Origin of the sequence: Stenotrophomonas sp. Nf1 (assembly GCF_003028475.1) — a bacterium.
Taxonomy (GTDB): domain Bacteria; phylum Pseudomonadota; class Gammaproteobacteria; order Xanthomonadales; family Xanthomonadaceae; genus Stenotrophomonas.
Genome location: NZ_PYTV01000001.1, coordinates 678,366 through 735,209 on the forward strand (window position 1 = coordinate 678,366; position 56,844 = coordinate 735,209).

Below are 56,844 nucleotides of genomic sequence, written 5' to 3' on the forward strand. Positions count from 1 at the left end.
AAGCTCGGTCGCGCCATCCATGGCGCTCACGCCCCTGCCACCAGACCCACCCCGCCTTCGACAGTTTCCCGCAGCCTGCCGGAACGGCATCCCGCTCTGGTAGGTGTCGACCTTGGTCGACACGGTAGATCCACGCCATGCGTGGATGGAGCGGTGGAAGACGCTGTAATGAAAAGGATGGAACCAGAGGGTCAGAAGGGGTTCAGTGCCGCGCGCTGAATGCGCGGCCGGGACAGGTAGACTGTGGACCTTGCTCCCTTGAAGTCCGGTTGCCCGATGTCCGCCAAACTCCGCTGGTTGCCCCTGTTGTGCCTGGCCCTGGCGGGCTGCAGTCAGCTGGAGAATCCGGGCAATGTGACCGCTGCCGACAAGGCCGCGCGGGCACCGGCCAGCGATGGCGAGAACATGGTCTCGATCAATGCCGCCGACGCGCCACCGCCGCCGGCGCCGCCGCGCAGCCGGGCCGACCGGCCGTGGCCGCAGGCGCAGCTGGAGAACGGCCGCGCCTGGGTCAGCTGCAGCACCGAATATGCCGGTGACGCTGGCGACGGTGTCGAGCTGGAAGGCCTGCAGCGCGACCAGATCAGCCAGGCATTGGCGCCGTGCGCCGAGCGTGGCCTGATGCGCGTGCGCTATGCCGGCAAGATCAATCCGGGCTTCGCCGAGATGATGTGGCGGTTGGCTGCGGTGGCCGACGAACAGAAGATCCACAAGCGCATCCTTGACCTCGATTCCAGCGGTGGCCAGGTGGAATCGGCGATCGTGGCCGGTGACAGCATCGGCGAATCGGGCTGGACCATCTGGGTGCGCGAAGGCTCGATCTGCCACAGCGCCTGCGTGTTCGTGCTGGCAGCCGGCGACAACCGCCTGCTGTCGGGCAAGGTCGGCATCCACCGCATGATGCGCATCAGTTCCAAGGCCACCTCGCGTGCTGAACTCAACCGCGAGCTGCACGAGGTCTACGACAACGTGAAGGACTACCTGCAGCGCAGCGGCGTGGCGGTCGGCGTGGCCGACCTGATGATGACCGTGCCCAACCGCAGCCTGCGCCTGCTGACTGCCGACGAGCTGCGCCAGTACGGGTTGGATGGCACCAACGCCGTGCAGGATGATCTGGAGCGGATCAAGCAGATGCGCGCCTGCGGCGATGATTTCGTGCAGCGCAAGGATGCGTTCCTGATCGCCTTCGACCAGCAGTGCAAGCGCGAAGGCGCCGACATGGAATCGATCAACAGCTGCGGCCAGGCGCTGAAGCAGCGCTTCGGGTTCCCCGATGCGGTGTGCCCGGAAGAAAGCCCGTTGTCGGAGATCGACGTGGCAACGCTGCCGCCGGCGCCGTCCGAGCCGTCGCCGGTGGCCGAGCAGCTGCCTGCAGACGCCGGCAGGCCTGCCGCGCAGGCCGACGCGGCTGCCGGGGCGGTGGAAGGCAGCGCCCCCGCGCGCTGACGAGGCGGTCACCGCGCTGGCGTAGACTGCGGTTCTTTCCCGAGAACCGGCGGTGTCCATGAAGCGCGTGCTCCTGCTGCTGTCCCTGTTGCCCTTCGCCGCGTCGGCGCAGGCGCCTGCACCGGCCACGCCCGCCCCCGCGCCTGCGCGCCCGGCACCGGCATCGCCGGCGGCGGCCAAGCCGCTTACCGCAGGCGCGCCGGCGCTGACCGCCGCACAGCAGGCGCAGGTGCAGAAGCAGGATGCGGAGATGGGGGCGGCGGCGGTGCGGGTCGCGCAGCTGGTCGATGCCAATCGCGCGGGCGAATTGTGGGACGGCGCATCCGCAGTCGCACGACGCGCGGTTCCCAAGGCAGCCTTCGTTACCCAGCTGGCCGGTGAGCGCACGCGCCTGGGCGCGATGGCCGGCCGCGGCCAGCCGACCATCACCCGGGTCAAGTACAGCGCGGGTGCGGCCGTACCGGAGGGGCTGTACATCAACGTCAGCTTCCCGACCCGCTTTGCCAACAGCGCACAGCCGGTGCGTGAGCTGGTGTCGTTCCGTTTCGACGAGGACCAGGTGTGGCGACTGGCCGGCTACAGCCTGCGCGCCTCGGGTCCCTGAGGAGAACGATGATGGCAACCGAACTGACGATGCTGGCCTGGGCGACCCTGCTGGGGTTTGTGTACATCTGCGCCACCTCCACCGTGGTCACCCGCGAGCGTGGCCTGAAGTGGAATGCCTCGGCACGTGATGGCCAGGCCCGGCCGCTCAGCCCGTTGGCCGGCCGCCTGCAACGGGCCCAGGCCAACTTCCTGGAGACCTTCCCGTTCTTCGCCGCCGCCGCGATTGCGGTGGTGCTGGCCGGGCGCGGCAATGACACCACGGCGCTGGCCGCGCAGGCCTATTTCTGGGCGCGCGTGGCCTATCTGCCGTTGTACGCCGCTGGCGTGCCCTACGTGCGCAGCCTGGTGTGGCTGGTGTCGCTGCTGTCGATCCTGGCGCTGGTGTTCGCGCTGCTGTGATCCGGCGCTGATCCAGATCAAGGCCGCTCAGCTGCACGGCGCTATGCTGGCGCGGACTGGATCAACGGCAGGAGGCGCGCATGCGCAGGATGGACGTGGTGGTGGTCGGTGCCGGGCCGGCAGGCCTGTGCTTTGCGCGCGCGCTGGCCGACAGCGGCCTGCAGGTCGGGCTGGTGGATGTGCAGCCGCGCCAGGCGCTGGCCGATGCCGCCTTTGATGGCCGCGAGATCGCGCTGACCCATGCCTCGCGGCAGAGCATGGAGCAGCTGGGGCTGTGGCAGCGCCTGCCGCATGCCGAGATCGCCGAACTGCGCGATGCGCGGGTGATGAACGGCGCATCGCCGTTCGCGCTGACCTTTGCCAGCCGCCAGGTCGACGGCCAGCCGCTGGGCTGGCTGGTGCCCAATCACCTGATCCGCCGTGCCGCGTGGGATGCGGTGCAGGGCCAGGACGGCCTGGAACTGTTCGACGGGCGCAAGGTGCTGGGCGTGCAGGCCGACGCGCAGGGCCAGGTGGTCAAGCTCGATGACGGCAGCCAGTTGCACGCGCGCCTGCTGGTCGCTGCCGACAGCCGCTTCTCCGCCACCCGCCGCATGCTCGGCATCGGCGCGCAGATGCGTGACTTCGGCAAGTCGATGCTGGTGTGCCGGATGCAGGTCGAGCGCGATCACCATCACACCGCCTGGGAGTGGTTCGGCTACGGCCGCACCCTGGCGCTGCTGCCGCTCAACCAGGGCCAGGCCTCGGCGGTGATCACGCTGCCGCCGCGGCAGATCGAGGAGTTGCTGGCGATGGACGAGGTGGCCTTCGGTGAAGCCATCACGGCCTTCTTCGAGCACCGCCTGGGTCGCATGCAGCCGGTGGCCACACCGCAGGCGTATCCGCTGGTCGGCGTGTACGCGCACCGTTTCGTCGGCGAGCGCTCAGCGCTGATCGGAGATGCCGCGGTGGGCATGCATCCGGTCACCGCGCATGGCTTCAATCTGGGCCTGGCCAGCGCACAGCGGCTGGCACAGGGCATCGTCGAGCAGCAGCGCCGCGGCGCAGATATTGCGGCGGCGGGCATGCTGGCCAGCTACCAGCGTGGTCATCGACTGGCGTCGCGGCCGCTGTACGAGGCGACCAATGCAATCGCCAGCCTGTATACCGACGACCGCCGCCCGGCGCGCATGCTGCGTGCGGCCGGTCTGCGCCTGGCACAGGGCGTGGCGCCGTTCCGTCAACTGATTGCCGCGCATCTGACCCAGCGCGTGGCCTGAACCGGTTCAGATCAGCCGGCGGCCAGCACCCGGATCTGGCTGTCGGCGAATTCCACCACCTGGCCTGCGCGGATCTTGCAGGCCTTGCGCAGTTCGACCTCACCGTCGACCAGGACCTGGCCTTCGCTGATGACCATCTTGGCCTCGCCACCGCTGGTGACCAGGTCGGCCAGCTTGAGCAGCTGCTTGAGTTCGACGTAGTCGCCGTCGAGGTCGAATTCGAGAATCTGCATGGAGCGGGGTTTCCTGGAAAAGGGCACGGGCCAGCGGCCGGGGCCGGGGGGAAGAGGGCGCGTATTGTGCGCCAGCACGGGCCATGACGGCACGCGCACGCAAAGCTGTACGCGTTGTTCAGGATCAATGCGGTATCATTCCGCTCTGAGCGAGTGAATCTCCCTCCGAACGAGCAGCGCCAGGGCACGCGATAAGAAGGGCGCCCAAAGCGCGGACCATCCCTTTTTTATCGCACTGCCATGCAGATGGCCGTGCCTTTGGAGTTTTCCATGTCCCAAGAATCCCAAGCGCCGCTGCAGTTTGCGCAGCTCGGCCTGTCCGAGCCCGTGATGCAGGCGGTCACCGCCATCGGCTACGAAACCCCGTCGCCGATCCAGGCGGCCACCATCCCGGCCATGCTGGAAGGCCGCGACGTGCTGGGCCAGGCCCAGACCGGCACCGGCAAGACCGCTGCGTTCGCACTGCCGGTACTGTCCAACATCGACCTGCAGCAGATCAAGCCCCAGGCCCTGATCCTGGCGCCGACCCGCGAACTGGCCATCCAGGTCGCCGAGGCGTTCCAGTCCTATTCGTCGAAGATCCCGGGCTTCCGCGTGCTGCCGGTGTACGGCGGCCAGCCGTACGGCCAACAGCTGTCGGCCCTGCGCCGTGGCGTGCACATCGTGGTTGGTACCCCCGGCCGCGTGATCGATCACCTGGACCGCAGCACCCTGGACCTGTCCGAGCTGAAGACCCTGGTGCTGGACGAAGCCGATGAAATGCTGCGCATGGGCTTCATCGACGACGTCGAAGCCGTGCTGAAGAAGCTGCCGGAGCAGCGCCAGGTGGCCCTGTTCTCGGCCACCATGCCGCCGCAGATCCGTCGCATCGCGCAGACCTACCTGCAGGACCCGGTGGAAGTGACCATCGCGGCCAAGACCACCACCTCGGCCAACATCCGCCAGCGCTACTGGTGGGTGAGCGGCATGCACAAGCTGGACGCGCTGACCCGCATCCTGGAAGTCGAGCCGTTCGACGCGATGATCATCTTCGCGCGCACCAAGGCCGGCACCGAAGAACTGGCCAGCAAGCTGCAGGCCCGTGGCCTGGCCGCGGCCGCGATCAATGGCGACATGCAGCAGGCCCAGCGTGAGCGCACCATCGCCATGCTGAAGGAAGGCAAGCTGGACATCCTGGTGGCCACCGACGTGGCCGCGCGTGGCCTGGACGTGGAACGCATCAGCCACGTGCTGAACTACGACATCCCGTACGACACCGAAAGCTACGTGCACCGCATCGGCCGTACCGGCCGTGCCGGCCGCAGCGGCGAGGCGATCCTGTTCGCCACCCCGCGCGAGAAGGGCATGCTGCGCCAGATCGAGCGCGCCACCCGCCAGCCGATCGAAGAAATGCAGCTGCCGAGCGTGGAAGCGGTCAACGACACCCGCATCAACAAGTTCACCTCGCGCATCACCGAGACCCTCGGCGCCGGTGGCCTGGACTTCTACCGCCAGCTGCTGGAGCGCTTCGAGAACGAGCAGAACGTGCCGGCGATCGAAGTGGCCGCCGCGCTGGCCAAGATGCTGCAGGGTGACACCCCGTTCCTGCTGCAGCCGCCGGTGCGTGCCCCGCGTGAAGAGCGCGCGCCGCGCGAGCGTTTCGACCGTGGCGACCGTCCGGAGCGCGGCGATCGTTTCGATCGTAACGATCGTGGTCCGCGTTTCGAACGCGGCCCGCGCCGTGACGACGCCGAAGGTGGTTTCGAGCAGCGCCCGCGCCGTGAGGTTCCGCCGCGCGGTGCACCGGAGCAGGGCATGGAGACCTACCGCATTTCGGTGGGCCACCAGCATGGCGTGAAGCCGGCCAACATCGTCGGCGCCATCGCCAACGAAGCCGGCCTGGAAAGCCGCTTCATCGGCCGCATCGACATCCACGACGACTTCTCGCTGCTGGATCTGCCGGCGCAGATGCCGCCGGACGTGCTGTCGCACCTGCAGAAGGTCTGGGTGTCCGGCCAGCAGCTGCAGATGCGTGCGCTGGCCCCGGGTGAAGACACCAACCCGGCCCCGCGCCCGTTCAAGCCGCGCTTCGACAAGCGCGGTCCGGGTGGTCCGGGTGGTCCGCGTCGTGGCGGCCCGGGTGGCCCGGGTGGCCACGGTGGCGAGCGCGGCGACCGTGGTGGTGACCGCGACGGTCGCCCGCCGCGCCGTGATGGCTTCAAGCCGCGCGGCCCGCGCAGCTACTGAGCCTCACCCGACGTAGTGAACAACGCCAGCCTCCGGGCTGGCGTTGTCCGTTGTGGCCCACGAAAAAGGGGACGGAGGGGATTAAGTCGTAATCGGCCGGCTGGACGCTTATGCCGAAAACGACTTAATCCCCTCCGTCCCCTTTTTCGCATGGCCCACACATTGCCGGTCATAGGCTGGACCGGTTCCAAGGGAGGTTGTCACCGCAGCACATTCGGGGGGATCCGGGATGGGTAGGAGTGGCACGGACCAGCAGCGCCGACGGGTTCCCATGACCCGTGGCCTGGGACTGCGATTTGCGTTGCTGACGGGCATGGCGATCGGATTGGTCGCACTGTCCGCGTTGATCCAGGAGTTGCAGGCGGCGTCCACCGCTTGGATCGCCGGCCAGGGCTACTGGTCGCGGGGGCAGCAGGATGCGACCGCCGCACTCAGCCGTTACCTGGCCCGTGCGGATGCCCGCGATCTGGACGATGCGCGCCAGGCCCTGCAGGTGCCGTTGGGCGATCTGCAGGCGCGGCTTGCGCTGGAGCAGGCCGAGCCGGATGTCGGCAGGGCCAGGCAGGGCTTCCTGCAGGGCGGCAACGCGCCGGCGGATATTCCGCGCCTGGTGTTCTCGTTCCGCTATGCGCGCGACATCGGCGCTTTCCGCGAAGCCACCACGCTGTGGCGCAATACCGATGATGACCTCAAAGCAGTGCAGCGGCTGATCGATACGCTGCAGCGGCGGCACCCGCAGGGCGCGCTGCCCACCGCCGCCCGTGACCTTCATCTGCAGCAGCTGCGCGATCTCGACCGCCGCCTGCAGATCCAGGCCCAGGCGTTTTCGCAGGCGTTGCTGCGCATGGCCACGATGGTGCGCATCGCCACGCTGGTGGTGGGTGGATTGTCGGTGCTGGCGATCAGCCTGATGGCGGTCGCGCTGGCGCGGCGCGTCGGCAAGGACCTGACCGAGCATGAAAGCCGGTTCCGCGCGGCGTTCTACCAGGCCAATGTCGGCATGCTCAAGCTCGACACCGACGGCAAGGTGGTCGAGGCCAACCAGGCGATGGCCGACATCCTTGACCATCGCCGCGATGCGCTGATGCAGTTGTCCCTGGGCGACCTGTTGATGGACGGGGAACTGGTCATCGATGGCGTGGGCCGGATCGACTGGGACAGGCAGCTGCGGCCAAGCGAGCTGCGTTTCCGGCGCCGCGACGGCAGCCTGGTCTGGGGACGCTGGAGTGGCACCGGTGTACGCAGCGCTGATGGCGGCTTGTCGGTGTTCGCGATCATCGAGGACGTCAGCCAGAATCATGCCCTGGCACGCGAGATCGAGCACCATGCCAGCCATGATCCGCTGACTGGCCTGATCAACCGCCGCGAGATCGAGCGGCTGCTGGAGCGCGCGCTGCTGCAGGTGCGCAGCGAGGGCGGCACGCATGCGCTGTGCTACATCAACCTGGACCATTTCAAGCTGGTCAACGATAGTTTCGGCCATGCTGCCGGCGACCAGATGCTGCGCAGCTTCGCCGACTATCTGCTGGCGGCGGTGCGCGACGGCGACTGGGTGGGCCGCCTGGGCGCCGACGAATTCGCGGTGTTCCTCGCCCATGCCGGGCAGGACGAGGCCAAGCGCGTACTGCAGCGGGTGATCCGCAACCTGGGCCAGGCCAGTTTCCCGATGCGGGAGGGCAGCCCGCAGCCGAGCTGCAGCATCGGCGTGGTCGAGGTCAACGCCGAGGCGCCGGACGTGAACTGGCTGATGAGCGCCGCCGACAGTGCCTGCTACGCGGCCAAGCAGGCCGGGCGCAACCGCGTGCATTGCTTCAACGAAAACCGCATGGCGCTGGAGGAGCGGCGCCGCGAAGCCGAACGGCTGCAGGGCGTCAGCGTGGCGATGGCCGAGAACCGCATGGTGCTGTACGCCCAGCGCATCGCCCGTGTCGGCGATCCGCAGTACCTGCACTACGAAGTGCTGGTGCGCATGCGTGGCAGCGATGGCAGCCTGCACCTGCCGGGCCAGTTCATGCCGGCGGTGGAGCGCTACGGCATGGCCGTGGCACTGGACCGGCACGTGCTCGGCCTGCTGTTCCGGCACCTGCAGGTCTGCCCGGCGCATGTCCGGCAGCTGGGGCTGTGCAATGTGAACGTATCGGCGCAGTCGATCGCAGAGCCGGGGTTCCTCGCCTTCGTCTGCGATCTGCTGGAACGCAACCGGGCGCTGGCGTCCAAGCTGTGCTTCGAGATCACCGAGACGGCCGCGATCAGCAACCTGAGCCAGGCACGCGCCTTCATCGATGCGGTGAAGGCGCGCGGCTGTCGGATGGCGCTGGACGATTTCGGCTCCGGCCTGTCCTCGTTCGGGTATCTGCGCCAGTTGCCGGCGGACATCCTGAAAATCGACGGTGCGTTCGTGCGTGACATGGATACCGATCCGGTCAGCCACGCCACCGTCCGTGCCATCAGCGAACTGGGGCGCGAACTGCAGATGGAAGTGGTGGCCGAGTGGGTGGAGACGGCCGAGGTCGCCGCCGCTTTGACCCGGCTGGGCGTGCAGGGGCTGCAGGGCTATGCGATCGAACGCCCGCAGCCGCTGGAACGGATGACGCTGTCCGAGCTGCGGCCGGCGCGGCTGGTCGCGGTGAAGGGACCGCCGGCCGCCGGCTGAAGGCCCGCAGCGACTTTGGTCTACACATGCGACGCTGCGGGGGCTGCGATAATGCCGGCCAGGGGCGACGTGCAGTGGGCGCGGTCGTAGGCAGGAACAGGACGTGGCGTGGGCGGCAGGCAGTGGCGGTACGGAACAGGCGGGGTGCGGATCGTGCTGCTGCTGTGGTGGGCGATGTCCTGGCCGCTGCAGGCGGCTCCGGCAGCGGCCGGACACGATTACCTGCTGGTGGGCAGCGCCACCGACGAACCCACGCCACACCGGGCCTGCACGCCGCAGATGCTGGAAGGTCCGCGCCAGCAGGTGCAGGTCGCGGCACCGCCGGGGGGCTGGTCGGGCCAGCCGCAGGCGCTGGATGTGTTCAACGTGTTTTCCGGCGAAGTGCGCGTGCAGCACGGCGATCGCGAGATCTGCGGCAACATGCACGACGCACGTACCCGCGATTCGCGCTTCCGCGCGGGCATCGGCCTGGTCGCGGTGCCCGCGGCCGGCAGCCATGAACCGTTCCTGGTGTCCTGGCAGACACCACTGAAGGCGCGCTGGGTGCCGACGCTGCGGCTGGGCGCGCCCAGCCCGGTGCAGCAGAATGACACCGCCCGGCTGCTGGTGCGCGCGGCCTGCATCGCGGTGGCGATCGCGCTGGCGCTGTCGGCGCTGATGGCGTTCCTCACCACGCGTGATCGCAGTTTCCTGGTCTACATCGCCGGCACCGCCGTGATGGTGCTGTGGCAGTCCATCCTGGGGGGCCTGAGCGGCTATCCGGAACCGTGGCTGCCGGTGGGCGAACAGGGCGCCTGGTGGCTGCTGGCGCTGACCGCCGCGACCCAGGCGCTGGTGTTGCCTGCGCTGTGGCGGCTCAATGGCGGTGATCGTCTGCTGCCGCGCTCGCGCCCGGCCCAGTTGCTGGCGTTGTGGGGGCTGCTGGGCGTGGCGGTGCTGGTACCGTGGCTGCAGCGCGATGGCCTGGCCTGGGTGGCGCGCGGCCTGCAGGCGTCCTACCTGCTGGGCTGCGGCCTGGCGCTGGCCGTGGGCGTGTGGGCGCGCTGGCGCGGCGATCGCTGGGCGCAGGCCGGGCTGGCGGCGCTGGCGCCGATGCTGGTGCTGATCGTCGCCGATGCCTGCCGTGCGGAATGGCTGCTGGAGTACCGGGTAGAGGCGCTGCAGCTGGCCGTGACCTGGCTGCTGATGATGGCCGCCTACGCGCTGAACCAGCGGCTGGGGCGGCTGCGCCAGCAACGCGATGAACTGCGCCAGCTGGCCGAGACCGATGGCCTGACCGGGCTGCCCAACCGTCGCGCCGGCCTGCAGCAGCTGGCCCGCCAGCTGGAACGGGTGGACCGCGAGCGTGGGCCACTGGTGATCGGTTTCCTCGACATCGACCTGTTCAAGGACATCAACGATCGCCATGGCCATGCGGTGGGCGATCAGGTGCTGGTGGCGGTGGCGCGCGCGCTGCGTGCGGCGGTGCGCAGCCAGGATCAGGTGGTGCGCATGGGCGGCGAGGAGTTCCTGCTGCTGATGCCGGGCATGCCGCGCGAGGCCGCGTCGGCGCGCCTGGAGCGGCTGCGCCAGCGCATCACCGAGGCGGGGCAGGCGCTGCAGGTGCCGGGCCTGGAGGTGACCGCCAGCATCGGCCTGGCACAGTGGCGGCCGGGCGAGGACGATCTGGCGGCGCTGCTGCGCCGGGCCGACCATGCCATGTATGCGGCCAAGCGCGGCGGCCGCAACCGCGTGTTCGACGGTGAAACGCTCGATCCCCCTGCACCGGCATGAGGCGCGCCGGGCGGCGATACCGGATAATGGTGCGATGACCACCCGACTCAACAAACATATCGCCGACACCGGCTTCTGCTCCCGTCGCGAGGCCGACCGCCTGATCGCCGCCCGCCGGGTCACCGTCAACGGCCACCCGGCCGGCACCGGCGCGGTGGTGGGCGAGGAAGACCAGGTGCTGGTCGATGGCCAGCCGCTGCGCGCGCGCGTCGCACGCAAGCCCGGCACCCGCCGCCACGTCTACATCGCGCTGAACAAGCCGGTGGGTGTCACCTGCACCACCGAAAGCTCGGTCAAGGGCAACATCGTCGACTTCGTCGGCCACGAGCAGCGCATTTTCCCGGTCGGCCGGCTGGACAAGGAGTCGGAAGGGCTGATCCTGATGACCAGCAACGGCGACATCGTCAACCAGATCCTGCGGGCCGAGAATGGCCACCAGAAGGAGTACCTGGTGGCGGTGAACAAGCCGGTCACCGACGAGTTCCTGCGCGGCATGGCCCGCGGCGTGCGCATCCACGACCAGATGACCCTGCCGTGCAAGACCTCGCGGATCGCCAAGTTCGGTTTCCGCATCACCCTGCAGCAGGGCCTGAACCGGCAGATCCGCCTGATGGCGGCTGAATTCGGTTACCGCGTGACCCAGCTGCGCCGCGTGCGCATCGACAACATCAAGATCGGTGCGCTGAAGCCGGGGCAGTGGCGCAACCTGACCGAGCAGGAACTGCAGGGCCTGCTGCCGAAGCAGCTGGACTGGTAACGCGCGGTAGTGCCGGCCGCTGGCCGGCTGCACCAGGCATCGAATGAGCGCGGGTTGCCGGCCAGCGGCCGGCACTACCCGTTGTGCGGATTACGTACCGGCATCGGCTAGACTTCGCAGTGACCTGCCGGAACATGACGCTGCATGATCAAGCCCGACAAGCCCGCCAACGAAGCCCTCCGCCTCGAGGCGCTGTACCGCTACCGGATCCTCGATTCGGAGCGAGAGAAATCCTTCGACGACCTGGTGGTGATCGCCAAGGCGGTCTGCGGCACCTCGATGGCGGCGGTCACCCTGATCGATGTTGAACGGCAATGGTTCAAGTCGATCCAGGGCATCGACGCGGCCGAGAACCTGCGCAGCGAATCGATGTGCGGCCACGCCATCCTGCAGCCGCAGGAAATCATGGTGGTCGAGGACGCGCTGCAGGACGTCCGCTTCCATGACAACCCGGTGGTGGCCGGCGACCCGCATATCCGCTTTTATGCCGGCGCGCCGTTGATCAGCTCCGATGGCCTGCCGCTTGGCACGCTGTGCGTGTTCGATGCACAGCCGCAGCACCTGGCCCACGACAAGGCCGAGGCACTGGCCGCGCTGTCGCGGCAGGTGATGCTGGTGATGGAGCTGCGTCGCTTCGCGCTCGACATCCAGAAGCACATGCTCGAGCGTGACGACTACGAACGCCTGCTGTCGGAGTACCAGGATGTGCTGCTGGCGCAGAACGCCGACCTCACCGAGCAGAGCCGTACCGATGCACTGACCGGGCTGCCCAACCGTCGCGCGATGGCGGCGGCGCTGGACCAGGCGGTGGCCGTGACCGAAGGGCAGCCGGGGCTGGCCTGCGTGGCGCTGCTGGACATCGACCACTTCAAGCACATCAACGATTTCCAGGGCCATGCCACCGGTGACCGGGTGCTGGCCGAACTGGGCGTGCTGCTGCGCTCGCACTTCGCCGGCCGCGGCATGGCCGCGCGCTACGGCGGCGAGGAGTTCGTGGCGGTGATGCCCGGCACCGACCTGCGCACGGCCGAACTGCAGTGCGAGTTCCTGCGCCTGGCGGTGGCCGACCTGCCGCTGGGTTTCCCGGTGACGATCAGCATCGGCATCGCCCAGCACCAGCCCGGTGAGAGCGTGGACGACACGCTGGCACGTGCCGACAAGGCGCTGTACCGGGCCAAGGGCAATGGCCGCAACCGGGTGGAACTGGCGGCCTGAGCCATCCCCAGGTAGATCCACGCCATGCGTGGATGCTGTTTCCGATTCACATCGCGTCGCAGCACCTGCGATCAGAACCGGGCAGCATGACCTCTCTGTTTCCCCGGACCCGCCCATGCTGCAGACCCTGGCCATCGCCCATTACCGTTCGCTGCACGGGCTGGTGCTGCCCCTGCACCCGTTGAACGTGATCACCGGTGAGAACGGCAGCGGCAAATCCAGCCTGTACCGCGCGCTGCGCCTGCTGGCGGAAACCGCGCAGGGCGGGGTGGCTGCCGTGCTGGCCCGCGAAGGGGGCCTGGGCTCGGCGCTGTGGGCCGGACCGGAAACGATCGACCGTCGCGTCGGCGCCGGCGAGATCCCGCTGCAGGGCGGCCCACGCCAGGCCGCAGTGGGGTTGAAGCTGGGCTTTGCCACCGACGAATTCGGCTATGCCATCGACTTCGGCTATCCGCCCCCCAGCCGTTCGGCGTTCGCACTGGATCCGCAGATCAAGGCCGAAGCGATCTGGGCCGGGCCGTTCCTGCGCAGCGCCAACCTGCTGGTTGATCGCCGCGGGGCGACCGTGCGGCGGCGCCATGCGCAGGGCTGGGAACGGGTCGATGATCGCCTGTCGGTGTTCGACAGCCTGTTCACCCAGGTGGCTGACCCGCAGCGCATGCCCGAGACCCTGGCCCTGCGCGACTACATCCGCCGATGGCGCTTCTACGACCATTTCCGCAGCGATGCCGATGCGCCTGCACGCCAGCCGGCGATGGCCACGCGCACGCCGGTGCTGCATCACGATGGGCGCGATCTGGCTGCGGCGTGGGTGACCATTGTCGAGATCGGCGATCCGGTCGCATTGGCGCGCAGCGTGGACGATGCGTTCCCGGGGGCGACGGTCGGGTTCGAGGCACTGGACGGGCGCCTGGCCCTGCGCTTCCATCAGCCCGGCCTGCTGCGGCCCTTGTCGATGGCCGAGCTTTCCGACGGCACGTTGCGCTTCCTGTTGCTGGCCGCGGCCCTGCATACCCCGCGCCCGCCACCGCTGCTGGTGCTCAACGAACCGGAGAGCAGCCTGCATCCGGACCTGCTGCCAGCGCTGGCACGGCTGATCATTGCCGCCAGCGCACGCAGCCAGGTGTGGGTGGTGTCACATGCCAGCCGCCTGATCGCGGCACTGGAACAGGCGCCGGGGTGTCATTCCCTGCACCTGCACAAGCAACAGGGCCGCACCCTGCTGAGTGGCCAGGGCCTGCTGGATGCCCCGGCATGGCACTGGCCACAGCGTTGAGGCATCGATTCTGCTCCGGTAGATCCACGCCCTGCGTGGATGCACTCAGTCGGCGATGTTGCGCGCCTCGGCCGTGCCAAGGATCTCCGGATGCTGCACCGGCTTGCGGCGGTTCAGCAGTGGGTGCAGGAACACCGCGCCGACGATGATGGCCACGCCCAGATAGAACCACGGCGTGACCTCGTGCTGCTCACGCAGCAGCACCACTGCCAGCAGCACGGCGTAGACCGGCTCCAGGTTGGTCACCAGCTGCACCGTGTAGGCGCTGAGATGGCGCAGTGCGACCAGGGCCAGGGCGAACGGCAGCAGCGTGCAGAAGCCGGCCAGCACCAGCAGCAGCAGGCCGTCATGCAGGTCCGGCACCACCCACAACGGGCTGGCCAGCGCCGGCAGCAGGTAGGGCATCAGCGGTGCCAGCAGGGTCAGCGTCAGCGTGCCGGCGCCCAGTTCCAGCGCGGTGACGGTGAGCGGGTCGGCATGGCTGACCATGCGCTTGTTGAGCGAGCCGAACACGGCCACCAGCAACGCTGACACCGCGCCGACCAGCACGCCCAGCCGCATGCCATCGGGTACGCCACCGACCACCAGCGCGACGCCGGGCAGCACGGCCAGGCCGAAGGCCAGCTCGCGCAGCTGGAACGGCCGCTTGGCCACCCACGGTTCGATGATCGAGGTGAACACCGGCGCCAGTGCGATGCAGGTGGCGGCCACGGACGCATTGGCCAGTTTCACCGCGCCATAGAAGGTCAGCCAGTGCAGGGCGACCAGTGCACCGATGCCGGCGTAGCCGGCCACCACGCGCAGGGGCAGGGTGCCCAGCCCGCGCCAGACCCGCGGCAGCAGGGCCAGCATCGCCGTCACCAGCAGCATGCGCCACCACACCAGCGGCAGCGCGGGCAGGGTGATCAGCTTGCCGAGGATGGCGGTAACGCCCCACAGCAGGACACAGAAGTGGATCTGCCACAGCGCTTTGCGGGTGTCGGGTGTGCTCATCCGCCTATTGTGCGGCAAGCCGTCGTCCGCAGCGCTATCCGCAGGTGGGAGAGCTGGTTTCTGCGGCCCGCCGCTGCAGCGCCATCGCCGCCGCCGGATTGCGTACCTTGCCCGCGCCGATGCACAGCAGGTAGACCTCGCGCGGCGTTTTCGTGGCAGGCCCGGCCAGGCACGGCAGGTCATCCACCGGCTCACCGCGCGACCAGCGCCGGGCGCGTTCGCTCCAGCGCTGTTGCACGCTCGCCGGCAGACCCTCGTTCAAGCGCGCCTGGCTGCGCTTGATCCGCGCGTAGACGAAGCCGGCGCTGACATCGCCGTGCAGTGGTGCCTCGTCGCTGTCCTCGATCACCAGCGCCACGCCATGCGTGCGTGCAGCGGCCACCAGTGCCGGGCCGTGCGCCTCGGCGTTGCGGACTTCCAGAGCGTGTTGCAGCGGCACGCCCTCCAGCTGCTTCGGCAGCTGTGCCATCAGCGCTGCCAGCATGGCCGCATCGGCCGGATGGCGTGGATCGAACTGCCACAGCAGCGGGCCCAGCCGATCACCGAGCGCGAGCGCGGCCTGCAGGAAGGGGGCTGCGGCCTCCACCGTGCTGGACAGGTCGCGGCGCTGCACCAGGTAACGCGGCGCCTTCATCGCGAAGCGGAAGCCCTCCGGCGTCTGTGCCGCCCATTGCGCGCACTGGCTCGCGGTGGGCGTGCGATAGAAGGTGCCGTTGATCTCGATGCAGCGCAGCGCACGGCTGGCATGCGCCAGTTCTTCACGTTGCGGCAGGCCGGCGGGATAGAACACGCCGCCCCGCCATTGTGGAAACACCCAGCCACCGATGCCGCAGCGGATGGCGCCGGCGCTCACTGGCCGTGGTCCGCGCGCCACGGGTCGTAGCTGCCGAACCACCACAGGTAGCCTTCCGGGTCGGCGCAGGCATAGCCGCGGCCGCCGTAGTCCTGGTCGGCGATGTCGATGACGATGCGCGCTCCGGCCGCCTTGGCCCGCGCATAGTGCGCATCGGCATCGCTGACGATCACGCAGGCACTCTGGGTCTGGCGGCCACCGACCTCGTCGGGCAGGGCGGTGTGTTCGCTCCACGCGCTCTGGTTGCCGGCCGAGCCGAGCATGATCATGCCGTTGCCGAAGGTCAGCTGCGCATGGAATACGGTATCGCCATCGGCATATACCGCCTGCGCATGAAAGCCGAACGCGCGCTGCAGCCAGTCGATGGCGGCCAGCGCATCGCGGTAGCGCAGGCACGGAATGATGGTCGATCCATTGCTCGGTTGGCCGTTCCCGCCCATGACACCCCTCCTATGGCACAGGGCAGGATCGGCCGGGGACCGTTACCATCGCGCGAAACCCCGGTGACGGCCTGCACATGGCCGCGACCCCTGTTCGGAGATGGTGCTGGATGAAGACCTGGATTGGAGGAGCCGTGCTGCTGGCGTGCACGACCATGGCGAGCGCGTCGACCCCGGCGCCGCTGCAGGATCTGGATGCGACGGTCGAGCGCGTGCGCGCGCAGTTCGACGTGCCCGGCATCGCCGTGGCCGTGGTCAAGGATGGCCAGGTGGTGCTGGAACGTGGCTGGGGTGTGCGCGAGCTGGGCAGACCGGAGCCGGTTCAGGCCGACACGCTGTTCGCCATCGCCTCCAACACCAAGGCCTTCACCGCCACCTCGCTGAATCTGCTGGCCGAGGACGGCAAGCTGAAGATGGACGACAAGGTGATTGATCACCTGCCGTCATTCCGCATGTCCGACCCGTTCGTGACCGGGCAGATGACCATCCGCGACCTGCTCTCGCACCGCAGCGGACTGAGCCTGGGCGCCGGCGACCTGCTGTTCTGGCCGACCACGTCCTACAGCAATGCCGAAGTGGTGGAGCGGCTGGGCAGGGTGCCGCTGAAGGGCGGTTTCCGCGAGAGCTATGCCTACGACAACATCCTGTACGCGGTGGCCCAGCAGGTGATTGAGCATGTCTCCGGCATGAGCTACCAGCAGTTCCTGCAGACCCGCATCTTCGACAAGGTGGGCATGGCCGGGACGCGCTACAACGCCGACCACCTCAAGCCGGGCGACAAGACGGCCGTCGGCCACGCCAAGTACGATTTCAAGGACCTGCGCACCGTCGCGCCGCTGACCTGGTCGAACAATGCCGGTGCCGGTGGCATCTATTCCAGCGCGCATGACATGGCACGCTGGATGCAGGTGCAGCTGGCCGAGGGCAAGCTGGCCGATGGCACGCCGCTGTTCACTGAAAAGAGCCAGCAGCAGATGTGGCGGATGATCACGCCGCAGTCGATCCCGGCGCCGAGCGTGCCGGAGCTGGCGCCGGCGCGGGCCAATTTCGCCGGCTATGGCGAGGGCTGGAGCCTGAGCGACTATCGCGGGCAGAAGCTGGTCTGGCATACCGGTGGCTGGCCGGGCATGGTCTCGCGGCTGACCCTGGTGCCGGGCCAGAAGCTGGGCGTGGTGGTGCTGACCAACCAGGAGGTGGGCGCGGCGTTCAATGCGATCACCCTGAGCGTGCTCGATGCCTACCTGGGCGGCGAAACGCATGACTGGGTGGATGCCTATGCCAAGGCGGTGGCCAAGGGCCAGGACAAGGCCGACGAGGCGTGGGCCAAGCACCAGAGCGCACGCGACAAGGGCAGCCGGCCATCGCTGGCGCTGGCCGGCTATACCGGGTCCTTCCGTGACCGCTGGTACGGCGACATGCAGGTCAGCGGCGACGGCAAGGGCCTGCGTCTGCGCTTTGCCAAGACTGCGCAGCTGAGTGGGCGCCTGGAGCACTGGCAGCACGACACCTTCATCGTGCGCTGGGATGACCGCTCGCTCAACGCCGATGCGTTCGTGAACTTCAGCCTGGACCCGGACGGCAAGGTGCGCGAGGTGCGCATGCAGCCGATTTCCGACCTGACCGATTTCAGCTTCGATTTCCAGGACCTGTTGTTCACCCCGGTGAAATGACGCCGCCGGGCGTGGCCCGGCGCTACCGGGCATCGTCGGCCGGCGTACACATCCGGCGTGGGATACTTCGCCGGCTATTGATGGCGAGGGAATGCGATGTTCCGTTGGTTTGAATCCCTGATTCCGGTGTTCCCGCCCGTGGATGGGCGCATGCCACCGCGCAAGGTGTTTCCGTTCTACCTGCACTACCTGCGCCCGGTGTGGCCGGTGCTGCTGGCCACGCTGATCGCCGGCCTGCTGCTGGCGCTGGTGGAAGTGGCGATGTTCGATTACCTGGGCCGCATCGTCGACATGGTCGCCGAACGGCCGGGTGCCGACTTCTTCAAGCGCCACGCCAATGAACTGGGCTGGATGCTGTTCATCACCGTCATCGCGCGGCCGATCCTGGTCGGCCTGCACAACCTGCTGGTCAACCAGGCCATCGTACCCGGCCTGAGCAACCGCTCGCGCTGGCTGATGCACAACTACGTGGTGCGGCAGAGCCTGAGCTTCTTCCAGAACGACTTCGCCGGCAGCGTCGCCAACCGGGTGATGCAGACCGGTACCTCGCTGCGCGAATCGGCGGTGCAGATGGTCGATTCGCTCTGGTACATCGTGGTCTACACCGGCACCGCGCTGTACCTGTTCGCGCAGGCCGACTGGCGGCTGATGGTGCCGCTGATCCTGTGGCTGCTGGCCTATGCAGTGATCCTGTTCTACTTCGTGCCGCGCGCGAAGGAGCGGGCGTGGATCGCCTCCGAGGCGCGCTCCAAGGCCATGGGCCGCATCGTCGATGGCTACACCAACATTCCCACGCTGAAGCTGTTCGCCCATGGTGGGCGTGAGCAGGCCTATGTGGCCGAGTCGATCCAGGAACTGGCGGTCAAGCACCGCGCGCAGACCCGCATCACCACCGGCATGGACCTGACCATCGCCATCGTCAACGGTTTCCTGATCGCCGGTACCTGCGGGCTGGCGCTGTGGCTGTGGAACGGCGGCCACATCACGGTCGGCGCGATCACCCTGGCCACCGGCCTGGTGATCCGCATCCACAACATGTCCGGCTGGATCATGTGGACCATCAACGGCATCTTCGAAGACATCGGCACCGTGCAGGATGGCATCACCACCATCGCCCAGCCGCTGACCGTGCAGGACCGCGACGATGCGGTGCCGCTGCAGGTGACCCGTGGCGGCGTGCACTTCCAGGACATCCACTTCCACTACGGCAAGAAGGGCGGCGTGATCGCCGGTCTGGACCTGGTGGTCAAGCCGGGTGAAAAGATCGGCCTGGTCGGTCCTTCCGGTGCCGGCAAGTCGACCCTGGTCAACGTGCTGCTGCGGCTGTACGACCTGGAAAGCGGCCGCATCCTGATCGACGGCCAGGACATTGCCTACGTCACCCAGGAAAGCCTGCGCCAGCAGATCGGCGTGGTCACCCAGGACACCTCGCTGCTGCATCGCTCGATCCGCGACAACCTGCTGTATGGCCGCCCGGATGCCAGCGACGAGCAACTGCACGCGGCGGTGGCCAAGGCGCGTGCGGCCAGCTTCATCGACACACTGGTGGACGGGCAGGGCCGTCGCGGCTACGACGCGCATGTCGGCGAGCGCGGCGTGAAGCTGTCCGGTGGCCAGCGCCAGCGCATCGCCATCGCCCGCGTGCTGCTGAAGGATGCCCCGATCCTGGTGCTGGACGAGGCGACCTCGGCGCTGGACTCGGAAGTGGAAGCAGCGATCCAGGACAGCCTGGACGAGCTGATGGGCGGCAAGACGGTGATCGCGATCGCGCATCGGTTGTCGACCATCGCGCGCATGGACCGGCTGGTGGTGATGGACCAGGGCCGCATCGTCGAGACCGGCAGCCACGCCGAGCTGATTGCGGCCGGTGGGCTGTATGCACGGTTGTGGGCGCGGCAGACCGGTGGTTTTGTCGCCGCCGATCAATGACCGTTTCGGGGTCGGAGCCCTCTCTGCGAGAAGGATCCGACCCCGGCCCTGTATCCCTTAGGGTCGGATCGTTTTGCGAGGCAAAGGGCTCCGACCCCAGCGTGCTTCTGGAGACCTGCATTGATCTGCCCCCTACGCTCCCTGTTGCTGGCGCTCACGCTGGGCGTGAGCACTGCGACCGCGATGGCTGCACCGGTCGCCGAAGAGCAGCTGCAGCAGGTGATCCTGCTCAGCCGCCACAACCTGCGTGCGCCGGTGGTGGCCTCCGGGGCGCTGGCCAACGCGACACCGGAAACCTGGCCGCGCTGGGACGTGGGTGCGGGCGAGCTGACCACCAAGGGCGGAGTGCTGGAGGTCTACATGGGCCGCTACGTCGGCCAGTGGCTGCGCCAGGCGCAGGTGCTGCCGCTGTCGAGATGCCCGCAACCGGGCGATTTCCACGCCCATGCCAACAGCCTGCAACGCACCCAGGCTACCGCACAGTTCTTCGTTGCCGGTGCCTTCCCGGGCTGCCACGTGGCAATCGAGCAGCGCATGTCACTGGGCACGATGGACCCGCTGTTCAATCCGGTGATCCATCGCGATGACGTGGCCTATCGCGAGCGCGCGCTGTCGTCGATGCGGCAGGCATTGACCGAGGCGGACCTGGCGCCGGCACTGGCGGTGGTGGAGGCGGTCATCCGTTACCCGCAGTCGGCGGCCTGTGTTGACCGCAGCGAATGCCATCTGACGCTGACCGATACCACCTTCACTGCGGAAGCGGGCAAGGAGCCGCGCGCGACCGGATCGCTGGCGCTGGCAAGTGGCGTGGTCGACGCGCTGCTGATGGAGCACTACGAGGCACGCGACGCCGCCGCCGAAGGCTGGGGCCGGTTGAACACCGAGGACCAATGGCAGGCGCTGGCGCAGATCCGCAATCGCTACCAGGACATCCTGTTCGGCACCCCCGGGGTGGCGCGTGATGTGGCCGCGCCGCTGTTGATGCAGGTAGGCACGCTGTTGAACGATCCGGTGTCACCGAAGGTGACCCTGCTGGTCGGCCATGACTCCAACATCGGCTCGGTGCTGGCGGCGCTGGGCATCATCGACTACACGTTGCCGGGTCAGTACGAGAAGACGCCGATCGGTGGCCTGCTGCAGCTCGAGCGCTGGCGTGACCGCCGCAGCGGCGAGGCGCGGATCCATCTGGCCTACGTCTACCCGACCACCGCGCAGCTGCGTGATGCGCGGCCATTGACCGAGGCCCACCCACCGGGGCGCGTCGTGCTGCGTGTGCCGGGTTGCGCGGTGCAGGGCTGCACCGTTGCGGAATTCCAGCGCCTGCTGAAACCGGCAGCCCGCTGAGCTGCGCCGCTAGCGCAGGGGCGTGCGCACGATGCCGTGCGTGGCCATCAGGGTCAGGTCGCCGCCCAATCGCGGCGAGTGGTACGGCCCGCGTGCGTGTGCGGCTTCGAACAGGCCGCCATCGGGCGAGCGCAGACGATAGAACTCGACCCAGCCGCTGGCCTGCAGTGGCAGCTGTGCAACGCCGGTCTGCTGGTTGAACCACGCCGGGTCCTTGCTGCCTTCGATGACGCGTCGCGCGAGGCGGTCGATGGCGTGATCGCGGCTGGCGTACCAGTCCTGGCCGCGCAGCCGCGCCAGCTCCGCCATCATCACCAGCGGCGCCAGCGCGTAGTCGTGGTAGTGCAGGGCACGCTGCCCGCGCGCCATTTCCAGCGGCAGGCTGCCATCATCCTGGATGTCATCGATGCCCTTCTGGAAGGCGGCGTGACCGGCCTGCCACAGGGCCGGGTCATCGGTGGCCAGGCCGGTGGCCAGCACGCCCAGACCGCCCCAGTAGTAGTGGTTGTTGCGGCGCCGCTTCGGGTTGTCCCAGTAGCTCAGATTGGCGCGCGCCAGCTGCTGCAGCCACGGATCGATACGGGCGCGTTGTTGCGGGTCGGCCTGGTCATGCACTTTCAGGTAGGCCATGGCCACCGCATCGAGCATCCACTGGCGCATGTAGAACGACTGGTCGTTGTTGACCCGGATCATCTGCCCGAGCATCGCGCCGTCCTTCGCCCAGGCGCCGAGCCAGGCCAGCGTGCACTGCGCAGCGGTGCGATCACCGTCACGCAGGTAGTCGTCGCTCATGCGCGCCACCTCGGCGGCATAGCGGTCCAGCGGCGCGGTGACATCGTGGTTCTGCTGTTGCAGCGCCGGGTCGATCACCGAACCGGCCTTGTCGGTGTAGTAGCCCAGGGCGCGGATGTCGGGCTGGCCGGGCGGCGGTGGAGGGCAGGCGGCGGAGGCACCGGTACTGGCTGCCAAGGCAGCTGAAAGGAGGCCGAGGCGTAGCACCAGGGAGCGCATTGGAGCCTGCAGAGCAAGGGAGGGCGGTGCGAACGATGCGCCCTGAGCCGTTTGCCAGGCGTGAGGCCGGGCAGGCCCGATCCGCAAGTGTTAAGGACCGGAGCGGCCCCGGCGTGCATGGAAGGATGGGCTGCCCTGTAGCCGGTGCGCGCCCTTCCGTGAGGCAGGGCGGTGATATAGCCTGCAGGTGGTTCACCTGTTCCGGAGATCGACCATGAAAATCACGGACTTTCTGGTAATGGATCACTATGGCGACCAGATCGATGCCGATCCCCATGGCAACAACATTGCATTCTGCTGTTTCGACTGCGGGCATCCCGTGCTGGCGGTCGCGCTGGAGAATCAGCGCGGGTCTGATGAAATACATCCCGTGGCTTGCCGCCGCTGCAAGGCGAAGTTCTTTCTCGATATCCGCAGCCATGCGGAGAAGTTATACATACACAGGATGTGAGGCAGTCGGGCGCTTCAAACGAGAACGGCCCGGGAATCCCGGGCCGTGAGGTGCTGCCAGACCCGCGGGGCATTCAGCCCCGCGCCGATCACTCGATCGGCTGGTCCAGCATCAGCTGGCGGGCGAAGCGCACCGGCGGCGCGCCGTAGGACAGCACCTGATCGTGGTACGCCTTCAGGTTGAACTTGTCGCCCAGCTTCTCCTGCACCGCCTTGCGGGTGTCGAAGTGTTCCTGCGCACCGACGAAGTAGGTCGGCAGCTGCGCCGAGGTCAGCCGTGCACGTACCCACTTGCCGGCCGCCTCGCTTTCCTGCTGGAACGCGTCGTGGGTCATCAGGTGCATCGCCTTCTCGCGATCCCAGTTGTCCACGTGCACACCCTGGTCGAGGATCGCGTTGGAGATGGTGCGCAGGTAGAACTTCAGCTGCACCAGGTGGAACAGCGGATCGTTGTTGAGGTAGCCCTGCTCCTGCATCATGCGCTCGGTGTAGACCGCCCAGCCTTCGGCGAACAGGCCCGAACGCAGCACCGCACGCAGGGTGGAGGGGAACTTGGCCGAATGCCAGCCTTCCAGATAGTGGCCCGGGGTGCCTTCGTGGATGCTGAGCAGGTGGATCATGCGCGAGTTGTATTCACGCAGGAACGAGTCGACCTGCTTCTCGTTCCAGTCGTCCGGAATCGGCGACACGGCGTAGAAAGTCTTCAGGTTCTTGTCCAGCGGGCCCGGCGAATCGCAGTAGGCCACGGCCACGCCACGCTGGAACTCCGGCATCAGGATGATGTCCACCGGCGCATCGGGCAGGGTCATCAGGTCGTGCTCGCGCACGAAGGCGGTGGACTGCTCCAGCGCGGCCTTGGCATCGTCGACCACCTTGTCGCGTGCCGGCTTGTCGGCGTAGGCCAGCTCCAGCGCCGCTTCAATTGCCTTCTGCTGCTGCTCGTCGGTCGGCTGGGCCGGCATCTCCGGCGCACCCGGCTTGTCCTTCAGCACGGTCTGCGCGATGCCGTACATGTCTTCGCGCACACGCTTGAGTTCGGCGCGTGCACGCTCACCGATCTCCTGGCGCGACAGCGAGGAGCTCAGCGCGAACTTCAGCTTCTGGTCGTACTTTTCCGCACCGATGCGGAAGTCGCCCTTGGCGTTCGGCACCAGCGTCTTGTCCAGCCAGGTCTGCTGCTCGTCCACCGCCTTCTTCAGGCCGTCGATGGCGGCCTGCAGGCGCTGCTGGTCGGCCTGCGGCAGTTCGCCGATGTGCGGGGTGATGAAGGTATCGACGATGCTGAGGATGCCCTTGTTCTGCTTGGCAACAGTCTCGGCGTGGATCTTCGGCACGCGCGCCGGGTCCAGGTTCTCGCGGGCCTGGGCGAAGATCGCCGGCAGCTTTTCCATGCGCGCGGTAGCCGACTTCAGGCGCTCCGGCAGCGGCGCGAATTCGCGGGCCATCAGGCCGTAGATCGCGCTGCCGGCGATGCCGTTGTACAGCTGCGGGTCCCACTTGCCGGACTGCAGCACTTCGGCGTTCCAGATTTCCGACTGCAGCTGGTTGCGCAGGATCGCCGCGTCCACCTGGTTCTCGCGGCCCAGCTTGGCCACCTCGATCTTGTCCAGCTCGCCGAGCAACGCCTTGTAGGCGGCCACGGTCTTCTGCTGGCCGGCGGCGCTCAGGTCGTCCAGTTCACTGTCGTAGCGGTGGTCGCCGATCTGGGTGGCGCTGACCGGCGAAAGCTGCATCCAGGTGTCCAGGGCACGCTTGGACAGGTCGGCGAAGGCAGCATCGGCTGCCGCGTCCGCCGCCTGCTGGCCGGCGGCCGGGGTGGCGGCGTTGGTCGGGGCTTCGGCCGGCTGGCAGCCAGCCAGGGCGGCCACCAGGGCGAGGGCAAGAAGATGCGGGCGCATCGGCGTTCCTGTGCAGGGTCAAACCCCGAGCATAGGGCCCCGGAGCCGCTTTGTCCCCGTGCCATAGGATTACCATGGGCGGCACAAGGACCCTCCAGCGGAGCGCAGGACATGCATTACCAGGGAAGCTGCCATTGCGGCAGGATCGCATTCACCGTGGAAGCACAGGCACCGATCAGCGATGTGATCGACTGCAACTGCTCGATGTGCCGCCGCCGCGGCAGCCTGCTGTGGTTCGCCCCGCGCGAGGCGTTCCAGCTGGCCACCGATCCGGCGGACGTGGCCACCTACCACTTCAACAAGGCCCACATCGACCACCACCATTGCCGCGAATGCGGCATCGCCCCTTACAGCGAAGCGGTGGATCCACGCACTGGAACGCCGATGGTGGCGGTGAACGTGCGCTGCGTGCCGGCGGTGGATCTGGCCGCGCTTTCGGTGACCTGCTACGACGGAGCCGCACTGTGAGCCGCACCGGCGCGTGGACGCGCATGGTGGTGACGCCGATGCTGCTGCTGGCGCTGGGAGCCTGTGCCCAGAGCGGCGATCGGGCGGCCAGTGCCGATACCGGTGCGGTGGCCGCCGAAGCGGCCATTGCCTCTCCGGATGGCGCGTTCCTGGCCTACGAACATGACGTGCAGATCCAGCTGGACGCCGCGCAGATCGCACCGCGCATCCAGCAGGTCGCACAGGCCTGCCAGAGCGCGAAGTTCGGTGATTGTGCGGTACTGCAGGTCGACCAGCGCAGTGGCGATCAGCCCAGCGGCGAGGTCAAGGTGCGCATCGCCCCGAAGGGCACCGAGCCGTTGATCGCGCTGGCCGGTGACGGCGGCACGCTGCAGTCGCGCAACACGCGCGCCGAAGACCTCGCCCAGCAGGTGGCCGACACTGCGTTGACCAAGGCGCGGCTTGAGAAGGAGCACGCACGCTTGCTCTCCTACCAGGACCGCAAGGACCTGAAGATCGAGGACCTGATGGCGATCACCACGCGCCTGTCGGAGATCGAGGCCGGTGTCGAGCAAGCCAACAAGGATTCAGCGCAGCAGCGCCGGCGTATCGACACCCAGCTGGTGACGCTGCACTTTGCCACCACCTCGGGCCAGCGCAGCCGCAGCGAGATCGGCGAGGCGCTGAGCGAGTCAGGCAGCATCCTCAGCACCAGCGTGGCGTTCCTGATCCGTGCTGCGGCTGCCTTGCTGCCGGTGGCGGTGCTGGCGTTGATCGCAGGATGGGGCGTGCGTGCCTGGTGGCGTCGTCGCCGTCGCAAGGCCTGATCGAACGATGCGCCCGCCGGTCGTGGACCGGTGCTACCGGACAGGTGGAAGGTAGCGCCGGGCCATGCCCGACGGATGCTCATCCTTCGTCGGTTTCGTACTCGACGAACACATCCAGCTCCAACGCGAGCTCCTGCACCGCATCGCGCACCTTCTGCGCGGTGCTTTCGTTGCCGACTTCCACTTCCAGTTCGTGGATGCCGGGGCCGATATCATCGGACAGCCCGGCCGAACTGGAATCGTCATCGTCCATGTGTGGCATCAGGTCGTCGGTTTCCTCGACGTGCTCGATGCCCTCCAGGCCAAGCAGCAGATCGCTGATGGCACGGGCGTCGTCTTCGGTTCCGGTGATGCGCAGTCGCAGCAGGCTCATGTCAGGGGCACGTGGAAGGGTTCGCCTGCAGCCTAGCCAGCGCGAAGCAAAGAGCGGGTGAGGGCGCAGTCAGCCGCGCGTGGCCGGGCGCCCCAGCAGGCTGTCCGGCAGCGCGGGGATCGGCGTGCGTTCGTCCTGGGCCTGCTGCAGCAGCCAGTCGATGAACAGGCGCGCGGCCGGGCTGGGCGGCTGCGCTTCGGCGTGCACCACGTAATAGGCGTAGCGCGCCTTCAACGCGGGTCCTGGCAGGCGCACCACTTCGTAGCGCTGCAGGTAGGGCTGGGCGATGTGGGTGCGTGCCAGTACCGCCCCCATGCCATACACCGCCGCACGCATCGCATCGGTGCTGTCGGCGAAGGTGTGCATCGGCGGCAAGGGTGAGGGCGGGCGCACGCCGGCATGGCGGAACCAGTCGCGCCAGCCCTGCGGCGACAGGTCGGTCAGCAGCGGCAGGTCGGCGATACGGGCCGGATCGTCCAGCGATTCGACCCCGGCCAGCGCAGGCGAGGCGACCGGGAACAGGTCGTCGTCCATCAGGTGCTGCGCATGCAGGCCCGGCCACTGTCCCAGACCGTAGCGGATGCCGACCTCCGGCCCATTGTCGTCATAGCGATCGAGCCCGCTGCCGGTGTGCAGCTCGATGCGGATGTGCGGATGCGCCTGGGTGAAGCGCGGCAGCCGCGGCAGCAGCCAGCAGTAGGAGAGCGAGCGCAGCGTGGTGATCCGCAGCGGCACGCTGTCCGCATCCGGATGCAGGTGATGGGCCACGGCCGCGACATCGCTGAAGGCCGCGCTGGCGGCATCGGCCAGCTGCCGGCCTTCGGCGGTCAGGCGGACGCCGCGGGCATGGCGCAGGAACAGGCGCGTTTCCAGCACTTCTTCCAGGCGCCGCACGTGGTGGCTGACGGCGCTGGCGGTCAGGTGCAGTTCCTGCGCGGCCTGGGCAAGGTTCTGGTGGCGGGCGGCGACCGCGAACACGGCCAGTGCGGGGAGCAGGGAAGGACGGAGCTGCATGTCGAGCCTCAAGCCAGATTTGTGGCTGGCAGCCATACTACGCGCTTGTGCGGCGGGCGTCCCCGCACGATCCTGTGTGCCTTGACGAGGATGCGGCGATGGACGGAGGCAGGGCATGAATGCGGTCCCACAGGCGGCCGAGCGCGACTGGCGCACACCGCTGGAACTGACCCTGCTGGGCGCCATCTGGGGCTGCTCGTTCCTGTTCATGCGGGTGGCGGTGCCCTCGTTCGGTCCGTTCGCGCTGGTTGAACTCCGTTTGGTGCTGGGCGCGCTGGTGCTGCTGCCGTTCCTGTGGCGCGCGCGCGCGCAGTTCCCGCCGCGGCGATGGCTGTGGCTGGCACCGATCGGCCTGATCAACTCGGCGCTGCCGTTCGTGCTGTTCGCCTACGCGGCGGAGCAGGCGCCGGCGGCGATCGGCGCGATCTGCAATGCGATGACCGTGCTGTTCGCCGCGCTGATCGCCTTCCTGTTCTTCGGCGAGAAGATCGGCATGCGCCGCGCCGGCGCTTTGCTGGTCGGCTTCGCCGGCGTGGTGGTGCTGGCTACGGCCAAGGTTTCCGGCCTGAGCATCGGTACCGCCGTGATCGCGGGTGCAGCGGCGTCGCTGCTGTACGGGCTGGGTGTCAATCTGGTGAAGCGCCACATGACCGGGCTGCCCTCGGCAGCGGCTGCGGCGGCGACGTTGTCGTGCGCCTCGCTGTGGATGCTGCCGATGGCGGTGACGCACTGGCCGCAGGCGGCGATTCCGCTGAAGGCGTGGGGCGCGGCGATCGCACTGGGCGTGGCCTGCACCGGCCTGGCGTTCCTGATGTTCTACCGGCTGATCGGCCGTATCGGCCCATCGCGCGCCTCGACGGTGACCTACCTGATTCCGCTGTTCGGCGCGGCGTTTGCGTGGCTGTTCCTGGGCGAGGCGGTGACGGTGCAGATGCTGATTGCCGGTGCGTTGATTCTGGGTAGCGTGGCGGTGAGCCAGAAGGGCTGAGGGTGCCGAAGCGCTGGTAGTGCCGGGCGCTGCCCGGCAGGTCTTTTCCGCGCCTGCGGAGAGGTGTCACTTTCTTTGCTCGTGCAAAGAAAGTAACCAAAGAAACACGCCGCCAGGTCGCGAGCCGGTGCTGCGCACCGGTACCCTGCGCTTCTCGGCCCGTCGAGGGACGGCGCGCAGAAGTCAGCCGACTAACAGTCGGCTCTACAAGAAGCGTGGCGCCTCTTCGCCCTCGCCGGACCTGCGGTGCTCGGCTCGCTCAAGGCGGACTGGAAGGTCAAGATCAACGGCAAAGGCATCCACGCATGGCGTGGATCTACCGGATGCAGCTACAGCCTTTGATCTTTTGTCCGCCTTGAGCGAGCCGAGCATCGCAGGGGAATCAGGGGCGAAGAGGTGCCGATGTCCTGTAGAGCCGACTGTTAGTCGGCTGACTTCTACGCACCGTCCCCTGATTCACCGAGAAGCGCAGGGGACCGACGTGCGAAGCACGGCGGCTCGCGACCTGGCGGCGCGTTTCTTTTGGTTACTTTTCTTTTCGCGCGAAAAGAAAAGTGACGCCCATGAACAGTGAAGCACCTTCAGCTCGTGCCACGCGCAGAACCCGCGACGACGTTACCGCACCGGCACCGGAATATTGCAGAGATCGATATGCCCGGCCGGACGCTTGTAGAAATCATCCACGCGATTGCGTCGCGCCTCGACCGTATCGGCGAAGGTCTTCGAATCGGTACGCAGCACCCGGATCGGCGTGCGCTCGGCCGCCGGCACGTCACTGGCGCGGCGGATCGACACGATCGGCGTGCGCAGCTTCGCATCGGTGTAGAAGCCCATCGGCGCCGGTCCGCGCGGGATCGCGCTGAGCAGCTCCATGCCCTTCAGCACGCGGCCGACCAGGGTGATGTTGCGGTCCAGCTGGCGCGGTGACTGCCCGGTCACCACGTACAGTTCGGCACCGATGCTGCTGTCTTCCTCGTTGTTGCGGCCCGCCCCCAGCATGCCGTAGCAGTGCGCCAGCCAGGCCTTGCCGGCCCGCGGGTCCTGGCCGACCGGGAAGCCGTCGACGAACCCGGTCTGTGCCGCCCAGCCATCGCGATCCGGCAGCACGCTCACCTTCAGGCCGGTGCTGGCGCGTTCGAACTCGGCCGGCAGCTTGCGTGCGGCGCTGCCGAACGGCCTGGCCTTGGCCGCGTCATCGGCGTCAGCGTCGCCGAACTGCACCACGAAGTTGTCCTGCGAGCGGTAGATGCTGGTGCCGTCCCAGAAATGCTCGTGGGCGAAGGTCTGGATGTTGGCCACATGGCGCGGGGCGAACTGCGGTGCCAGCTCGATGATCACCCGCCCGGCCGGCAGGTCCATGTACAGCAGGTTGGCCGGGTCCGGGGTGCGCCAGTCGCTGGCCGCCGAGGCGTCGAGGATCTGCTGCGGGCTTCGGTAGGGCGCGGCCGTGCTGGCCAACGACGGCAGCAGGCAGGCCAGGGCGAGGGCGGTCAGGGCAAGGCAACGGCGGTGCGGCATGGGAACCCCGGAACATGAACGAGGGTTTGATTCTGCGCGAGCGCACCGGTCTCGCCAACCGGCACGATGACTAACGACACATTCGCTATACCGAACTTCGCACTACTGTTGACTTCAACGTAGTGGAGGGCCGGTCATGGTCGAAGACGATGTCCACCTGAAGAAGTTCCAGAAGGAGCTCAGCGCCGGAACGGTGTCGCTGGCCCTGCTGGCGGTGCTGGCCCGGGCCGGCGAGGCGCTGTACGGGTACCTGATCGCCAAGGAGCTGGAGCGCGTGGGCGAGGGCGTGCTGAGCGGCAAGCAGAGCGCGCTGTACCCGGTGCTGCGAAATCTGGAGGGCGCCGGGCTGCTGGAAAGCCATGTTGAGCCATCCAGCAGCGGGCCACCGCGGCGCTACTACCGCATCAACGAACGTGGCCTTCAGGTGCTGGCGCAGTGGCGCCAGGCCTGGCAGGCCACCCGCGATTCCGTCGATTCCGTGTTGGAGGGGGTACCGCTATGAACGACCCGAGCCTGGCAGGCCGAGCCCTGCCGACCACCATCCCGCAGTATCTGGCGCAGCTGCGCGCGGCGCTGGAAGGCGCCGACCCGGCGATGGTGCAGGACGCGCTGTACGACGCCGAGGAGTATCTGCGCTCGGAGCTGGCCGCGCAGCCCGGTCGCAGCGAGGCCGAGGTGATCGCCGACGTGGCCGGCAGCTACGGCGCGCCGGACGAAGTGGCCGAGATCTACCGCGAGACCGAAGTGACGGTGAACCGCGCGCTGCGTACGCCGCGTGCGGATACCGCGCCGGTACTGCGTGCGGCGGCCGAAGCCAGTGGCGTCGAGCCAGCCGCACCGCCGCCGGCGCCGGTGCAGCGCTCGCTGCTGGCCCGCTTCTTTGGCGTGGTGGCCGATCCGCATACCTACGGCGCGCTGTTCTACATGCTGCTGTCGCTGGCTACCGGCATCTTCTTCTTCACCTGGGTGGTGACCGGCCTGTCATTGTCGTTGGGTCTGCTGATCCTGATCGTCGGCATTCCGCTGACCGTGCTGTTCTTCGGCTCGGTGCGCGGGCTGGCGCTGCTGGAAGGGCGGCTGGTGGAAGCGCTGCTGGGCGAGCGCATGCCGCGTCGTCCGCGATACACCGACCATAGCCGCACCTGGCTGCAACGCATCGGCGACATGTTCACCGACGGCCGCACGTGGCTGACCCTGCTGTACTTCGTGCTGATGCTGCCGCTGGGCATCATCTACTTCACCATCGCGGTGACGCTGCTGTCGCTGTCGCTGAGCCTGATCTGGGCGCCGGTCGCGGCGATCTTCAGTGGCGATATCCCGGGCGTGTACATCAACGACGTGAATGTACTGCCGATGGCGGCCTCGCCGCTGGTGGCAATCGCGGTGGCGGCGGTGGGCGCGCTGCTGCTGGTGCTGACGATGCACCTGGCGCGTGGCATCGGCAGGCTGCACGGGCTGATCGCCAAGAACCTGCTGGTGCGGCTGTAAGCGGTCGGGGTCGGATCCCTGTTCGCAGAACAGGGCTCTGACCCCGGATCCGGTCGAACTGGGGTCAGAGCCCTTTCCGTTGGAAAGGGATCCGACCCCGGGCTTCTGGGCAGAGCCGGGAATTACCCCGCCTTGCGCCGCAGCGGAGTGACGTTGCTCTTCTTCTTCGTGGCCTTGGCGGCCGGGGCTTCGGCGTGCGCGGCGAAGAAGTCGCGTACCTTCGGGTACACCACTTCGCGCCAGCGACGGCCGCTGAAGATGCCGTAGTGGCCGGCGCCTTCGACGATGAAATGCTCGCGGCGGTCAGCAGCAATGCCGGTGCACAGCGCCTGCGCCGCTTCGGTCTGGCCGAGCCCGGCGATGTCGTCCAACTCGCCTTCGATGCTCAGCAGCGCGGTATCGCCGATCGCCGACGGATCGACCTTCTCGCCATTGACCACCCACTCGCCACGCGGCAGCAGGAAGTCCTGGAACACCACGCGGATGGTGTCCAGGTAGTACTTGGCCGGCATGTCCAGCACGGCGTTGTATTCGTCGTAAAAGCGGCGATGCGCGTCGGCGTCTTCCAGGTCGCCCTTGACCAGGTCGGTGTAGAAATCCCAGTGCGAGCTGAAGTGGCGGCTGGGGTTCATCGACAGGAAGCCGGCGTGCTGCAGGAAGCCGGGATACACGCGGCGGCCGGCGCCGGGATAGCTCGGCGGCACGGTGTGGATGACGTTGTTCTCGAACCACGACAGCGGGTTCTGCGTGGCCAGGTTGTTCACTGCGGTCGGGCTGCAGCGCGCATCGATCGGGCCGCCCATCATCACCAGCGTGCGCGGCGTCGGTTCGCCACGGCTGGCCATCAGCGAAACCGCAGCCAGCACCGGTACGGTCGGCTGGCACACGCTGACCACGTGCAGGCGTTCGACGCCCAGATGGCGGATGAATTCCTGGATGTAGGCGATGTAGTCGTCCAGGCCGAACTCGCCTTCGCTGGTCGGCACCATGCGCGCGTCCACCCAGTCGGTGACGTACACACGGTGGTCGCGCAGCAGCGTGCGCACGGTATCGCGCAGCAGCGTGGCGTGGTGGCCGGACAGCGGTGCCACCACCAGCACGAACGGCTGGTTGAGCATGGTGTGCAGCTGGTCGGCTTCATTGCTGTGGCGCTTGAAGCGCAGCAGCTTGCAGAACGGCTTGCTCACTTCTTCGTGCACGACGATCGGCACGCGCTCGCCGTCGACATCGATTTCGTTGATGCCCCACTCGGGCTTCTCGTAATCCTTGCCGATGCGATGGAACAACTCGTTGACCGCAGCCAGGCGATCGGCACCCGGCATCTGCGACCACCAGTGGCCCGGGTTGGCGAAGAACTTGGCGTTGGCCTGGGCCTGATGCACCCAGGGGGCAAGCAGGTTGCGGGTCAGTTCGTGCAGTTGATAGAGCATGACGACCGAATATGTATGGTCATATGTTGCCGTGCAGCATATCCCATCCGGGTGTCCCGCAGGTTAAGTTGGCTGAAAATAATGAATCCGGATTCACATCCGTTCCAGCGCGGCCGCATCGCCTGCCAGGGCGGGGCCCAGCCAGCAGTGCGACCCTACCGGCTGCAGGCCCTGCCGGGCCAGCGTCCGCCGATACCAGCGCGCCGGGCGCGCCTGGAAGCCCTCATGGTCGCCGTCGAACTCGTCTTCGGCGGCGAAGGTCTCCAGGAAGGCCACACCGCCGGTCAGCTCGGCCACGCCGGCCAGGCCGGCGCGCAGCTCGCGATCGGGCACGTAGTGCATCACGTCCGAGCACACCAGCAGGTCGACCGGGGCGCAGGGCCGCAGCCAGGCGAAGTCGCCGAAGCCGGCCAGGTGCAGGTTGCGGGTGCGGCCGTAGCGGCGCACAGCGTACTCGCTGCTGTCAAAGCCCAGGTATTCGACCTTCGGACGCAGCTTCAGCAGCGGTGCGCGCCAGGCGCCTTCGCCGCAGCCGATGTCCAGCACGCTGCGGATCGGTCGTTCCAGGTAGTACTCGGCGCTGGCCACGGCCAGGGCAACCTTGCGTGCCAGGCGGGCGCTGCCGCCGATGTCGGCACGGCGGTACCAGCGCTGGAAGTAGGCGGCGTCGTAGGTCTTGTCCATGGTGCAGGGCCGGATCGGGGAAAACGGCGCCTATCGTACGGTGTTGCGGCGCGCCATGCGTCGATGTGTCGCGGCGGCGGTGCGTGGGGCGCGGTGCTCAGCGCGTGCGAGAATGGCCGCCCATCTACGCCAGCCGCTGGAGCGAGCGCATGCAGAGCTACTACTGGGTGAAGACCTTCCACATCGTGTTCGTGGTGGCGTGGATGGCCACGGTGTTCTACCTGCCGCGCATCCTGGTCAACCTGGCCGAGACAGCAGGGCAACCGGCCGTGACCGAGCGCCTGCAGCTGATGGGGCTGCGCCTGTACCGTTTCGGCCATTCGATGTTCGGCCTGGCCTTCCTGCTCGGCCTGGTGCTGTGGCTGGGCTACAGGGTCATCCCGGATTTCCCGACCATGGTCGCGCCGGGCGGTGCCGGCTGGCTGCATGCCAAGCTGGGCCTGGTGGTGCTGCTGCTGGTGTACTTCGGCTGGGTCGGTCGCCTGCTCAAGGGCGTGGCCAAGGGCAGGGCGCTGCCGTCCTCGCGCGCGCTGCGCTGGATCAACGAGATCCCGCTGCTGGCGTTCATCCCGATCGTGTGGCTGGTGCTGGCCAAGCCGTTCTGACCGGTAGATCCACGCCATGCGTGGATGGGCGCTTGTAGAGTCGAGCTTGCTCGACTGCTTCGATCAACAGCTGTCGAGCAAGCTCGACGCTACGGAACCGCGGTAGCCGTTCTGATCCACCGGGTAGATCCACGCCATGCGTGGATGGGCGCTTGTAGAGTCGAGCTTGCTCGACTGCTTCGATCAACAGCCGTCGAGCAAGCTCGACGCTACGGAACCGCGGTAGCCGTTCTGATCCACCGGGTAGATCCACGCCATGCGTGGATGGGCGCTTGTAGAGTCGAGCTTGCTCGACTGCTTCGATCAACAGCTGTCGAGCAAGCTCGACGCTACGGAACCGCGGTAGATCCACGCCACGCGTGGATGCGGTGATTGCACAAACCAAAAGAGCCGGGCATCTGCCCGGCTCTTTTGGTTTGTGCAATCACCCGGATGTTGCCGGCCAGCGGCCGGCACTATCTCAGGCCGCTTCGTAGGTGCCGTAGCTGCGCAGGCGCGTGTAGCGCTGTTCCAGCAGCTGCTCGGTGGACAGCGCGTCGAGCGCGTCCAGTTCGTTCAGCAGCACCGCCTTCAGGCGCTTGGCCATCTGGGTCGGGTTGCGGTGGGCGCCACCGGTCGGCTCGCGCACGACCTTGTCGACCAGGCCCAGGCCCTTCAGGCGCGGCGCGGTCAGACCCAGCTGCTCGGCGGCATCCTTGGCCTTGCCCGCGTCCTTCCACAGGATCGAGGCGCAGCCTTCCGGGGTAATGGTCGAATACACCGCGTATTCCAGCATCACGGTGCGGTCGCCCACGCCCAGCGCCAGTGCGCCGCCGGAGCCGCCTTCACCGATCACGGTGCAGATGATCGGCACCTTCAGTTCGGCCATCTCGATCAGGTTGCGTGCGATCGCTTCGGACTGGCCGCGCGATTCGGCGTCGATGCCCGGCCATGCACCGGCGGTGTCGATCAGGGTCAGCACCGGCAGGCCGAAGCGCTCGGCCATCTTCATCAGGCGCAGCGCCTTGCGGTAGCCCTCCGGCTTGGGCATGCCGAAGTTGCGCTTGATCTTTTCCTTGGTGTCACGGCCCTTCTGGTGGCCGATCACCATCACCGCGCGGCCGTTGATGCGGGCCAGGCCGCCCATGATGGCCTTGTCGTCGGCGAAGGCGCGGTCGCCGGCCAGCTCCTGGAACTCATCGCAGATGATGCGGATGTAGTCGGCGGTATACGGGCGCGACGGATGACGGGCCAGCTGCAGTACCTGCCATGAGGTCAGGTTGCGGAAGATCTGTGCGGTGCGCACGCGCAGCTTGTCCTGCAGCGCGTGTACTTCCGCCTCGACATTGACCGCCGGCCCGGCGCTGGCGTTGCGCAGCTCCTGGATCTTGGCTTCCAGGTCGGCGATGGGTTGCTCGAAGTCGAGGTAGTTCGGATTCATCGGAAGCCGTCGAGTAAAGAAGGGGGAAAGTGTAGCCGAACACAGGTGGATTCCCCGTACGCCCCTGTCTGGAGCGTACGGGGTCCGGGCGCGGGCTCAGCCCTTGCTGGCCGGGCGCACCGCCGCCGACATGCCGGTGGCCTGGCCCAGCGCCGACTGGAACGCATTGCGCTGCTCGTGGTCGGCCGGGCGCAGGTCGCGGCCGGCGGCCGCGCTGGCCTGCACGAAGTCCACGCTGACCTTGAAGCTCTCCTTCTTCAGGCGCTTCTGTTCAGACGGATCGATCGCGGCCAGGTAGCGCGCGTGCCACTGCCGCGCGGCGGCGGCGTGCGCCTCGAACTGCGGGTGCAGCGCCGGCAGCACGGTCGGGGTGAACGGGGCCGGGTCCTTCGGGGTGCGGTAGCCGGCCGGGTTGGCGGCCAGGTAGCTGCCCGGTTCCTCGTTCTCCTTTTCCAGGTAGGCGATGAAATCAACCGCGCTGAACAGCTTGTTGCGGCGCTCGATGCCGGCCTGCTGCTGGGTGGTGACCACGCTGTCCGGGAAGTTCTCGTGGGCGCCGTAACGCCAGTCCTTTTCGATGAACAGGCCGTGGACCTTGGTGAACGGACCTTCGATGGCGACCCCGTCAAGGTCGATCTCGTTGTTGGCCTCACCGTACTGCTGCCCGGCATCGGCGTAGACCTGGCTGACCACCACGTACTCGGACAGGGTCGGGTTGATCAGCCCACCCTGGCCGTCGGCGTAGACCACCAGCTGCACGTCGCCCAGCGCCTGGGTATGCAGGCGGTGTTCGCCCGGCGCCAGCGACACCGACACCGAGGCGTGCGGTCCGATGGCATGGGGCTTGCCGTCCAGGGTCAATTCCAACGGGCTGTCGGTGGGATTGTCGATCTCGAAGCTCACGCTGGACAGCGAGCAGCCAGCCAGCGCGAGGCCGGCCACAAGGGAAAGCAGCAGGGATTTCATCAGCGGTATCGTCCTTGAAGTGGTGCGGGGGAAAAGGTGAGGCCAGCGTCAGCTGGCCCATGGCGGGCTGTAGCGCACCTTCAGCGTGCGCACGGCCGGGTCGGCGCGCAGCGCCTCCATCAGCTTCGAATCGATGCGTACCGCGCTCTGCCCGGACACATCGAGCATGCCGGCCACGCCGCCCTGCGGGCCCTTCAGCAGCAGGTCCAGCCGCAGCGGCGTTCGGCCTGGGCGATGGCGGTCGAGCAGGGCATCGATGCGTTCCCAGACCGGGCGCTGCTGGCGCAGGTCCAGGCGCAGCGACAGCCGCGTGGCGTAGTTGGCGCAGACTTCATCGAAGTCCCAGCACTGGCGGATGCGCAGTGCGAAGCCGCCATTGAATTCGTCCTCGCGCAGGCCGCCCTTGACCACCAGGATGCGGTCCTTGGTCATCAGGTGGCCGAATTCGGCCATTGCGTCGGAGAACGCGCTGCACTCGACGCGGCCACGACCGTCTTCGAGCTGGATGAAAATCTGGCTTTCGCCCTTGCGGCGCACGCCGACCACCTGGCCGGCCAGCACGGTCTGCACTTCCGGGCGCCAGCGCTTCTCGCCGCCACCGCCACCACCGCTGTTGGCGCTCCAGATCTTCTCCACCGCGCCCAGATCGTTGCCGACCAGGTCGCGCACATCGTCGCGCCACGGATCGAACGGATGGCCGCTGAGGTAGAAGCCCAGCGTGTCACGCTCACCGTTCAGGCGCTGCAGCAGCGGCCATTCTTCGGCCTCGGGCAGGTCCAGCTGGATCGAAACGGTGCTCGGGTCGGGCCCGCCGAACAGCGAGTTCTGACCGGAGGCACGCTCGCGCGCCATCTGGTCGGTGGCCTTGATCACTTCCGGCAGCTGCAGCATCAGCGAGGCGCGGTTGCGGCCGAGCTCATCGAGCGCGCCACAGTTGATCATTGCTTCCAGCGTGCGCCGGTTGAGCTTGGCCGAGCCGACGCGGGTGCAGAAGTCGAGCAGGTCCTTGAACTCGCCGCCCTTCAGGCGCTCGTCGACCACCGCTTCGCAGGCGCCCTGGCCCACGCCCTTGATCGCGCCCAGGCCGTACTGGATGGTGTCCGGGGTGACCGCTTCGAACATGAAGGCCGACTGGTTCACCTTCGGCGGCAGCACGGTCAGGCCGAGGTTGCGCACCTCGTCGAGGAATCCGACCACCTTGTCGGTGTTGTCCAGGTCCGAGGACAGCGTGGCCGCCATGAACTCGGCCGGGTAGTGGCGCTTCAGCCACGCGGTCTGGTAGCTCACCAGCGCATAGGCGGCGGCGTGTGACTTGTTGAAGCCGTAGCCGGCGAATTTCTCCATCAGGTCGAAGATCGCATCGGCCTTGGCTTCGTCGACGCCGTCCTTGGCCGCACCTTCGCGGAAGATCTCGCGGTGCTTGGCCATTTCCGCCGGCACCTTCTTGCCCATCGCGCGGCGCAGCAGGTCGGCGCCGCCCAGCGAGTAGCCGCCGACGATCTGCGCCATCTGCATCACCTGCTCTTGGTACACCATGATGCCGTAGGTGTCTTTCAGGATCGCTTCGGTGCGCGGATCGGGATAGATGATTTCTTCCTGGCCGTGCTTACGCGCGTTGAAGGAGGGAATCAGGTCCATCGGGCCGGGGCGGTACAGCGACACCAGCGCGATCAGGTCTTCGAAGCGGTCGGGGCGCGCGTCCTTCAGCAGGCGGCGCATGCCCGAGGATTCGAACTGGAACACCGCGCCGGTGTTGCCGTTGGCGAAGATGTCCTTGTAGGTGGGCGTGTCGTCCAGCGGAATCGCGGCGATGTCCACCGGCGGGATGCCGGCGCGCTCATGGCGCTTGTTGATCGCCTTCACCGCCCAGTCGATGATGGTCAGCGTGCGCAGGCCGAGGAAGTCGAACTTCACCAGGCCCACTTCTTCCACGTCGTTCTTGTCGAACTGGGTGACCGGGTTCTTGCCCAGGCCGTTCTCATCGTGTTCGGCGTACAGCGGGCAGAACTCGCTCAGCGGTTCGGGGCCGATCACCACGCCACCGGCATGCTTGCCGGCGTTGCGGGTCAGGTCTTCCAGCTGCAGTGCCAGATCGATCAGGTCGCGGACATCGTCCTCGGTCTCGTAGCGCTGGATCAGTTCCGGCGACGCCATTTCCGAGCTGGGGCCTTCCTTGCCCTTGCCCAGTGCATCCTTCAGGTGGATACCCAGGATGTTGGGAATCAGCTTGGAAACACCGTCGACCAGGCCATACGGGAAACCGAGCACGCGGCCGGAGTCGCGCACCACCGCCTTGGCGGCCATGGTGCCGTAGGTGATGATCTGGCTGACACGCTCGCGCCCGTACTTGCGCGCGACGTAATCGATCACCTCGTCGCGGCGGTCCATGCAGAAGTCGATGTCGAAGTCGGGCATCGACACGCGTTCCGGGTTGAGGAAGCGCTCGAACAGCAGGTTGTACGGCAGCGGGTCCAGATCGGTGATCTTCAGCGCCCACGCCACCAGCGAACCGGCACCGGAACCACGGCCGGGGCCGATCGGAATGCCCTGGTTCTTGCCCCACTGGATGAAGTCGGCCACGATCAGGAAGTAGCCGGGGAAACCCATCTTGATGATGGTGTTGAGCTCGAATTCCAGGCGCTCGAAATACTCTTCGCGGGTCTTGCCCGGCGCCAGCGGATTCTTCTCCAGGCGCTCTTCCAGGCCGTCGCGCGACATCTTCTGGATCCAGGTGTCCAGCGTTTCGTCGTCGGGTACCGGGTAGTTGGGCAGGAAGTAGGTGCCCAGCCGCATCTCGATGTTGCAGCGCTCGGCCAGTGCCAGCGTGTTGTCGATTGCATCGGGAATGTCGGCGAACAGCGCGCACATTTCCTCGGCCGACTTCAGGTACTGCTGGTCGCTGTATTCGCGCGGCCGCTTGGGGTCGTCCAGCACGCGGCCGGTGGAGATGCACACGCGCGCTTCGTGCGCGCTGAAATCCGACGGCGACAGGAAGCGCACGTCATTGCTGGCCACCACCGGCAGGCCGCGCTGGCCGGCGGCCATCAGTGCGAACTGGTTGAAGGTTTCCTCGCCCTCGCGGCCGGTACGGGTCAGTTCCAGGTGCAGGCCATCGCCGAACACGCGCTGCCAGTCGGCCAGCTGCTGCTCGGCCAGCTCATGCTTGCCGTCCAGTGCCAGGCGCCCGGCCAGGCTCTGCCGCCCGGCCAGCGCGAACAGATTGGCGTTGCCGGCCTTCAGCCAGTCCGGGTGGATGGCCACCCCGCCTTCCGGGCGGTGGCCCTCCATCCAGGCGCGGGTCAGCAGCCGCGACAGGCTCAGGTAGCCCTCGCGGTCGCGGCACAGCAGGGTCATCCGCCACGGGTCCTGGCCTTCCTCGGCAATCAGCACGTCGGCGCCGGCGATCGGCTTGATGCCCACGCCTTCGGCCGCCTTGTAGAACTTGACCAGCGCGAACAGGTTGTTGAGGTCGGTCACCGCCAGCGCGGGCAGGCCCAGTTCCACCGAGCGCGACAGCAGGTTGGCCTGCTTGGCCTTTTTCGGGTCGGCCTGATCGGGTTTGGCCGGCACACGGATGGTCGAGTCCGCCAGCGAGAACTCGGTGTGGACGTGGAGATGTACGAAGCGGGAGTTGGACATGCCGGACCAGGTTGGAGCGCGCAGGCCCCGGATGCCGACGGAGGTTCGTCGCCGGGGTCGGGAAGCGCTGGAGTGCCTGGTCAGGGTAACGAGGGCGGGAGGGCGCGACAAGCTCTTGACATGCCCGGGAAGACGGCCGGGTTCAGGGGGGCGCGTAGCCGCTTCCTGTAGAGCCGAGCCCATGCTCGGCTGCCGCGAAAGCCGAGCATGGGCTCGGCTCTACAACGTCAACCGAGGCACTCCCGCACCGGCGCGAAGCTGCGGCGGTGTTCGGCACACGGCCCGTGGGCCCGCAGCGCGGCCAGGTGGGCCGGGGTGCCGTAGCCTTTGTGCTGCTCGAAGCCATACTCAGGGTGGCGCACGTGCAGATCCTGCATGTAACGGTCGCGGCTGACCTTGGCCAGGATCGAGGCGGCCATGATGGCCCGGTCGATGCCATCGCCGCCGACCAGGGCCTGTGCCGGCAGGGCCAGCCCCTTGGGCACCACGTTGCCGTCGATGCGCGCGAAGCCGGCCACGTGGGCCACCGCGGCCACCACATCGCGCATGCCCTGCAGGGTGGCCTGGTAGATGTTGAGGCGGTCGATGGCCTCCACCTCCACCAGCACCACATGCCAGGCCAATGCCCGTTCGACGATGCGGTCATACAGCTGCTCGCGGCGCGCGGCGGTCAGCTGCTTGGAATCATCCAGGCCGTTGATGCGCGGCCTGGACGGGTCGAAGACCACGGCGGCCACGGCCATCGGGCCGGCCAGCGGGCCGCGCCCGGCTTCGTCGACACCGGCGATCAGGCGTTCCGGCTCGACCACGGCGCTGGCATCGAACAGCGCCAGGCTGGCCGCAGCGGCGTGGCGGCGGCTCATGCCTGGGCCTGGTTGCGCACCAGCAGCTCGCCCACGGCGTCGGCGGCACGTGCCGATGCGTTGCGGCGCAGGCGCTCGTGCAGGCGCGCGTAGGTATCCTGCAGGTCGCTCACCCGCTGCGGGTGGTCGAACCACTGCTGGATGGCGGCCGCCAGCTTGTCCGGTGTGCAGTCATGCTGCATCAGTTCCGGGGCCAGATCCTGGCCGGCCAGGATGTTGGGCAGGGCGAAGCGGTCCACCTTGATCAGGCCCAGCGCCTTGACCAGGCGGTAGGTCAGCTCGTTGACGCGGTAGCCGACCACCATCGGCCGCTTCACCAGCATGGCCTCCAGCGTGGCGGTGCCGGAGGCCAGCACCACCACGTCGGCGGCGATCATCGCATCGCGTGCCTGGCCGTCGAGCACGTGCGAATAGGCCACCGGCAGCGCCGAGCGTGACAGCTGCTCTTCAATCAGCCGCTTGCACGCCGCGTTGGCAGCAGGCACCACCACATGCAGCCCGGGAATGCGCTCGGAGACCTGCCAGGCGGCTTCGAAGAACGGCTCGCCCAGGCGCGAGATCTCACCCAGGCGGCTGCCCGGCAGCACCGCCAGCACCTTGGCCGAGGTCGGCAGGCCCAGCGTGGCGCGCGCGGCCTCGCGGTCGCCCTGCAGGGGAATGTCGTCAGCCATCGGATGCCCGACAAAGCGCGCGTCGATGCCGTGCTTGGCATAGATCGGCGGTTCCATCGGGAACAGGCACAGCACCAGGTCGGCGCTGCTGCCGATCTTCTCGGCGCGCTTCTCGCGCCAGGCCCAGACCGACGGGCTGACGTAGTGCACGGTGCGTACGCCACGCTGCTTCAACCAGCGCTCGATGCCCAGGTTGAAGTCGGGCGCATCGATGCCGATGAACACATCTGGCTGCCATTCCAGCGCACGCTGGCGGAAGGCCGAGCGCAGCTTCAGCAGGCGCGGCAGATGGCGCAGCACCTCGGTCAGGCCCATCACCGCCAGCTCGCTGGCATCGTGCCAGGTCTGGCAGCCGGCGCTGCGCATGGCATCACCGCCGATGCCGGCGAATTCGGCATTCGGGAAGCGCGCCTTGAGTTCGCGTACCAGGCCCGCTCCGAGCAGATCACCGGAGGCTTCACCGGCCACCAGCGCGATCCGCAACGCGCGCTCGCTGAGCACCCGCTGCGCGGGGACACTGCCGGCCATCGAGGCCAGCGGAATCACGGCGGCGCCGGCGGGCGCCTGGCCGGGCGTGCTGCTCATCGCAGCAGGGGCCGCTCGGCGTGCTCGATGAAGTCCAGCATGGCCTTCACGTCATCGCTGTCACGCGCCTGTTCGGTCAGCTGCACCTTGGCCTCGGCCAGCGGCAGCCCGGCCACATACAGCGTGCGGTAGGCGCGCTTGATGGCCGAAATGCGCTCGGCATCAAAGCCGCGGCGCTTCAGGCCTTCGCTGTTGATGCCTCGCGGGCGGCCGAGCGAGTCGGTGCCGACCATGGTGAACGGCGGCACGTCGCCATTGGTCAGCGCACCCATGCCGAGGAAGGCATGCGCGCCGATGCGGCAGAACTGGTGGGCGCCGGCAAAGCCACTGATGATCACGTAGTCGCCCACGGTCACGTGGCCGGCCAGCGTGGTGTTGTTGGAGAACACGCAGAAGTTGCCGACATGGCAGTCGTGCGCCACGTGCGTGTAGGCCAGCATCCAGTTGTCGTTGCCGATGGTGGTGATGCCACCACCGCCGCCGGTGCCACGGTTGAGGGTGACGAACTCGCGGAACACGTTGCGGTCGCCGATCACCAGTTCGGTACGCTCGCCGCCGAACTTCTTGTCCTGCGGCTCGCCACCGATGGCCGCGTGGCCGACGAAGCGGTTGTCGCGGCCGATCCGGGTCGGGCCGTGGATGCTGCAATGGGGGCCGACCACCGTGCCGGCGCCGATTTCAACATCGGCGCCGATCAGGGTGAAGGCGCCCACCTGGACGTCGTCGGCCAGCCGGGCGGCCGGATCGATGACGGCGGTGGGATGGATCCGTGGTGCGTTGTCAGTCATTGCTGCCTCCCGTGGATCAGCCCTTGGCGCCGGCGCACATGACTTCGGCCGAGGCGACCACTTCGCCGTTGACCTTGGCTTCGCCGTAGTACCAGCCCATGTTGCGGATCAGGCGCTTCATCTGCACATCCAGCATCAGTACATCGCCGGGGACGACCTGCTTGTTGAAGCGGGCGTTTTCCACCTTGACCATGTAGAACAGCTTGGACTGCGAGTCGCGGCCCAGCGTGAGCTGGGTCATCACGCCACCGGCCTGCGCCAGCGCTTCGATGATCAGCACGCCGGGCATGATCGGGCGGCCCGGGAAGTGGCCCTGGAAGAACGGCTCGTTGATGCTGACGTTCTTCTGCGCCAGGATGCGCTTGGCCTCGATGTCGAGCTCGAGCACCCGGTCCACCAGCAGGAACGGGTAGCGGTGCGGAAGCAGTTCCTGGATCTGGCTGACGTCGATCGGAAGCTGCAGCGTGTCGTTCATTCTTTCTCCTTGCCAGCGGCCAGGACGCGGCGAGCCAATGCGTCCAGCTGCTTGAAGCGCGCGGCGTTCTTGCGCCACGTGCGGTTGTCGGTCAACGGGGTGCCGGACGAGTACTCGCCCGGCTCATGGATGGAGTTGCGGACCACCGACTTGCCGGTGATCACGACCTTGTCGCAGATCTCAAGGTGGCCGACCACGCCGACGTGGCCGCCGAGCAGGCAGTAGCGGCCGATCTTGGCGCTGCCGGCGATGCCGGTGCAGCCTGCGATGGCCGAGTGCGCGCCGATCTGCACGTTGTGGGCGATCTGCACCAGGTTGTCCAGGCGCACATCCTCGTCCAGCACGGTGTCTTCCAGCGCGCCACGGTCGACGCAGGTATTGGCGCCGATCTCGCAGTCGTCGCCGATGCGCACACCGCCCAGCTGCGGAACCTTGATCCACTTGCCGGCATCCATGGCCAGGCCGAAGCCATCGGCGCCCAGCACGGCACCGGGGTGCACGCGCACGCGCTTGCCGAGCGTGACCCGGGTGACCAGGGTGACCCGGGCGATCAGTTCACAACCGGTGTCCAGGCGGCAGTCTTCGCCGATCACGCTGCCGGCGCCGATGATGCAGTTGTCGCCCACCACGCTGCGCGCGCCGATGGAGACAAACGGACCGATGTGGGCGCTGGCGGCGACCTGGGCGCTGGGATCGATGACGGCGCTGGGGTGGATGCCCGGCGGGCGCGCCGGTGCGATGTCGAACAGCGCGGCGATCTTGGCGAAGGTGGTGTAGGGATCCTTGGCCACCAGCGCGCTACCCGGGGCGGCGTCGGCGTCGTCGGCGCGCAACACCACCAGCGAGGCCTGGCTGTCGGCCAGCTGGGCGCGGTAGCGCGGGTTGGCGAGGAAGGTCAGCTGGCCAGGTCCGGCATGGGCGAGGGTGGCCACGCCATGGATGGCGGTGGCGGGGTCGCCATGGACCTGCAGGCCGAACTGCTCGGCGAGTTGCTGGGCGGTGTAGGTGGGAGTATTCACGGCGGGAGTTTAACGTGTGACGCCATTGCGGTCATGCGGGGTCAAAAGCGGCGCCTGCCTGATGTCCCGGGGTGATGGCGCAGGGGGCTGCCCAGGACACGCCGTAAACCCATCCCTGGGGGCTCGATGGCGCCATCCATGGCGCCAACGGTCCTGGTCAGCCCCCTGCGCCATCACCAGATGATTTCACGCGAGCGCGGGAAGTAACGGCGGCGGCGAGCAAGCAAAAACGAAAACGCCGGGCAATGCCCGGCGCTTCGCACCCCGTCTGGTGGAGAGCCCCCCTTTGTTAAGGGGGGCGCGCCAACGGCGCGGGGAACAGGAGGAATGCGCGTGCAGTTCTGATGAGCCGCAGGGCGGTTCGTCAGAACTGCCCACCGAAGGTGAATTGCAGTCGTTCGATCTTGTCATCGTCTTCCTTCTTCAGCGGGAAGGCGTAGCTGATCGAGATCGGACCGACCGGGGCGCGCCACAGCAGGGCCACACCGGTGGATACGCGCAGTTCGTTGGCCTTGAAGTTCTTGGTGCCGTTGTAGACGTTGCCGAAGTCGACGAAGGCCGACACGCGCGCCGACGGGCTGTCGAACAGGCGCGGGAAGTAGGCTTCGACCGAGCCGACGGTCTTCAGCGAACCACCCAGCGGCTGGCCTTCCGGATAGCCTTGGGTGATTTCGCGCGGGCCCAGGGTGTTGTCCTCGAAGCCACGCACAGAGTTGGTGCCGCCGGCGTAGAAGTTCTCGAAGAACGGCAGGCCGCTGGCGGTGACGGTCCGGGTGGTGCCGTCCGGCTCGGTCACGGTGCGGCTGTAGTCCTTGCCGTAGGCGTCGCCGTAGCCCACTTCGGCACGGGTGTTGATCACCAGCGACGGCATGATCGGCCAGTACTTGCTGATCTGGTAGTTCAGCTTGTAGTACTCGATGGTCGAACCCGGCAGCGTGGTTTCCAGGCCGACGCGCTGGTAGGTACCGCGGGTCGGCATGAAGTAGTCGTTGCGCGAGTCGCGCGCCCAGCCCAGCTCGGTGCGCCACGCGTGGAAGGTGCGGCGGCCGACCGCGTTGATGTAGTCGATGATCGACTGCGGGGTCGAGCCCTGATAGGTGGTGATCTGGTTGCTGTCGATGCCGAACATCAGCGAGACGGTGTCGGTCTCGGTCAGCGGCACGCCGAACACCACCTGCGCCGAACCATTGGTGCTGTTGTACTGCGCGGTGTTGAAGTCGGAGTAGTCCAGTTCGCGCCAGGACAGGTTGTAGCCCAGCGACACGCCGTCATCGGTGAAGTACGGGTTGGTGTAGCTGAAGCCGTAGCGCTGCAGGTAGCTGCTGCGCGAGGCTTCAACCGACACGCGGTTGCCGCCGCCGAGGAAGTTGTTCTGCGACAGCTGCACCGAAGTGGTCATGCCGTAGGACTGCGAATAGCCCAGGCCGAACACGAAGCTGCCGGAGGTGGTTTCCTTGACGTTGTAGACGACGTCGACCTGGTCGTTGCTGCCGCTGACGGCCGGGGTCTCGACCTCGACCGACTCGAAATAGCCCAGGCGCTGCAGGCGGATCTTGGAGCGGTCGATCGCGGCCTGCGAGTACCAGCTGTTCTCGAACTGGCGCATTTCGCGACGCATCACTTCGTCGGAGGTGCGGGTGTTGCCACGGAACAGGATGCGGCGCACCGACACGCGCGGGCCGGGCACGACCTGCATGTTGATGGCCACCGTCTGTTCGGCACGGTTGGTAGTCGGGATCGGGTTCACCTTGGCGAACGCGTAGCCGATGTTGGACAGCGAGTTGGTGATGGTGTCCGAGCTGAATTCCAGCAGGGCACGCGAGAACGTGTCACCGGACTTCTGGATCACCATGCGCTCGACGTCCTCCTGCGGGAGGATGGTGTCGCCGCTGACCTTGATCTCGGAGATCTTGTACTGCGCACCCTCGGTCACGCCGGCGGTGAGGAACATGTCGCGCTTGTCGGGGCTGATCGAGACCTGGGTCGAATCGATGCTGAAGTCGACATAGCCGCGGTCCAGGTACCAGGAGTTGAGCTTTTCCAGGTCGCCGGACAGCTTTTCCTTGGAGTACTGGTCATCGCGGCGGTACCACGAGGCCCAGTTGTGCTCCTTCGATTCCCAGGTCTCCAGGATGTCCTTGCTCTCGTACTTCTCGGTACCGACCAGGTTGACATGGCGGATCTTGGCCGCCTTGCCTTCCTTGATGGCGATGGCGATGTCCACGCGGTTGCGGTCCAGCGGGCTCACCGTCGGGGTGATCTCGACGTTGTACTTGCCGCGGTCGTTGTACTGGCGGCGCAGTTCCTGGGTCACGCGGTCCAGGCTCAGGCGGTCGAAGGTGCCGCCTTCGGTCAGGCCGATGTCGGACAGGCCCTTGAGCAGCTGGTCGGACTTGATGTCCTTGTTGCCGGTCACGGTCAGCTTGTTGATCGCCGGGCGTTCCTTGACGGTCACCACCAGGATGGTGCCCTGGCGGTCCAGCTGCACGTCTTCGAAGAAGCCGGTCTTGTACAGGGCGCGGATGGTCTCGCCGACCTTGCTGTCGGTGACCGTCTCGCCACGTTCCACCGGCAGGTAGGTGAACACCGTGCCCGAGCTGATGCGCTGCAGGCCATCGACGCGGATGTCGCTGACAGTGAAGGGCTCGGCTGCCTGGGCCAGGGCGGGAGCGCCGGTGACGGCGGCGAGGGCGAGGGCCAGCAGGCGGCGATTGGGGAGTCGCGTCATGTCACGTCCGGTAGGAAGGTCGATTTCATTGGTGCGGGATGCCGACGCTGTAGACGGCAACAACGTGGAAAAGTTCATCGCGGGACCAGGCCGAGGATGTCGTTGTAGAACGCCAACCCCATCAGCCCGGCCAGCAACGCCAGGCCGATGTATTGGCCGGCGGCGATGGCACGCTCGCTCAGCGGGCTGCCCTTGACCAACTCGATAAGGTAATACAGCAGGTGGCCGCCGTCCAAGATCGGGATCGGCAGCAGGTTGATGATGCACAGGCTGAGCGACAGCAGGGCCAGGAACTGCAGGAACCAGTCGAGGCCGCGCTTGGCCGATACATTGGCCACCCGGGCGATGGTGACCGGCCCGGAAACGTTCTGCAGCGAGGCCTTGCCGGTGACGATGCGGCCCATCATGCCCAGCGAGTCGGCGGCCAGGCGGCCGGTTTCGCGCACGGCCACGGTCACCGCGTCCAGCGGGCCATAGCGCAGCAGGGTGTCGTAGGCCGGGCTGTAGGAGGTGGGGAAGCCGACGCCGATCTGCCAGACCGGGTTGCCCTTGCCGTCCTTGCCCTGGCGCGGGGTGACCTCCAGTGCCAGCCGCTCACCGCCGCGCAGGACTTCGATCATGCCGGGGCCGCCGGCGCGGCCGAGGGCCTGGATCTCGCCGATCACCTGGTCGACACTGTCGATGCGCTGGCCGTCGATCGCCACGATCAGGTCGCCGGGCTGCAGCAGCCCGCTCACCACCGAATCGGGCGTGAGCGAATCGACCAGGGCCGGCTGCAGCCACGATTGCCAGTACAGGCCGGCCAGGATCGGCACCCGCCGTTCATCGAAGCCCGCCGGCAGCTGCGACAGCGGCAGCGTGCGCACGCGCACCTGGTCGGCGGCATCGAGTACTTCCAGCTTCACATCGCGGCGGTCCATCGCTGCAGCGGTCAGCGCCATGCTGGCCTCGCCCAGGGTGACGACCTGGCGGTCGTCCACGCGCAGCACGCGGTCGCCACCGGCCAGGCCGGCCGTGGCGGCAATGCCGCTGGTGCGGCCGATGGTGGGGGAGTAATCCTGCTTGCCGATCACGAACATCGCCCACAACAGCAGGATGCACAGCAGCAGGTTGGCGAGCGGGCCGGCGGCGACGATGGCGATGCGCTGCCACACGGTCTTGTGGTTGAAGGCCTGGCCGCGTTCATGCGGGTGGACCTCGACCTCGCGCTCATCGAGGAATTTCACATAGCCGCCGAGCGGGATGGCGGCGATGGCGAACTCGGTGCCATGGCGGTCGCGGCGCGACCACAGCGGCCGCCCGAAGCCGACCGAGAAGCGCAGCACCTTGACGCCGCACAGGCGGCCGACCCAGTAATGCCCGAACTCGTGGAACGTGACCAGCAGCCCAAGGCTGACAATCATCCACCAGACCGATCCGATGAAATCAGTCATGCAGGCTCACAGTGGCGGACAGGGGCGGCGTCGTCATGCTGGGCGAGGCGGTCGTTCAGGCGGCGGCGATGGCGTTCAGGGTCAGCTGGCGTGCCCGCTGGTCGGCGGACAACAGGACCTCCAGTGTATCGGCTGGTTCGGTCGGCAGTGTTGAAAGAGCGTTAGCAACCAGCTCCGGGATGGTCAGGAAACCGATCCGGCCCTGAAGAAACGCTGAAACCGCCTCTTCGTTGGCAGCGTTCAGCACCGCCGGGGCGGTGCCGCCGGCCTGCATCGCCTGCCAGGCCAGCGCCAGACAGGGGAAGGCGTCAGTGTCGGGGGCTTCGAAATCGAGCCGGCCCTGCGCCAGCAGGTCCAGCCCGGCCACGCCCGATTCAATGCGTTGCGGCCAGCCCAGGCCGACGGCCAGGGTGGTGCGCATGTCCGGCAGGCCCATCTGCGCCAGGGTGGAGCCGTCGACGAACTCGACCAGCGAATGCACCAGGCTCTGCGGATGCACCAGCACCTCGATGCGCTCGCCAGGCACCGCGAACAGGTGATGGGCCTCGATCACTTCCAGGCCCTTGTTCATCAACGTCGCCGAATCGACCGAGATCTTCGGCCCCATCGACCACTTCGGGTGGGCCACGGCCTGTGCCGGGGTGACCTGGACCAGCTCGGCACGCGTTCGGTTGCGGAACGGGCCACCGGAGGCGGTCAGCAGGATCCGGCGCACGCCGGCGCCGTCGAGGCTGGCGTCACGCGAGCGCAGGCACTGGAAGATCGCGCTGTGCTCGCTGTCGATCGGGATGATCTCGGCGCCGGCACGCTCGGCGGTGCGGGTCAGCAGTTCACCGGCCAGGACCAGCGATTCCTTGTTGGCCAGCAGGATGCGCTTGCCGGCGGCCGCGGCGGCCAGGGTCGAGGACAGGCCGGCGGCACCGACGATGGCGGCCACCACGGTGTCACAGGCCTCACTGGCTGCCAGCTGGTCCAGCGCGGCGGAGCCGGCATGGGCCTGGGTGGCCAGACCGGCCTCGCGCAGGCCGTCGCGCAGCTCGGCGTACAGCGATTCATCGGCGATCACCGCATGGGCCGGCGCGTGCTGCCGGCACAGGGCCAGCAACGCCTGCACCTGGCGGCCCGCTGCCAGCACGGTGGCCTGGTAGCGCTGCGGGTGGCGGGCGATCACGTCCAGCGTGGAGGCACCGATCGAGCCGGTGGCGCCGAACACGGCGACCCGGCGCAGGTCTGCAGCTGCATTCATGGTCAGAACCCGAAGATTTCCTTGCCCAGCGCGAACACGGGCACGGCCGCCAGCACGCCGTCGACCCGGTCCAGCACGCCGCCATGGCCCGGAATCAGGTGGCCCGAGTCCTTGGCGCCGGCGTGACGCTTGATCAGGCTTTCGAACAGATCGCCCAGCACCGAGGCAAACACCGCCACCACCGAGGTGATCAGCAGGCCCGGCAGGTGGGCGCCGTCGATGCCGGCCAGCCAGCCCAGTCCAAGGGCGACGGCGACACCGGCGATCAGCCCGCCGAACAGGCCTTCCCAGGTCTTGTTGGGGCTGATGCGCGGGGCCAGCTTGTGCTTGCCGAACTGTCGGCCGGCGAAATAGGCGCCCGAATCGGCGGCCCAGACCAGTGCCAGTGCCGCCAGCAGCCACAGGTGGCCCTGCTGACCCGGCGGATCGCCGCCGGCATGGATCAGCACCAGCGCCGCCCAGGCCGGGACGATGGCCAGGGTACCGGCCAGCATCTTCACGATCCGCGCGGGGGCCGTCGGCTGTGCGCCGAAGTTGAAGAAGCGCAGCCAGACCAGGGCCGCCAGCCACCAGGCAACGCCGGCCAGCGTGGTGATCTGGAACAGCACCAGGGTGCTGCCATCGGCCCAGACCAGCAGCACCATCAGCAGCAGGTTCAGCACCAGCAGCACGGTCCGCGCCAGGGTGTCTTCGATGCCGGACAGCTTCAGCCATTCCCACAGGCCGATCAGCAGCACGGCGGCGGCGGCGGCGGCCAGCCACTGCGTCGGCAGCAGCAGGATCGCGGCGATGGCCAGCGGCGCCATGATCAGCGCGGCGAGGACTCGGGTCTTGGTCATGGGCTGGAGGTCTCGGTGGCCAGGGCGGCGATCTGGGCGCTGGTCAGGCCGAATCGACGCTCGCGGCCGGCATAGGCATCAAGCGCCTGCTGCAGCTGGTCGGCATCGAAATCGGGCCACAGCGCCTCGGTGAACCACAGCTCGGTATAGGCCAGTTGCCACAGCAGGAAGTTGCTGATGCGGGTGTCGCCGCCGGTGCGGATGAACAGGTCTGGCGGCGGCAGGTCGGCTAGCGCGACCTGGCGGCCCAGCAGCGACTCGTCGATCTGCTCGGGCAGCAGGCGGCCGGCGGCCACTTCCACCGCCAGGGCGCGCGCGGCACGGGCAATGTCCTGGCGGCCGCCGTAGCTGGCGGCGATGGACAGGGTGAGCGCGGTGTTGTCGGCGGTGCGTTGCTCGGCCAGCTGCATGCGGCTGACCAGCCCGGCGCCGAAGCGCTCGCGTTCGCCGATGAAGCGCACGCGCACGCCGCGCCGATGCAGCTCGTCCACTTCGCGGTCGAGCGCACCGAGGAACAGCTTCATCAACGCATCGACTTCTTCCTGCGGCCGGCCCCAGTTCTCGCTGGAGAAGGCGAACAGGGTCAGCGCCGGGATGCCCAGTTCAAGGCAGCGCTCGATGGTGCGGTTGACGGCACGCGCGCCGGCACGGTGGCCGATCACGCGCGGGCGACGACGCTGCTGCGCCCAGCGACCGTTGCCATCCATGATGATGGCAACGTGGCGGGGCAGGGCAGCCGGCAACGGAGGCGGGACTGAAGGCATCGACTTCAGACCGACAGCAGTTCTTTTTCCTTGTCGGCAACGACCTTGTCGACGTCCTTGATGTTGGCGTCGGTCAACTTCTGGATGTCGTCTTCGCCGCGCTTCTTCTCGTCTTCGCTGATCGCCTTGTCCTTGACCAGCTTGGCGATTTCCTTGTTCGCGTCCTGACGGATGTTGCGGATCGCGATCTTGGCGCCTTCGCCTTCCTTCTGCACCTGCTTGGCCAGCTCCTTGCGGCGCTCTTCGGTCGGCGGCGGCATGTTGATGCGGATCGCCGTACCCAGGGTGTTCGGGGTGAACTCGGCGTTGTACAGGCCCTTCTCGATCTCCTTGATCATGCCCTTGTCGAACGGGGTGACCAGCAGCGAGTGGGCGTCGGCGTTGGAGATCGAGGCAACCTGGTTCAGCGGGGTGCTGGCATTGCCGTAGGCATTGACCGTCACACGGTCCAGCAGGGCCGGCGTGGCACGCCCGGTCCGGATGGAGGTGAGGGTGTGCTTCAGAGCGTCGATGCTCTTGGCCATGCGCGTCTGCGCGTTGTTCTTGATGTCGTTGAGCATCGCCCGGTCCTGGATGTATCTGGAATCGGGCGATTATAGGCGAATACGGGACGCTGCCGGGCCTGGATCGACCCGGCTGTCGCCGTCCGCTCAGGCTCAGGCCGGATCGCGGCCCTGGACCAGGGTGCCGATGTTCTCGCCGCTGAGGATCTTCAGCAGTTCGCCCGGCTGGCCCATGTCGAACACGCGCATCGGCAGATCGCTGTCGCGCGCCAGCGCGAAGGCGGCGGTATCCATCACTTCCAGGCCGCGGCGGATCACTTCGTCGTAGCTGAGGGTGTCGAAGCGGACCGCATCGCTGTGCTTGTTCGGGTCCTTGTCGTACACGCCATCGACCTTGGTGGCCTTCAGCAGCAGGTCGGCACCGATCTCGATCGCACGCAGGGCGGCGCCGGAGTCGGTGGTGAAGAACGGGCTGCCGACGCCGGCGGCGAAGATCACCAGGCGGCCCTTTTCCAGGTGGCGGATGGCGCGGCGGCGGATGTAGTCCTCGCACACGTCGTTGATCTTGATCGCGCTCATCACACGGGCCTTGGCGCCGAGCTTCTCCAGCGCGTCCTGCATGGCCAGGGCGTTGATGACGGTGGCCAGCATGCCCATCTGGTCGCCGGTGACCCGGTCCATGCCGCCGGCGGCCAGGCCGGCACCGCGGAAGATGTTGCCGCCGCCGATCACCAGCGCCACTTCGGCACCGGCCTGCTGGGCTTCGATGACCTCGCGGGCCAGGCGGTTGATGATCTTCGGATCGATGCCGTAGTCCTCATCTCCCATCAGCGCCTCCCCGGACAGTTTCAGGAGGATGCGGCGATAGGCGAGCTTGGACATGGGGACCTCGGGTGCGTGGAAATCGCGGGCGATTCTACGCGCATGCGGCGTCGGGCCATAGTGTTTTGTGCACTGCGGCGCAAAATCCGGCGGTTCACCCCGCTGATGCGGGGCTTCCCGTTCAGCCCAGTTCGGCGCCGGCCGTGGCCGACAGCTCGTCGTGCCCCAGTGCACCGGGGGAGCGCGCGATCACCCGGTTGCGGCCCAGGTTCTTGGAGCGGTACAGCACATCGTCAGCGGCGCGCAGCAGGTCCTGCACATCGGCGAAGCGCTCGTAACCGCCCTGGGTGGCCACGCCGGCGGAGAAGGTGACGAACAGCGGGCCACCTTCCAGCTCGGCCATCGGCGTGGCGACGATGTTGGCCAGGACCCGGCGGATCACGTCCAGGGCCACGGTTTCGCTGGTATTGGGCAGCAGCGCGACGAACTCCTCACCGCCGAAACGGGCCACGGTGTCGCTGTTGCGCAGCTGGCCCTGCAGCTTGCCGGCGAAGGCGCGCAGCACTTCATCGCCGGTCAGGTGGCCGTGGGCATCGTTGATCTTCTTGAAGTCGTCCAGGTCGATGAAGGCTACCGACAGCGGCCAGCCCTGGCGTCCGGCGCGCAGGAATTCCTGTTCCAGCACTGCCTCCAGCTGGCGGCGGTTGAGCACCCCGGTCAGGGCATCGCGATGGGCCTGGTCGGCCAGACGCTTGGCGCGGGCCTCGAATTCGTCGGCGCGGCGGCGCGCCTGGTCGGCATCCTGCAGTTCACGCAGGTTGCGCAGGGTGGCCAGCTCCTGGGCGTGATCGATCAGCTCGCGCACCCGCATCGGCGAGCTCAGGCCGGCCTCGAACAGGCTGGCGATGTCCGGCAGCGCTTCGCTGATGCGCACCAGCACCTGGTCGAAACGCGCGCTGTCCAGTTCCAGACGATCGTGCACCTGCTGCAGGGCGCGCTCGCGTGCGGCATCGGCATCGTCATCGAGCCAGATGTCGGCCACGGCGCCAGACAGCTGTACGCAGGCCTGGAACGCCGATCCAGCGGCATCCTGGTCTTCGCTGTGGCTGATGCTCTCCACCAGATAGCGCGGCAGGCCCCACTGCTCGGCCACCCAGGCGCCCACGTCGGCATGGCTGCAGCCCAGCGCGTCGCGCTCACGGGAGACCAGATCGATGTTGTCGCGCGCATCCCGCAGCAGGGGCAGATAGCGCTCCGACTCGGCCTGGGCCAGGCACAGCACGCCCAGGTCCTGCAGCAATCCGGCCAGCATCAGCTCCTCCAGCCGGCGCAGCCCGCGCGCCTGGCCCAGCTGGCTGGCCGCCAGTGCACTGAGGATGCTGCGCTTCCACGCGCGCTGGCGCAGGTCGTGGTCGGCACCACTGCCGCCGGTCAGCCCCTGGGTGACGGTGAAGCCGAGGGCGAGGCTGATCGTGGCATTCAGGCCGAGCATGGTCAGCGCCTGGCCGAGGTTCTCGATCCGGCGGCGGCTGGCGTACAGCGGCGAATTGGCGATGCGCAGCATGCGAGCGCTCAGCGCCATGTCGATGGCGATGATGTCGGCGGCGGTGGCGATGTCCGCTTCCGGGTCCTGTGCCAGTTCGATGATGCGCAGGGCAATACCGGGCGGCGAAGGCAGGTTGCGGCAGAGCGCCAGGGCAGCTGTCAGCTCGGGAGGCATGTCGGGTCGTTCAATTCCATTAGGACAAGAATACCTAGGAATGCATCACAGTCCGCGATTTTCGTTCCTGCTAGGTGACTGTCGATTCCCTGCGCCGAGTATCGGCTTGATTGGTGCGTAACGCAAAGGTGCGGGTGTCGGTGTGCGCACCAACGGTGCGCACCTACCGGTGGGGTGCAGCCACAGGCACAAAAAAAGAGCCGCGGTTTCCCGCGGCTCCTTCTGGTTGCTTCACAGCCGGAGGGCTGGAATCAGACCTGCATCGCCTTGGCAACTTCGGCGGCGTAGTCTTCCACCACCTTCTCGATGCCTTCGCCGACGACCAGCAGCTTGAAGCCGGCCACGTCGGCGCCAGCGGCCTTGACCACCTGCTCGACGGTGGTGTCGCCCAGCACGTAGGTCTGGCCGTACAGGGTCACGTCGCTGACGATCTTGTTGATCTTGCCGCTGATGATCTTTTCCAGGATGTCGGCCGGCTTGGCCTTGTCCTTCTCGGACATCTTGGCCAGCTCGATTTCCTTTTCCTTCTCGACGAAGTCGGCCGGAACGTCCGCAGCCTTGTTGTGCGGCGGCTTCAGCGCGGCCACATGCATGGCCAGGCCACGGGCCAGCTCGACGTCGCCGCCGACCAGGTCGACCAGCACGCCGACCTTGCCGTTGGTGTGCACGTAGGCGCCGACGGTGTTGTTGCCGTCCACCTTCACCAGGCGACGGATCTGGATGTTCTCACCCAGGGTCTGCACGGCGGTGGCGCGGGCTTCTTCAACGGTGCGGCCATCGGCCAGCTTGGCGGCCTTCACGGCTTCGACGTCGTTGGCGTCCGTGGCCAGGGCAGCAGCGGCGACAGCGTTGACGAAGGACTTGAAGTTGTCATCGTTGGCGACGAAGTCGGTTTCCGAGTTGACTTCGACCAGCACGGCCTTGCCGCCGTCCTGGGCCAGGCCCAGGCGGCCTTCGGCGGCCACGCGGTCAGCCTTCTTGTCGGCCTTGGCGGCGCCGGACTTGCGCATGGCTTCAGCAGCAGCGTTGATGTCGCCGTTGGCTTCAGTGAGCGCCTTCTTGCATTCCATCATGCCGGCGCCGGTGCGCTCGCGCAGTTCCTTGACCAGGGAAGCAGTGATTTCCACGGGATTACCTCACGAAAGAAAGGGGTTGGGCCGGCATGGTGGCCGGCCCGTGTGACACAGTCCTGTCACGCGCCAAGGGCGGCATGCAGGGAGGGTGGACGCCGGGCGTCCACCCCGGGGCCTGGATCAGGCCTGGGCGTCGTCGCCCTTCTTGGCAGCCTTCTTGGCCGGCGCGCGGCGGGCCGGCTTGTCTTCGCCTTCAGCGGCGGCTTCAGCGAACTCTTCTTCGCGCACCGAAGCGGCGTGCGGTGCAGCAGCCTTGCCTTCCAGCACGGCGTCGGCAGCGGCGCGGGCGTACAGCTGCACAGCGCGGATGGCGTCGTCGTTGCCCGGGATGGCGTAATCAACCAGTTCCGGGTTGTAGTTGGTGTCGACCACGGCGATGACCGGGATGCCCAGCTTCTTGGCTTCCTTGATCGCGATGTCTTCGTGGCCGATGTCGATCACGAAGATGGCGTCCGGCAGACGGTTCATGTCCTTGATGCCGCCCAGCGAGGCTTCCAGCTTGTCGCGCTCGCGACGCAGGCCCAGCACTTCGTGCTTGACCAGCTTCTCGAAGGTGCCGTCGGTTTCACCGGCTTCCAGTTCCTTCAGGCGGGCAACCGACTGCTTGACGGTACGGAAGTTGGTCAGGGTGCCGCCCAGCCAACGCTGGTTCATGAACGGCATGCCGCAACGCTCGGCTTCTTCACGGATGGTTTCGCGGGCGCTGCGCTTGGTGCCCAGGAACAGGACGGTGCCGCGCTTCTGGGCCACCGACGAGATGAAGTTCATCGCGTCGTTGAACAGCGGGACGGTCTTTTCCAGGTTGATGATGTGGATCTTGCCGCGGGCGCCGAAGATGTACGGAGCCATCTTGGGGTTCCAGTAGCGGGTCTGGTGGCCGAAGTGGACGCCGGCTTCCAGCATCTGACGCATGGTGACCTGGGGCATTGCAATACTCCTGATGGGGAACCTGCGCTTCCGCCCGCGGTAATAGGTATGCGGGACGCGTGGAAACGCGATGGGTTCCGGGGTTGGGCTTCCCTGTTGCCTCCGTGGCCGAACTCCTTGCGGAGCACCCCGGCACGGATGGGGGCAGCAGGTGTGGATTCACCGGTGACGTCCGGTGTGGACGGGGTCCCGCGCACGCTGGCGGCAGGAATCCGGTCGATTATAGCCCGCTTGGCGCGCCCGCTGCAATTGCGGGGTCCGGCGTGGCCAGTTCGACCTGGCGGCCATCCTGCAGATGGGCCTGGAAGCGCCCGTCATGGTAGCCGTTCGGCCGGGGCGGCAGCGCCCAGCGGCGCTCGTGCCCGGCCAGCAGGTAGCCGGCCAGGCCCGGTAGCAGCAGGGTGCGCTGGCCGTCTTCGGCGACGAACACCAGGTCATGCAGGCGGGCGTGCAGCGGCCCGGCGTTGCTCAATCGCAGATAGGGCTGCGACGCGTCGG

The 56,844-nt window shown here is 67.5% G+C and carries 50 protein-coding genes (1 of these 50 cut by a window edge); 20 read left to right on the top strand and 30 right to left on the bottom strand.

Features of this window, described 5'->3' with window-relative positions; genetic code table 11:
- Nucleotides 1-276: 276 nt before the first annotated feature.
- The 4 genes from C9412_RS03290 (at nt 277) to ubiM (ending at nt 3,710) form a co-directional block, all read left to right on the top strand.
- Nucleotides 277-1,446 (top strand): hypothetical protein, encoded by a 1,170-nt coding sequence (locus C9412_RS03290; protein ID WP_107230294.1) that lies wholly within the window; start codon nt 277-279, stop codon nt 1,444-1,446.
- 58 nt (nt 1,447-1,504) lie between these two features.
- Nucleotides 1,505-2,050 (top strand): DUF4019 domain-containing protein, encoded by a 546-nt coding sequence (locus tag C9412_RS03295; RefSeq protein ID WP_107230295.1) that lies wholly within the window; start codon nt 1,505-1,507, stop codon nt 2,048-2,050.
- Nucleotides 2,051-2,061: 11 nt separating this feature from the next.
- On the top strand, nt 2,062-2,451 hold the full coding sequence (locus C9412_RS03300; RefSeq protein WP_107230429.1) for an MAPEG family protein: 390 nt from the start codon (nt 2,062-2,064) through the stop codon (nt 2,449-2,451).
- Between the two features lie 80 nt (nt 2,452-2,531).
- Nucleotides 2,532-3,710, top strand: coding sequence for a 5-demethoxyubiquinol-8 5-hydroxylase UbiM (gene ubiM, locus C9412_RS03305; RefSeq protein ID WP_107230296.1), 1,179 nt, complete (start codon nt 2,532-2,534; stop codon nt 3,708-3,710).
- An 11-nt stretch (nt 3,711-3,721) separates the two neighbouring features.
- On the opposite strand, the gene C9412_RS03310 is transcribed toward ubiM, so the two are convergent.
- Entirely contained in the window at nt 3,722-3,943 is a 222-nt protein-coding gene (locus C9412_RS03310) for an RNA-binding S4 domain-containing protein (protein WP_006426190.1), read from the bottom strand.
- 270 nt (nt 3,944-4,213) lie between these two features.
- Between C9412_RS03310 and C9412_RS03315 the strand changes: the two genes are divergently transcribed.
- From C9412_RS03315 to C9412_RS03340, 6 genes are all read left to right on the top strand, one after another.
- Entirely contained in the window at nt 4,214-6,169 is a 1,956-nt protein-coding gene (locus C9412_RS03315) for a DEAD/DEAH box helicase (protein WP_107230297.1), read from the top strand.
- Nucleotides 6,170-6,398: 229 nt separating this feature from the next.
- Complete coding sequence (locus C9412_RS03320; RefSeq protein WP_107230298.1) at nt 6,399-8,822, top strand: EAL domain-containing protein; 2,424 nt, start codon at nt 6,399-6,401, stop codon at nt 8,820-8,822.
- Between the two features lie 108 nt (nt 8,823-8,930).
- The gene (locus C9412_RS03325) at nt 8,931-10,595 is read left to right on the top strand and encodes a diguanylate cyclase (RefSeq protein ID WP_107230299.1); all 1,665 of its coding nucleotides are present in this window, start codon (nt 8,931-8,933) and stop codon (nt 10,593-10,595) included.
- Between the two features lie 34 nt (nt 10,596-10,629).
- Nucleotides 10,630-11,352 (top strand): pseudouridine synthase, encoded by a 723-nt coding sequence (locus C9412_RS03330; protein ID WP_107230300.1) that lies wholly within the window; start codon nt 10,630-10,632, stop codon nt 11,350-11,352.
- A 144-nt stretch (nt 11,353-11,496) separates the two neighbouring features.
- On the top strand, nt 11,497-12,567 hold the full coding sequence (locus C9412_RS03335) for a sensor domain-containing diguanylate cyclase (protein WP_107230301.1): 1,071 nt from the start codon (nt 11,497-11,499) through the stop codon (nt 12,565-12,567).
- A 115-nt stretch (nt 12,568-12,682) separates the two neighbouring features.
- Nucleotides 12,683-13,843, top strand: coding sequence for an AAA family ATPase (locus C9412_RS03340; protein ID WP_107230302.1), 1,161 nt, complete (start codon nt 12,683-12,685; stop codon nt 13,841-13,843).
- Nucleotides 13,844-13,888: 45 nt separating this feature from the next.
- Here the strand turns inward: C9412_RS03340 and C9412_RS03345 are convergent, their stop codons facing one another.
- The 3 genes from C9412_RS03345 to C9412_RS03355 are packed head-to-tail and all read right to left on the bottom strand — an operon-like array spanning nt 13,889 to nt 16,129.
- Nucleotides 13,889-14,836 (bottom strand): DMT family transporter, encoded by a 948-nt coding sequence (locus tag C9412_RS03345; protein WP_107230303.1) that lies wholly within the window; start codon nt 14,834-14,836, stop codon nt 13,889-13,891.
- Between the two features lie 34 nt (nt 14,837-14,870).
- The gene (locus tag C9412_RS03350) at nt 14,871-15,689 is read right to left on the bottom strand and encodes a DUF72 domain-containing protein (protein ID WP_107230304.1); all 819 of its coding nucleotides are present in this window, start codon (nt 15,687-15,689) and stop codon (nt 14,871-14,873) included.
- Complete coding sequence (locus C9412_RS03355; RefSeq protein ID WP_107230305.1) at nt 15,686-16,129, bottom strand: VOC family protein; 444 nt, start codon at nt 16,127-16,129, stop codon at nt 15,686-15,688. Before C9412_RS03355 ends, C9412_RS03350 begins: the two co-directional genes overlap by 4 nt.
- A 110-nt stretch (nt 16,130-16,239) precedes the next feature.
- Between C9412_RS03355 and C9412_RS03360 the strand changes: the two genes are divergently transcribed.
- From C9412_RS03360 to agp, 3 genes are all read left to right on the top strand, one after another.
- Entirely contained in the window at nt 16,240-17,799 is a 1,560-nt protein-coding gene (locus tag C9412_RS03360) for a serine hydrolase (RefSeq protein ID WP_107230306.1), read from the top strand.
- 96 nt (nt 17,800-17,895) lie between these two features.
- Nucleotides 17,896-19,728: a multidrug efflux ABC transporter SmrA gene (gene smrA, locus C9412_RS03365; protein ID WP_107230307.1), complete on the top strand. Its 1,833-nt coding sequence runs from the start codon at nt 17,896-17,898 to the stop codon at nt 19,726-19,728.
- 120 nt (nt 19,729-19,848) lie between these two features.
- Nucleotides 19,849-21,072 (top strand): bifunctional glucose-1-phosphatase/inositol phosphatase, encoded by a 1,224-nt coding sequence (gene agp, locus C9412_RS03370; protein ID WP_107230308.1) that lies wholly within the window; start codon nt 19,849-19,851, stop codon nt 21,070-21,072.
- Nucleotides 21,073-21,081: 9 nt separating this feature from the next.
- On the opposite strand, the gene C9412_RS03375 is transcribed toward agp, so the two are convergent.
- Entirely contained in the window at nt 21,082-22,083 is a 1,002-nt protein-coding gene (locus tag C9412_RS03375; RefSeq protein WP_107230309.1) for a polysaccharide lyase, read from the bottom strand.
- Nucleotides 22,084-22,297: 214 nt separating this feature from the next.
- Between C9412_RS03375 and C9412_RS03380 the strand changes: the two genes are divergently transcribed.
- Nucleotides 22,298-22,534 (top strand): hypothetical protein, encoded by a 237-nt coding sequence (locus C9412_RS03380; protein WP_107230310.1) that lies wholly within the window; start codon nt 22,298-22,300, stop codon nt 22,532-22,534.
- Nucleotides 22,535-22,622: 88 nt separating this feature from the next.
- Here the strand turns inward: C9412_RS03380 and C9412_RS03385 are convergent, their stop codons facing one another.
- A complete protein-coding gene (locus C9412_RS03385) occupies nt 22,623-24,431 on the bottom strand; it encodes a DUF885 domain-containing protein (RefSeq protein ID WP_107230311.1) in 1,809 nt (602 codons plus the stop codon).
- Nucleotides 24,432-24,542: 111 nt separating this feature from the next.
- On the opposite strand from C9412_RS03385, the gene C9412_RS03390 reads away from it, so the two are divergent.
- Together C9412_RS03390 and C9412_RS03395 are read left to right on the top strand one after the other, a co-directional pair.
- On the top strand, nt 24,543-24,899 hold the full coding sequence (locus C9412_RS03390; RefSeq protein ID WP_107230312.1) for a GFA family protein: 357 nt from the start codon (nt 24,543-24,545) through the stop codon (nt 24,897-24,899).
- Between the two features lie 23 nt (nt 24,900-24,922).
- A complete protein-coding gene (locus C9412_RS03395; protein ID WP_107230430.1) occupies nt 24,923-25,705 on the top strand; it encodes a DUF4349 domain-containing protein in 783 nt (260 codons plus the stop codon).
- A 79-nt stretch (nt 25,706-25,784) separates the two neighbouring features.
- Here the strand turns inward: C9412_RS03395 and C9412_RS03400 are convergent, their stop codons facing one another.
- Together C9412_RS03400 and C9412_RS03405 are read right to left on the bottom strand one after the other, a co-directional pair.
- Complete coding sequence (locus tag C9412_RS03400; protein ID WP_107230313.1) at nt 25,785-26,078, bottom strand: hypothetical protein; 294 nt, start codon at nt 26,076-26,078, stop codon at nt 25,785-25,787.
- A 69-nt stretch (nt 26,079-26,147) separates the two neighbouring features.
- A complete protein-coding gene (locus C9412_RS03405; protein ID WP_107230314.1) occupies nt 26,148-27,092 on the bottom strand; it encodes a LysR substrate-binding domain-containing protein in 945 nt (314 codons plus the stop codon).
- 115 nt (nt 27,093-27,207) lie between these two features.
- Between C9412_RS03405 and C9412_RS03410 the strand changes: the two genes are divergently transcribed.
- Nucleotides 27,208-28,080 carry a DMT family transporter gene (locus tag C9412_RS03410; protein WP_107230315.1) on the top strand — a complete coding sequence of 291 codons (873 nt, stop codon included), beginning with the start codon at nt 27,208-27,210 and terminating at the stop codon, nt 28,078-28,080.
- 615 nt (nt 28,081-28,695) lie between these two features.
- On the opposite strand, the gene C9412_RS03415 is transcribed toward C9412_RS03410, so the two are convergent.
- Nucleotides 28,696-29,598 (bottom strand): peptidylprolyl isomerase, encoded by a 903-nt coding sequence (locus C9412_RS03415; protein ID WP_107230316.1) that lies wholly within the window; start codon nt 29,596-29,598, stop codon nt 28,696-28,698.
- A 136-nt stretch (nt 29,599-29,734) separates the two neighbouring features.
- Here C9412_RS03415 and C9412_RS03420 point away from each other — a divergent pair, with 136 nt between their 5' ends.
- Together C9412_RS03420 and C9412_RS03425 are read left to right on the top strand one after the other, a co-directional pair.
- The gene (locus C9412_RS03420; protein WP_107230317.1) at nt 29,735-30,100 is read left to right on the top strand and encodes a PadR family transcriptional regulator; all 366 of its coding nucleotides are present in this window, start codon (nt 29,735-29,737) and stop codon (nt 30,098-30,100) included.
- Nucleotides 30,097-31,086 (top strand): sensor domain-containing protein, encoded by a 990-nt coding sequence (locus C9412_RS03425; RefSeq protein WP_107230318.1) that lies wholly within the window; start codon nt 30,097-30,099, stop codon nt 31,084-31,086. Before C9412_RS03420 ends, C9412_RS03425 begins: the two co-directional genes overlap by 4 nt.
- Before the next feature lie 122 nt (nt 31,087-31,208).
- Here the strand turns inward: C9412_RS03425 and phaZ are convergent, their stop codons facing one another.
- Complete coding sequence (gene phaZ, locus C9412_RS03430; RefSeq protein WP_107230319.1) at nt 31,209-32,516, bottom strand: polyhydroxyalkanoate depolymerase; 1,308 nt, start codon at nt 32,514-32,516, stop codon at nt 31,209-31,211.
- Nucleotides 32,517-32,609: 93 nt separating this feature from the next.
- The gene (locus C9412_RS03435) at nt 32,610-33,200 is read right to left on the bottom strand and encodes a class I SAM-dependent methyltransferase (RefSeq protein ID WP_107230320.1); all 591 of its coding nucleotides are present in this window, start codon (nt 33,198-33,200) and stop codon (nt 32,610-32,612) included.
- A gap of 149 nt (nt 33,201-33,349) precedes the next feature.
- On the opposite strand from C9412_RS03435, the gene C9412_RS03440 reads away from it, so the two are divergent.
- A complete protein-coding gene (locus C9412_RS03440) occupies nt 33,350-33,805 on the top strand; it encodes a CopD family protein (protein WP_107230321.1) in 456 nt (151 codons plus the stop codon).
- Between the two features lie 460 nt (nt 33,806-34,265).
- Here C9412_RS03440 and C9412_RS03445 read toward each other — a convergent pair whose 3' ends face one another.
- The 19 genes from C9412_RS03445 to C9412_RS03535 all read right to left on the bottom strand — a co-directional run.
- Entirely contained in the window at nt 34,266-35,225 is a 960-nt protein-coding gene (locus C9412_RS03445; protein WP_107230322.1) for an acetyl-CoA carboxylase carboxyltransferase subunit alpha, read from the bottom strand.
- Between the two features lie 96 nt (nt 35,226-35,321).
- Nucleotides 35,322-36,191, bottom strand: a complete 870-nt coding sequence (locus tag C9412_RS03450; RefSeq protein WP_107230323.1) for a hypothetical protein — start codon at nt 36,189-36,191, stop codon at nt 35,322-35,324.
- A 48-nt stretch (nt 36,192-36,239) separates the two neighbouring features.
- Entirely contained in the window at nt 36,240-39,830 is a 3,591-nt protein-coding gene (gene dnaE, locus C9412_RS03455) for a DNA polymerase III subunit alpha (protein WP_107230324.1), read from the bottom strand.
- A 227-nt stretch (nt 39,831-40,057) separates the two neighbouring features.
- The gene (locus C9412_RS03460) at nt 40,058-40,693 is read right to left on the bottom strand and encodes a ribonuclease HII (protein WP_107230325.1); all 636 of its coding nucleotides are present in this window, start codon (nt 40,691-40,693) and stop codon (nt 40,058-40,060) included.
- The gene (lpxB, locus tag C9412_RS03465; protein WP_181358659.1) at nt 40,690-41,949 is read right to left on the bottom strand and encodes a lipid-A-disaccharide synthase; all 1,260 of its coding nucleotides are present in this window, start codon (nt 41,947-41,949) and stop codon (nt 40,690-40,692) included. The genes C9412_RS03460 and lpxB overlap by 4 nt, the downstream gene beginning before the upstream one ends.
- Entirely contained in the window at nt 41,946-42,737 is a 792-nt protein-coding gene (lpxA, locus tag C9412_RS03470; RefSeq protein ID WP_057497707.1) for an acyl-ACP--UDP-N-acetylglucosamine O-acyltransferase, read from the bottom strand. Before lpxA ends, lpxB begins: the two co-directional genes overlap by 4 nt.
- A 16-nt stretch (nt 42,738-42,753) precedes the next feature.
- The gene (fabZ, locus tag C9412_RS03475) at nt 42,754-43,212 is read right to left on the bottom strand and encodes a 3-hydroxyacyl-ACP dehydratase FabZ (RefSeq protein ID WP_057497706.1); all 459 of its coding nucleotides are present in this window, start codon (nt 43,210-43,212) and stop codon (nt 42,754-42,756) included.
- Entirely contained in the window at nt 43,209-44,231 is a 1,023-nt protein-coding gene (lpxD, locus tag C9412_RS03480; protein WP_107230326.1) for a UDP-3-O-(3-hydroxymyristoyl)glucosamine N-acyltransferase, read from the bottom strand. Before lpxD ends, fabZ begins: the two co-directional genes overlap by 4 nt.
- Before the next feature lie 364 nt (nt 44,232-44,595).
- Nucleotides 44,596-46,959, bottom strand: coding sequence for an outer membrane protein assembly factor BamA (gene bamA, locus C9412_RS03485; RefSeq protein ID WP_107230327.1), 2,364 nt, complete (start codon nt 46,957-46,959; stop codon nt 44,596-44,598).
- A 74-nt stretch (nt 46,960-47,033) separates the two neighbouring features.
- Nucleotides 47,034-48,392 carry an RIP metalloprotease RseP gene (rseP, locus tag C9412_RS03490; RefSeq protein ID WP_107230328.1) on the bottom strand — a complete coding sequence of 453 codons (1,359 nt, stop codon included), beginning with the start codon at nt 48,390-48,392 and terminating at the stop codon, nt 47,034-47,036.
- Nucleotides 48,393-48,447: 55 nt separating this feature from the next.
- Nucleotides 48,448-49,638 carry a 1-deoxy-D-xylulose-5-phosphate reductoisomerase gene (locus C9412_RS03495; protein ID WP_107230329.1) on the bottom strand — a complete coding sequence of 397 codons (1,191 nt, stop codon included), beginning with the start codon at nt 49,636-49,638 and terminating at the stop codon, nt 48,448-48,450.
- A 2-nt stretch (nt 49,639-49,640) separates the two neighbouring features.
- Nucleotides 49,641-50,477 (bottom strand): phosphatidate cytidylyltransferase, encoded by an 837-nt coding sequence (locus C9412_RS03500; protein WP_107230330.1) that lies wholly within the window; start codon nt 50,475-50,477, stop codon nt 49,641-49,643.
- Nucleotides 50,474-51,241, bottom strand: coding sequence for a polyprenyl diphosphate synthase (gene uppS, locus C9412_RS03505; protein ID WP_107230331.1), 768 nt, complete (start codon nt 51,239-51,241; stop codon nt 50,474-50,476). The genes C9412_RS03500 and uppS overlap by 4 nt, the downstream gene beginning before the upstream one ends.
- Before the next feature lie 5 nt (nt 51,242-51,246).
- Complete coding sequence (gene frr, locus C9412_RS03510) at nt 51,247-51,801, bottom strand: ribosome recycling factor (protein WP_049427358.1); 555 nt, start codon at nt 51,799-51,801, stop codon at nt 51,247-51,249.
- A gap of 96 nt (nt 51,802-51,897) precedes the next feature.
- Nucleotides 51,898-52,626 (bottom strand): UMP kinase, encoded by a 729-nt coding sequence (gene pyrH / locus C9412_RS03515; RefSeq protein ID WP_057497698.1) that lies wholly within the window; start codon nt 52,624-52,626, stop codon nt 51,898-51,900.
- A gap of 121 nt (nt 52,627-52,747) precedes the next feature.
- Nucleotides 52,748-54,286 carry a GGDEF domain-containing protein gene (locus tag C9412_RS03520; RefSeq protein ID WP_107230332.1) on the bottom strand — a complete coding sequence of 513 codons (1,539 nt, stop codon included), beginning with the start codon at nt 54,284-54,286 and terminating at the stop codon, nt 52,748-52,750.
- A gap of 251 nt (nt 54,287-54,537) precedes the next feature.
- A complete protein-coding gene (tsf, locus tag C9412_RS03525) occupies nt 54,538-55,413 on the bottom strand; it encodes a translation elongation factor Ts (RefSeq protein WP_107230333.1) in 876 nt (291 codons plus the stop codon).
- A gap of 126 nt (nt 55,414-55,539) precedes the next feature.
- Nucleotides 55,540-56,346 (bottom strand): 30S ribosomal protein S2, encoded by an 807-nt coding sequence (gene rpsB, locus C9412_RS03530; RefSeq protein WP_057497695.1) that lies wholly within the window; start codon nt 56,344-56,346, stop codon nt 55,540-55,542.
- A gap of 220 nt (nt 56,347-56,566) precedes the next feature.
- Nucleotides 56,567-56,844, bottom strand: partial view of a molecular chaperone gene (locus C9412_RS03535; RefSeq protein ID WP_107230334.1) — the 3' end only. The gene runs 421 nt beyond the window's last position; the window shows 278 of its 699 coding nt (coding positions 422-699); the start codon falls outside the window, past its right edge — the gene reads right to left on this strand; its stop codon occupies nt 56,567-56,569.

Bases quoted from the DNA above. Each gene is read 5' to 3' on its own strand.
- C9412_RS03290 (WP_107230294.1), top strand. From the start codon at position 277: ATGTCCGCCAAACTCCGCTGGTTGCCCCTGTTGTGCCTGGCCCTGGCG.
- C9412_RS03295 (WP_107230295.1), top strand. From the start codon at position 1,505: ATGAAGCGCGTGCTCCTGCTGCTGTCCCTGTTGCCCTTCGCCGCGTCG.
- C9412_RS03300 (WP_107230429.1), top strand. From the start codon at position 2,062: ATGGCAACCGAACTGACGATGCTGGCCTGGGCGACCCTGCTGGGGTTT.
- ubiM (WP_107230296.1), top strand. From the start codon at position 2,532: ATGCGCAGGATGGACGTGGTGGTGGTCGGTGCCGGGCCGGCAGGCCTG.
- C9412_RS03310 (WP_006426190.1), bottom strand. From the start codon at position 3,943: ATGCAGATTCTCGAATTCGACCTCGACGGCGACTACGTCGAACTCAAG.
- C9412_RS03315 (WP_107230297.1), top strand. From the start codon at position 4,214: ATGTCCCAAGAATCCCAAGCGCCGCTGCAGTTTGCGCAGCTCGGCCTG.
- C9412_RS03320 (WP_107230298.1), top strand. From the start codon at position 6,399: ATGGGTAGGAGTGGCACGGACCAGCAGCGCCGACGGGTTCCCATGACC.
- C9412_RS03330 (WP_107230300.1), top strand. From the start codon at position 10,630: ATGACCACCCGACTCAACAAACATATCGCCGACACCGGCTTCTGCTCC.
- C9412_RS03335 (WP_107230301.1), top strand. From the start codon at position 11,497: ATGATCAAGCCCGACAAGCCCGCCAACGAAGCCCTCCGCCTCGAGGCG.
- C9412_RS03340 (WP_107230302.1), top strand. From the start codon at position 12,683: ATGCTGCAGACCCTGGCCATCGCCCATTACCGTTCGCTGCACGGGCTG.
- C9412_RS03345 (WP_107230303.1), bottom strand. From the start codon at position 14,836: ATGAGCACACCCGACACCCGCAAAGCGCTGTGGCAGATCCACTTCTGT.
- C9412_RS03355 (WP_107230305.1), bottom strand. From the start codon at position 16,129: ATGGGCGGGAACGGCCAACCGAGCAATGGATCGACCATCATTCCGTGC.
- C9412_RS03360 (WP_107230306.1), top strand. From the start codon at position 16,240: ATGAAGACCTGGATTGGAGGAGCCGTGCTGCTGGCGTGCACGACCATG.
- smrA (WP_107230307.1), top strand. From the start codon at position 17,896: ATGTTCCGTTGGTTTGAATCCCTGATTCCGGTGTTCCCGCCCGTGGAT.
- C9412_RS03375 (WP_107230309.1), bottom strand. From the start codon at position 22,083: ATGCGCTCCCTGGTGCTACGCCTCGGCCTCCTTTCAGCTGCCTTGGCA.
- C9412_RS03380 (WP_107230310.1), top strand. From the start codon at position 22,298: ATGAAAATCACGGACTTTCTGGTAATGGATCACTATGGCGACCAGATC.
- C9412_RS03385 (WP_107230311.1), bottom strand. From the start codon at position 24,431: ATGCGCCCGCATCTTCTTGCCCTCGCCCTGGTGGCCGCCCTGGCTGGC.
- C9412_RS03390 (WP_107230312.1), top strand. From the start codon at position 24,543: ATGCATTACCAGGGAAGCTGCCATTGCGGCAGGATCGCATTCACCGTG.
- C9412_RS03395 (WP_107230430.1), top strand. From the start codon at position 24,923: ATGGTGGTGACGCCGATGCTGCTGCTGGCGCTGGGAGCCTGTGCCCAG.
- C9412_RS03400 (WP_107230313.1), bottom strand. From the start codon at position 26,078: ATGAGCCTGCTGCGACTGCGCATCACCGGAACCGAAGACGACGCCCGT.
- C9412_RS03405 (WP_107230314.1), bottom strand. From the start codon at position 27,092: ATGCAGCTCCGTCCTTCCCTGCTCCCCGCACTGGCCGTGTTCGCGGTC.
- C9412_RS03410 (WP_107230315.1), top strand. From the start codon at position 27,208: ATGAATGCGGTCCCACAGGCGGCCGAGCGCGACTGGCGCACACCGCTG.
- C9412_RS03415 (WP_107230316.1), bottom strand. From the start codon at position 29,598: ATGCCGCACCGCCGTTGCCTTGCCCTGACCGCCCTCGCCCTGGCCTGC.
- C9412_RS03420 (WP_107230317.1), top strand. From the start codon at position 29,735: ATGGTCGAAGACGATGTCCACCTGAAGAAGTTCCAGAAGGAGCTCAGC.
- C9412_RS03425 (WP_107230318.1), top strand. From the start codon at position 30,097: ATGAACGACCCGAGCCTGGCAGGCCGAGCCCTGCCGACCACCATCCCG.
- phaZ (WP_107230319.1), bottom strand. From the start codon at position 32,516: ATGCTCTATCAACTGCACGAACTGACCCGCAACCTGCTTGCCCCCTGG.
- C9412_RS03435 (WP_107230320.1), bottom strand. From the start codon at position 33,200: ATGGACAAGACCTACGACGCCGCCTACTTCCAGCGCTGGTACCGCCGT.
- C9412_RS03440 (WP_107230321.1), top strand. From the start codon at position 33,350: ATGCAGAGCTACTACTGGGTGAAGACCTTCCACATCGTGTTCGTGGTG.
- C9412_RS03445 (WP_107230322.1), bottom strand. From the start codon at position 35,225: ATGAATCCGAACTACCTCGACTTCGAGCAACCCATCGCCGACCTGGAA.
- C9412_RS03450 (WP_107230323.1), bottom strand. From the start codon at position 36,191: ATGAAATCCCTGCTGCTTTCCCTTGTGGCCGGCCTCGCGCTGGCTGGC.
- dnaE (WP_107230324.1), bottom strand. From the start codon at position 39,830: ATGTCCAACTCCCGCTTCGTACATCTCCACGTCCACACCGAGTTCTCG.
- C9412_RS03460 (WP_107230325.1), bottom strand. From the start codon at position 40,693: ATGAGCCGCCGCCACGCCGCTGCGGCCAGCCTGGCGCTGTTCGATGCC.
- lpxB (WP_181358659.1), bottom strand. From the start codon at position 41,949: ATGAGCAGCACGCCCGGCCAGGCGCCCGCCGGCGCCGCCGTGATTCCG.
- lpxA (WP_057497707.1), bottom strand. From the start codon at position 42,737: ATGACTGACAACGCACCACGGATCCATCCCACCGCCGTCATCGATCCG.
- fabZ (WP_057497706.1), bottom strand. From the start codon at position 43,212: ATGAACGACACGCTGCAGCTTCCGATCGACGTCAGCCAGATCCAGGAA.
- bamA (WP_107230327.1), bottom strand. From the start codon at position 46,959: ATGACGCGACTCCCCAATCGCCGCCTGCTGGCCCTCGCCCTCGCCGCC.
- rseP (WP_107230328.1), bottom strand. From the start codon at position 48,392: ATGACTGATTTCATCGGATCGGTCTGGTGGATGATTGTCAGCCTTGGG.
- C9412_RS03495 (WP_107230329.1), bottom strand. From the start codon at position 49,638: ATGAATGCAGCTGCAGACCTGCGCCGGGTCGCCGTGTTCGGCGCCACC.
- C9412_RS03500 (WP_107230330.1), bottom strand. From the start codon at position 50,477: ATGACCAAGACCCGAGTCCTCGCCGCGCTGATCATGGCGCCGCTGGCC.
- uppS (WP_107230331.1), bottom strand. From the start codon at position 51,241: ATGCCTTCAGTCCCGCCTCCGTTGCCGGCTGCCCTGCCCCGCCACGTT.
- frr (WP_049427358.1), bottom strand. From the start codon at position 51,801: ATGCTCAACGACATCAAGAACAACGCGCAGACGCGCATGGCCAAGAGC.
- pyrH (WP_057497698.1), bottom strand. From the start codon at position 52,626: ATGTCCAAGCTCGCCTATCGCCGCATCCTCCTGAAACTGTCCGGGGAG.
- C9412_RS03520 (WP_107230332.1), bottom strand. From the start codon at position 54,286: ATGCCTCCCGAGCTGACAGCTGCCCTGGCGCTCTGCCGCAACCTGCCT.
- rpsB (WP_057497695.1), bottom strand. From the start codon at position 56,346: ATGCCCCAGGTCACCATGCGTCAGATGCTGGAAGCCGGCGTCCACTTC.